Source organism: Blastococcus sp. MG754426, from assembly GCF_021699055.1.
GTDB lineage: Bacteria > Actinomycetota > Actinomycetes > Mycobacteriales > Geodermatophilaceae > Blastococcus.
In genome coordinates this window covers 55851-112354 of the sequence record NZ_SSXC01000003.1, presented here as the reverse complement: position 1 = coordinate 112354, position 56504 = coordinate 55851, and the positions used below count along the sequence as shown (strand labels likewise).

Genomic DNA, 56504 nt, shown 5'->3' with positions numbered 1-56504 from the left:
TCGGTCTCGGGCAGCACGCCGTGGCCGAGGTTGAAGACGTGCCCGCGGGCGGCCCTCCCCTGCTCGACGACGCGGCGGACCTCCCGGTCGACGGTCGCCCGGTCGGCCAGCAGGACGGCCGGGTCGAGGTTGCCCTGCAGCGACCGCCCGGGGCCCACGCGCCGCGCGGCCTCGTCGAGCGGCACCCGCCAGTCCACGCCGACGACGTCGGCGCCGGCGTCCCCGATCAGGGGCAGCAGCTCGCCGGTGCCCACGCCGAAGTGGATGCGGGGCACGTCCCGCTCGCCGAGCCCGTCGAAGACCGCCCGCGAGTGGGGCAGCACCCGCCCGGCGTAGTCGGCGGCCGAGAGCACGCCGGCCCACGAGTCGAACAGCTGGACCGCCGAGGCCCCGGCGTCGATCTGCGCGCGCAGGAACGTCGCCGACGACACCGCGAGCTTCTGCATCAGCCGCGACCACGCCGCCGGCTCGGCGTACATGAACGCCTTGGTGCGGGCGTGCTCCTTGGAGGGCCCGCCCTCGATGAGGTAGGTGGCGAGGGTGAACGGCGCCCCCGCGAAGCCGATGAGCGGGGTGGTCCCGAGCTCGGCGACCAGCGCGCGCACCGCCGTCTCCAGGAAGCCGAGCCGGTCGGGGTCGAGCGCCGGCAGGGCGTCGACGTCCGCGACGCTGCGCACCGGCTCGGCGACGACCGGCCCGACGCCCGGCTTGATCTCGATGTCCACACCGGCCACCACCAGCGGCAGCACGATGTCGGAGAAGAAGATCGCCGCGTCCACCCCGTGCCGGCGGACCGGCTGCAGGGTGATCTCGGTGATCAGGTCGGGGTCCTGGCAGGCGTCGAGCATCTTCGTGCCGGCGCGCAGGGCCCGGTACTCGGGGAGCGACCGGCCGGCCTGGCGCATGAACCAGACCGGGGTGCGGCTCACCAAGAGGCCACGGGCGGCGCGGACGAGGTCGGAATCGGCCGGGGACGCCGAGGCGGGAGCGGGACTCACGACCGCCGATCCTCCCAGACCGCCGGGAGGGTCCGCGCCGCCACGTGCGGCGCGTCGGCACCACCGCGCCGTCTCCCGGCCTACCCTGCGGACGTGGAGCCGCGCAACCTGGCCGATGCCGGGGACCGGGACCGGGACGACGCCGTCCCGGCCGCCTTCCGCGCCGCCCTGGAGTCGCTGGCCGCGGTGCGGGTCCGACCGGAGATCGAGCTCGGCCGCATCCCCGCCCCCCAGCGCCTGGCGCCCTTCTCCGTCGCCCTCGGCGCGCGCGTGGCCGACCCCGGCGCCGACGACGAGGACGACGCCGAGATCGCCAGCGCCCGGTTCATCGTGCTGTTCGACCCCGAGGGCCACGAGGCCTGGCACGGCACCACCCGCTGCGTCGGCTACCTCTCCGCCGCGACCGACGAGGAGCTGGTCGACGACGCCATGTTCTCCGAGGTCGCGTGGAGCTGGCTGACCGACGCCCTCGGCGACTCCGGCGCCACGCACCACACGGTCGGCGGCACGGTCACCCGTACCGCGTCGACGCGCTTCGGGGAGCTCGCCGGCCCCGAGCACTCGGTCGACGTCGAGATCCGCGCCTCCTGGACGGCCGTCGACACCGACCTGGACCGGCACCTCGCGGCCTGGCTCGAGGTGCTCGGCAACGCCGCCGGGCTCCCCCCGCCGGGTGTGCACCTGCTGGGTCCCTCCGACCGGGTCGGCAGCGAGAGTCTCTAACATCGGTGCGGCACAGCGGCACCGAGCCCGCCTGAGCCGGTGCCCCTCCTCGGATCGGCGCGCTCGTCGCGGCGCACCCCGGCCCGGGGCGCCGGTGGACCGAACGACGAGGACCGGCAAGAAGGTGGACGGCAACTGAGCACCGACCCCACTCCCCGGCCACCGCAGGACCCGGCGGCCGCGGAGACCCCCGAAGCGATACCGCTGCTGGCCCCCCGCGACGGCCTGCCGCCGGTCATCGAGACCTCCACGCAGCTGGTCGAGTACGCCGAGGCGCTGCGCGGCGGCACCGGCCCGGTCGCCGTCGACGCCGAGCGCGCCTCGGGCTACCGGTACGGCCAGCGCGCGTACCTGGTGCAGCTGCGCCGCGCCGGGTCCGGCACCGGCCTGCTCGACCCCATCCCGCTGCCGGACCTCTCGGTCCTGCAGGCCGCGATCGCCGACGTCGAGTGGGTGCTGCACGCGGCCAACCAGGACCTGCCCTGCCTGGCCGAGATCGGGCTGGTCCCGGCACGCGTCTTCGACACCGAGCTGGCGGCCCGCCTCGCCGGCCTGCCGCGGGTGGGGCTGGGCGCCGTCGTCGAGTCGCTGCTGGGCTACTCGCTGCAGAAGGGGCACTCCGCCGCCGACTGGAGCACCCGCCCGCTGCCGGAGGAGTGGCTGGTCTACGCCGCCCTGGACGTCGAGGTGCTGGTCGACCTGCGCGACGCGCTGGCCGCGATCCTCGAGGAGCAGGGCAAGGCCGAGTGGGCCCGGCAGGAGTTCGAGGCGATCCTCGCCGCCGGCCCGCCCGCCCCGCGGCAGGACCCGTGGCGGCGCACCTCCGGCGTGCACGGCCTGCGCAGCCGCCGCCAGCTCGGCATGCTCCGGGCCATCTGGGAGGCGCGCGACGAGCTGGCCCGCAAGCGGGACGTCGCCCCCGGCCGGGTGCTGCCCGACTCCGCGATGGTCGCCGCCGTCCAGGCCGACCCCAGGAACGAGGGCGCCCTGCTGGAGCTCCCGGTGTTCCGCGGCCGGGCCAACCGCCGGCTGGTGCGGCACTGGTTCGACGCGCTCGCCCGCGGCAAGGCCCTCCCCGAGGACGAGCTGCCGCTGCACAGCAAGCCCGGCGACGGGCCGCCGCCGGTCAACCGGTGGGCCGACCGCGATCCCGCCGCCGCGACCCGGCTGCAGGTCGCGCGGGCCGGGCTCGCCGAGCTGTCGGAGAAGCACTCCGTGCCGGTGGAGAACATCCTCTCCCCCGACCTGGTGCGCCGGATCATGTGGAGCCCGCCGGAGCCGCGGGAGCCCGCCGCGGTGGCCGAGGCGCTGCGGGCCGGCGGCGCCCGCGAGTGGCAGGTCGAGCTGGCCGGCGACCTGCTGGCCGACGCCGTCACCCGCGCCTAGGTCCGGCAGCGAGGTGACTGCCCGGGGGGACGGTCACCTCGACGGTCGCGCCAGGGGTCGGCGGCACCTGCTGCCACGCGGGTGGAGCCGCGCCACCGACCGTCGAGCCGCGCCCCGCTGCGGCCTGCCGGTCGGTGGCGCCTCTCGACATGGCTCTCCTGCGCCCCGAGCTCACCCGCGCTCGAGGCGGGACCCCGGCGCCTGGGCCCGGGCGGGGATCACGGGATGGTCGACGACGACGCCGGCGCCACCCGCGGGTGCGGGCGACGCCGGCGTCGGCGTGGGCACCTGCCGCCCGCCGGCGCTGAGCACGACGGGCGGCAGGGGTCATCGTCGGGCGGTGGCGGCCCGCCGGCGGGCGAGCGCGTCGACGCTCGCGGCGAGCAGCAGCACCCCGCCGGTGATGATGAAGTTCAGGTACGCCGCGACCCCGAGCAGCCCCAGCCCGTTGGCGATGATCGCGATGACCAGACCACCGAGGACGGCGTCCCGGGCCCGGCCGCGGCCACCGAAGAGGCTGGTGCCACCGATGACGGCCGCGCCCACCGCGTAGAGCAGCGTGTTGCCCGCGCCGGCGTCCGGCGTCACCGAGCTGAGCCGCGAGGTGGCCAGGATGCCGCTGATCGCCGCGAGGCTCGAGGAGATCACGAACGCCAGCACCCGGATGCGGGTCACGTTGATGCCGGCCCGGCGGGCGGCCTCCGCGTTGCCGCCGACGGCGTAGACGTGGCGGCCGAAGCTGGTCCGCGAGAGCACGAACGTGAGGACCAGCAGCAGCAGGACCACCAGCGGCACCGCGTACGGGATGCCGGCGAGGTCGATGGCGGCGGCCAGCGCCCGGTCGACGCTGAGGATGGCGGTCACGCCGACGACGACGGCGGCGATCACCGCGATCCGCAGCACGACGAGGAGCAGCGGCTGGTGCGCGAGGCCGCGGCTGCGCTGCGACCGCCAGCGCCACAGCTCGAAGCCCGCGTAGGCCACGACGACCAGCGCGGCCAGGATCCAGCCGAGGGTGACCGGCAGGTTCTCGTTGGCCAGCGCCCGGATGACCGGCTCGCGCACCGGCACGGTGCCGCCCTGGCCGATCAGCCGCAGGGTCACGCCCTGGAAGCCGAGGAACAGCGCCAGCGTCACCACGAAGGACGGGATGCCGACGATGCCCACCAGGCTGCCGGTGAAGACGCCGATCACGGCGCCGGTGGCGATCGCGCCCAGGACGGCGATCGGCCAGGCCACCCCCGCCTGCACCAGCAGCTGGGCGAGCACCGCCGAGCAGACGCCGCTGACCACACCGGCGGAGAGGTCGATCTCGCCCAGGAGGAGGACGAAGACCAGGCCCATCGCCAGCACGATGATCGGCGTCGACTGGACCAGCAGGTTGGCCAGGTTCAGCGGGGTGAGGAAGGTGTCCGGCCGCAGCGCGGTGAACAGGATGCCCAGGACGACGATGCCCAGGACGGCGGGCAGCGCACCGAGGTCACCGGCCCGCAGCTTGTTCAGGTACCCGCGGACTGCGCCGCCGACGGTGTTGTCGTGCCGGTCGCCCTCGAAGCCGGCGGCCGGCTTGTGCGGCCCGCTCGCCTCGGCGGCGGTCAGGGTGTTGCTCGACATGGGGGTCCTCTCAGTCCTCGAGCGCGTCGGACGCGAGCCCCAGCTCGCCGGAGCGGCCGGAGGTGATCAGCTCGATGACCTGGGTGCGGTCGACCTCGGAGATCGGGACGTCGGCGGCGACGCGGCCCAGGTACAGGGCGGCGACGCGGTCGGCGACCTCGAAGACGTCGACCATGTTGTGGGTGATGAAGACGACGGCGTGGCCGGTGTCGGCCAGCCGGCGGACCAGGTCGAGCACCTGCCGGGTCTGGGCGACGCCGAGCGCGGCGGTCGGCTCGTCGAGGATGACCAGCTTGGACTCCCAGAGCACGGCCTTGGCGATCGCCACGGTCTGCCGCTGCCCACCGGAGAGGCTGGACACCAGCTGGCGCACCGACTTCAGGGTGCGCACCGAGAGCTTCGTGAGGGTGTCGCGCGCCGCCTCCTCCATCGAGGCCTCGTCGAGCACCACCCCGCGCTTGCGCTCGCGGCCCAGGAACATGTTCTGGACGACGTCGAGGTTGTCGGCCAGCGCGAGGTCCTGGTAGACGACCTCGATGCCCAGGCGGGCGGCGTCGCGCGGGCCGTTGAGCTGCACGGGCTTGCCCTCGAACTCGACGGTGCCCGAGTCGATGGGGTGGATGCCGGCGATCGACTTGATCAGCGTGCTCTTGCCGGCGCCGTTGTCGCCGACCAGCGCGGTGACCTTGCCGGGGTAGACGTCGAGGTGGACGTCGTGCAGGACCTGGACGGCCCCGAAGCTCTTGTTGACCCCCCGCAGGCTCAGCGTGGGCCGCTCGAGGGTCGAGGAGGTGGGAGGGGTCTGTTCGAGTGCGGACACCGCTGCGTCCTTCCAGCAGGGAACGGTCGGTCGACCGTGGCGGGACGATAGGTCGCCCTGCCGGCCCCGGGCGAGCCGGGGCCGGCAGGGCGGAAGCACACGGCCGGGGCACCCACGGGAGGGGTGCCCCGGCCGGTCGGCTCAGGAGATGCCGAGCTCGGTGCAGGCGGCGGCGTACTCACCGGTGCAGACGTCGGCGGCGCTCTGGTAGCCGTCGTCGATGACCTGCTTGACGTTGTCCCGGAAGATCGAGACCGGCTCGAGCAGCACCGAGGGGACCTCGCGGCCGCCCTCCGGGTCCTCGACCGAGCCGTCGACCTCCGGCTCCTCGCCGTTGACCAGGGCCACGGCCAGGTCGGCCAGGGCCTGCGCCTCGTCGGCGATCGGCTTGTAGACGGTCATGCACTGCTCGCCCGCGAGGATGTTCTGCAGCCCCTCGACCGTGGCGTCCTGACCGGTCACGGGCACCTGGCCGGCGACGTTGTTGCGGGCCAGGATCGAGACGACGGCGTTGGCCAGACCGTCGTTCGCGGCGAGCACGCCCTGGATGTCACCGCCGGCCTGGGTGTACATCTGCTCGAAGATCGTGGCGGCCTGCTGGTTGTCCCACTCCGGCACGGCCTGCTCGGCGACCTGCGTGTACTGGTCCATCTCGTCGAGGACCTCGTGCGCGCCCTGCGAGAACAGCGTGGCGTTGTTGTCGTCGGGCGAGCCGTTGAGGAAGGCGATGTTCGCCGGCTCGTCGCCGAGGCACTGCGCCAGGCCCTCACCCTGCAGCCGGCCGACCTCGACGTTGTCGAACGAGACGTAGTAGTCACTCTCGCCGCCCAGGGTGAGCCGGTCGTAGTCGATCGTCTGCACGCCCTGCTGCTCGGCCTGCCGCTGGATCGCCGCGCCCGAGGCCGAGTCGAGGTTGGTGATCGCCAGGACCGTGACGCCCTCGGTGATCATCTGCTCGGCGATGGTGCTCATCCGCTGGGCGTCGCCCTGCGCGTTCTGGATGTCGTACTCGACACCGGCCTCCTCGAAGGCGGCCTCGAGCAGCGGGCGGTCGGCGGACTCCCAGCGGGCCGATGAGGCGGTGTCGGGGAGGATGACGCCGACCTTGCCGGCGGCGGCCTCGCCGCCGCCACCGCCGCCGCCGTTGCCACCGTCGCTGTCGTCGCCACCACACGCGGCCAGGCCGAAGACCAGAGCCGCAGCGATCGCCGTCGTCACCGTGCGCCGTCGCGCCATGAGAGGGACCTCTATTTCGTTGGGGTTACAGAGAAATTCCGGCGGGTCATCTTGCGCGCCACCTCCTTGTGACCGCAAGCACGGTCCCCCGCCGTTGCCGGACCGTGACCCGGGACCCCCCTCGAAGGGGGTCGGGGCCGCGCTTGGCCCGCCCGGTTACCGGCGGGTAACTTGTAGCCCGCCGCGCCCTCCCGGGCCGGTTACGAATACTGCGGAGGTCCCATGTCCCGCTCGCTGCGTGAGGTCGTCTTCGTCGACGGCGTGCGCACACCCTTCGGCAAGGCCGGCCCAAAGGGCATCTACGCCGAGACGCGCGCCGACGACCTCGTCGTCCGCGTGATCCGCGAGCTGCTGCGCCGCAACCCGGCGCTGCCGGCCGACCGCGTCGACGAGGTGGCCATCGCCGCCACCACCCAGATCGGCGACCAGGGCCTCACCCTCGGCCGGACGGCCGCCCTGCTGGCCGGCCTGCCGAAGTCGGTGCCGGGCTACTCGATCGACCGGATGTGCGCCGGCGCCATGACCGCGGTGACCACCACCGCCAGCGGCATCGCCTTCGGCGCCTACGACGTCGCCATCGCCGGTGGCGTCGAGCACATGGGCCGCCACCCGATGGGCGAGGGCGTGGACCCCAACCCGCGCATCGTCAGCGAGAAGCTGGTCGACCCCTCGGCGCTGGTCATGGGCTCGACCGCGGAGAACCTGCACGACCGGTTCCCCCACCTGACCAAGGAGCGCGCCGACGCCTTCGCGCTGGCCAGCCAGCAGAAGTTCGCGAAGGCGCTGGCCAACGGCAAGCTCGGGCCGGAGCTCGTCCCCGTCGCCACCCGCTCGGCCGAGCAGGGCTGGGGCGTGGCCACGGTCGACGAGCCGCCGCGGCCGCAGACCACCCTGGAGGGCCTGTCGACCCTCAAGACGCCGTTCCGCCCGCACGGGCACGTGACCGCCGGCAACGCCGCGGGGCTCAACGACGGCGCCACCGGCTGCCTGCTGGCCGCCGAGGACGTCGCCCTCGAGCTCGGGCTGGACGTCGGCATGCGCCTGGTGGGCTACGGCTTCGTCGGCGTGGAGCCCGAGGTCATGGGCGTGGGTCCGGTGCCCTCCACCGAGCGGGCGCTGGCCCGCACCGGCCTGACGATCGAGGACATCGGCCTCTTCGAGCTGAACGAGGCCTTCGCCGTCCAGGTGCTGGCCTTCCTCGACCACTTCGGCATCGCAGACGACGACGAGCGGGTCAACCCGTGGGGCGGCGCCATCGCCGTCGGCCACCCGCTGGCCTCCTCCGGCGTGCGCCTGATGACCCAGCTGTCCCGCCAGTTCGCCGAGCGCCCCGACGTCCGCTACGGCCTGACCGCCATGTGCGTCGGCCTCGGCATGGGCGCCACCGTCATCTGGGAGAACCCGAACTGGGAGGGCTTCGCCAAGTGAGCACCGCCGTCTTCGAGAACGAGGTCGTGACCACCGCCATGGTGCGGTTCGTGACCTACCCGGGCCTGGTCGGCGAGATCGCGCTGATCACGCTCGACAACGGCCACGACCACACCCGCCCGTCCACCTTCGGCCCCGCCGGGCTGGCCTCGCTGGACGCCGCCCTGGACGAGATCGCGGCCCACTCCCCGGCGCCGGCGGCGATCGCCGTCACCGGCAAGCCGTTCATCTTCGCCGTGGGCGCCGACCTCTCCGGCGTCCCGGCGGTGACCGACGAGGCGACGGCGCGGGAGATCGCCGAGACCGGCCACCGGGTGTTCCGGCGGCTCAAGGACTCGGCGATCCCGACCTTCGCGTTCGTCAACGGGGTCGCGCTGGGCGGCGGGCTGGAGCTGGCGCTGCACTGCCACTACCGCACGATCAGCGGCACCGCCGCGGTCGGCTTCCCCGAGGCCTTCCTCGGCCTGGTGCCCGGCTGGGGCGGCACGCAGCTGCTGCCGAACCTGGTCGGCATCGACGCGGCGGTCACCGTGATCGTCGAGAACGCCCTCGCGCAGAACAAGATGACGCCCGCCCCGAAGGCCGCGAAGCTCGGCATCGCCGACGCGCTCTTCGAGCCGGCCGACTTCCTCGAGCGCTCCCTCGAGTGGGCCGTCGGGGTGCTCGACGGCTCCGTGACCGTCTCCCGCCCGGAGGTCGACCGGTCGGCGTGGGACGCCGCCATCGAGCGCGGGCGCGCGATCGTGGCCGGCCGCACCCGCAACGCCTCCCCCGGGGCCGTGCGCTCGGTCGACCTGCTGGACCTGGCCCGCGCCGGTGTCGACGACGAGGCGTTCACCGCCGGCACCGCCGCGGAGGACGACGCCCTCACCGAGCTGCTCATGAGCGACCCGCTGCGGGCCTCGCTGTACTCGTTCGACCTCGTGAACAAGCGGGCGAAGCGGCCGGCCGGCGCCCCGGACAAGGCGCTGGCCCGCAAGGTCGGCAAGGTCGGCGTCGTCGGCGCCGGGCTCATGGCCTCGCAGCTGGCGATGCTGCTCGTGCGGCAGCTGAAGGTGCCGGTGGTGCTCACCGACATCGACCAGGTACGCGTGGACAAGGGCGTGGCCTACGTGCACGGCGAGCTGGACAAGCTCGCCCAGCGCGGCCGGCTGAGCGCCGACAAGCTCAACCAGCTCAAGGGGCTGGTGACCGGCTCGCTGTCCAAGGAGGCCTTCGCCGACGCCGACCTGGTCATCGAGGCCGTGTTCGAGGAGATGTCGGTCAAGCAGCAGGTGTTCGCCGAGGTCGAGGCGATCGTGTCCGAGACCTGCGTGCTGGCCACCAACACCTCGGCGCTGTCGGTGACCGAGATGGCCGCCAAGCTCGAGCACCCGGAGCGCGTGGTCGGGCTGCACTTCTTCAACCCGGTCGCCGTCCTCCCCCTGCTGGAGGTCGTCCGCGCCGAGCAGACCGACGACGCGACCCTGGCCACTGCCTTCGCCGTCGGGAGGTCGCTGAAGAAGTCCTGCGTGCTGGTCGCCGACGCCCCGGCGTTCGTGGTCAACCGGCTGCTCACCCGCTTCCTCGGTGAGGTCACCTCGGCCGTGGAGCAGGGCACGCCGGTCGAGGTCGCCGAGCGCGCCCTCGACCCGCTGGGCCTGCCGATGACGCCGTTCGAGCTGCTCTCGCTCGTCGGTCCCGCGGTGGCGCTGCACGTCGCCGAGCGCATGCACGAGGCCTTCCCCGACCGGTTCGCCGTCGGCGAGGGGCTCAGGCGGATCGTCGAGCTCGGGAGGACCAGCGTGTTCGTCGAGCCCGGCGTCGTCGACCCGGAGCTGGCCGACGCGTTCGCCGGCGACTCGCCGCTGACCGAGGAGCAGGTGCGCGAGCGGGCGCTGGGCGCGCTGGCCCAGGAGATCCGGCTGATGCTGGACGAGGGCGTGGTGCAGGCGGTGCAGGACATCGACCTGTGCATGGTCCTCGGCGCCGGGTGGCCGTTCTGGCTGGGCGGCATCTCCGCCTACCTCGACCGCACCGGGGTCTCGGAGCGGGTGACCGGCTCGCGGTTCCTGCCGCGGGGCGTGGCCTCGCTCCCCGCCTGACCCCCGCCGGGATCAGGTGACCTGATCGTCGGGCGTCCTCCCTCACGGTGCGCGGTGAGGGAGGACGCTCCGCGGTGCGGGAGGACGGCGCCCACCCGGGGCGCCCCCCGCCCCCGGCACCGGCACCGGCACCGGCACCGGCACCGGCACCGGAAGATCTTGACGGCCTTCGAGCGCCCCTGCCAGGTTCGGGATCTTGACCGGGCCGTACCCGCGGTCCGGATACCTGGACTGGGCAGGGGAAACGATGAGACGTCTCGTGTGTGCAACGGCCACCGCCGGGCTGGCGGTCACGACGCTGGTGATGAGTCCGGCTGCCGCCGCGCCGGCGACCGGACCCTCCGATGCTGCGCGCTGGGCCCCCGTGCCGGTGGCGCGGCACCTGGACAACCCGCGGCAGCTCGACATGACCAGTGACGGGGTCCTGGTCATCGCGGAGTCCGGGACCGGCGGCGACGACTGCGCCGAGGTGGACGGGGAGACCGTGTGCGTCGGGACCACCGGGGCGGTCAGCATCGTGCGGCACCCGGCGAAGGTCCAGGGGGTCACCGCGCAGCGGGTGGTGACCGGCCTGCTGTCCGAGGCCGGCCCTGACGGTGCCGGCGCCACCGGCAACGACGCGGCGAGCGCCCGCACCCTGGGCCGGATCTACATCGCCAAGGACGTCGACGTCCCGGACGGCGTCACGGGGCTGCCGGAGGAGCAGGAGGGCAAGCTGCTGCGCGCGGCGGCGGGCCGGCCGGCCTCGGTCGTCGCCGACATCCGCGCCTTCGAGGAGGCGAACGACCCCGACGGCCAGGGCGTCGAGTCGAACCCGTACGCGGTGCTCGACGTCGGTGACAAGGTGCTCGTCGCCGATGCCGCGGCCAACGCCGTCCTCGCGGTCGACAGGCGCGGCCGGATCAGCGTGTTCGCCGTCCTCCCCACCATCACCGGTGGCGCCTGCGACACCCGGCCCAACCAGGACGGCAGCTTCTCCTGCGACCCGGTGCCGACGGCGCTGAGCTTCAGCCGCGACGGCGACGTCATCGTGGGCGGCCTCGGCTCGCTGGTCCCCGGCGCCGGCCGGGTGTGGGAGCTCGACCGCCGGACCGGGGCGGTCCAGCAGACCTGGACCGGCTTCACCGGGGTGACCGGTGCCGCGCAGGACCGGGCCGGCAACCTCTACGTCAGCGAGCTCTTCGGCGGCGGCGGATCAGGTCAGGTGGTGACGGTGCGGACGAACGGCACCCGGGCCACGTTGCCGGCTCCGGCGCCGGCGGGCGTGGTCACCGACCTGCTCGGCAACGTGTACGTGGCCGTCAACTCGATGTCCACCGGCACCGGGACCGGTGAGCCGGGCACCGATGGGCAGGTCTGGCGGATGACCGAGCGGTCGTTCCCGGTGAGCTGACCGCCGAGGCCGCGACCCGCGACGCAGCAGCCCACCTCGCCGCAGACCGCGAGGTGGGCTGCTGCCCGGCGGGAGACACCCGAGCGCGCGGGGCTTCAGCGGAACTTGGCGGTGAGGCTGTCCATCGTGCGGTTCACCGACGCGACCTTGATGTGCGAGAGCCCGGCGTCCGCGCCCGCGGCCAGCATCGCCTCGTGCGCAGCGCGCAGCGTGGCCCACACCTCGTCGGCCTCCCCCTCCAGCGTGGTGCCCAGGGCACCCACCTCGTGGCGCAGCCCGGAGGCCTGGATGACGGCGATCGCCGCCTCGACGTGGGCGTGCGGGTCGTCCGCCGTGCCGGGCGGCGAGGGCGCCACCTGGATCTCGGCGATCACGCCCGGTCCTCGACGGCGGCCTCGGTGACGCCGTCCCCGGCGCGCTCGGTCAGCCGGGCGGTCCACTCGGCGATCCGCCGGGCGACGTCCTGCTCGGTCAGCCCTGCGTCGGCGAGCACCTGCCCGCGGCTGCCGTGCTCGAAGAACTGCTGCGGCAGGCCGAGGGTGCGCACGGGGACGTCGACGTCGCGGTCCTGCAGCGCCTGGCTGAGCGTGGTGCCCACTCCCCCGGCGCGCCCGCCGTCCTCGACCGTGACGACCAGCCGGTGCCCGGCGGCGAGCTCGACCAGCTCGGCGGAGACCGGCAGCACCCAGCGCGGGTCGACGACGGTCACCTCGATGCCGTGGTCGGCGGCCCGCTCGGCGACGGCCTGGCACATCGGGACCATCGACCCCACGGCGACGAGCAGGACCTCCGCCCGAGCCCCGCGGCGCAGCACGTCCACCGGCCCCCGCCGCTCGACGGCCGGGATGTCCGGCGGCAGCGAGCCCTTCGGGAACCGCACGACCGACGGTCCGTCGGTGATGTCGACCGCCTCGCGCAGCGCCTCCCGCAGCGTGGCCTCGTCGCGCGGCGCCGCCAGGGCGAGGCCGGGCACCACCGACAGGATCGACATGTCCCACATGCCGTTGTGCGAGGCACCGTCGTCACCGGTGACCCCGGCGCGGTCGAGCACCACCGTCACCGGCTGCCGGTGCAGGGCGACGTCCATGAGCAGCTGGTCGAACGCCCGGTTGAGGAACGTCGAGTAGACGGCGACGACCGGGTGCAGCCCCGCCATGGCCAGGCCGGCGGCCGACGTGAGGGCGTGCTGCTCGGCGATGCCGACGTCGAAGGTGCGCTCGGGGAAGCGCTCGGCGAACGGGGCCAGGCCGGTGGGGTGCAGCATCGCCGCGGTGATCGCGACGACGTCGGGGCGCTCGGCGCCCACGCGCACCAGCTCGTCGGCGAAGGCATCGGTCCAGGCCAGGCCGGTCTTGCGGGCGCTGGCGCCGCTGTCGGGGTCGAAGACCCCGGTCGCGTGCCACGCGTCGATCTGGTCGGTCTCGGCCGGCGGGTAGCCGAATCCCTTGGTGGTGACGGCGTGCACGATGACCGGCCCGCCGAAGGAGCGGGCCCGGCGCAGCGCCGACTCCACCGCCCGGATGTCGTGGCCGTCGACCGGGCCGACGTACTTCAGGCCGAGGTCCTCGAACATGCCCTGCGGCGAGAGGACGTCCTTGAGGCCCTTCTTGATGGCGTGCAGCGCGTCGTACAGGGCCGAGCCGACGACGGGCGCCCGGTGCAGCGCCTGGCGCACCTGCAGCAGCGCGTTCTCGTAGCCGGGGCGCAGCCGCAGGGTGGCCAGTGCGTCGGCGACACCGCCGATCGTCGGCGAGTAGGAGCGGCCGTTGTCGTTGACGACGATGACGACCGGGCGGTCCTGGGCGGCGGCGATGTTGTTGAGCGCCTCCCACGCCATGCCGCCGGTCAGCGCACCGTCACCGATGACGGCGACCACGGGGCGGGAGTCACCCCGGATGGCGAAGGCCTTGGCCAGCCCGTCGGCGTAGGACAGCGAGGTCGAGGCGTGGCTGTTCTCCACCCAGTCGTGGTCGCTCTCGGCACGGCTGGGGTAGCCCGACAGCCCCCCGCGCTGGCGCAGCCGCTCGAAGCCGTCGACCCGGCCGGTGAGCATCTTGTGCACGTAGGACTGGTGGCCGGTGTCGAAGACGATCGGCTCGCGCGGGGAGTCGAACACCCGGTGGAGGGCGATGGTCAGCTCGACGCAGCCCAGGTTCGGCCCGAGGTGACCCCCGGTGCGGGCGACGCTGGTGACCAGGGCGTCACGGATCTCCGCGGCGAGGGCGGGCAGCGCTTCGGACTCGAGGGCCCTGACGTCTTCCGGGCCCCGCAGCGATCGCAGGAGCGGCACGGTGCGGCGGTGTCCTCTCGGTCGGGCGGCGCCGGGGGGCAGCCGCCGATCCACTGTAGCTGCGGTCTACCGGCTCTTCCGGTCGAGCGGGTGAGGCGGATGCAGCTCACAGCCGCGGTACCCAGCGTTCTCCCCTCAACGCCCCGCCGACGACGTCGACCCCGCGGGCGGCGGCGGCCAGCCGGGCCCCCTCGCGCTCGTAGGCGGCCATCGCCGCCTCGATCGCCTCCGGCGGGAGCTGGTCGGCCAGCTCCACCCGCAGGGTGCGCCACCCGGCGCGGGCGGCCTCCAGACCGGCGGCGACGTGGTCGCCGGCGAACCGGGCGAGCAGCACGGGGTACCGGCGGAGCACCTCGTGCGCGCGGTAGTCCGGCGGCACCAGGTCGAACAGCCAGGCGACGGCGGTGCGCTCCCAGTCAGGGGCGCCCGGCGGGCGCACCTCCTCCGGCCAGCCCGGCGGCAGCGACGTCTCCACCGCACCATTCTGCCGCACGGGTCGAACAGGTGTTCGACACCGGGGCGTGTCGGCTCAGGACGACTGGCGCTTGAGCCAGAACTGCTCGAACCCCCAGGTGCCGGCGCCGCTGGAGTGGTAGCTGACCAGCTCCCACCCCTCGGCACCGAGCTTGTTGAGCACCGAGCTGGTGTCGCCCTGCTGGCGCTCGAGCTGACCGCCGGGGAGCTTGACGCTCACGCCGGCCCGCTGCGACTCCGCATCGTTGGCGGTGATGACCGAGGCGTATTCCCACGTGGGCACCCCCTGACCGTAACGAGGTCCTGCGCCTCGCGAGCAGCCGGGCGGGCGTGACGGCCCCCGGCCGGCGCGGAGCGACCCCGTCCACGCCTCAGAGGGAGACGCCGTCCTCCACCTCGAGCCCCAGCGCCAGCGCGGCCCCGGCGGCGACGAACCACCACCCGAGCGCCAGGAGCTTGCGGGCGGCCGCCACGTGCGGGTGGGCGGTGGTCGTGCGCTGCATCGCTTCTCCCCTCGTCACCCGGCGGACGCTACGCAGGCGATGCCCCGGGAGACCGACGCGTGTGACTCCTGGGACGGGAGTGGCCCTCCGTCGCCGAACCTCCACGTGCCGGCCCCCGGGGTGGGCCGTCAGGCGGGCACGAGCAGCGCGACGCACTCCACGTGCGCGGTCATCGGGAAGGCGTCGAACCCGCGCAGCCCGGCGAGCCGGTACCCGGCGGCGGCGAACGCGGCGACGTCCCGGCCCAGCGCCGCGGGGTCGCAGGCCACGTAGACGACGGCCCGCGCACCGCTCCCGGCGAGCAGCCGGCTCACCGCCGTCCCGGCGCCGGCGCGCGGCGGGTCGAGGACGACGACGTCCGGGCCGGACCCCAGCTCGGCGAGCAGCTCGGCCAGCCCGTCGGCGTCCACCTCGCCCTGCCAGACCTCCGCCTGGGGCAGGCCGGCGAGGTTGGCGTCCGCGGCCGCGCAGGCGCCCGGATCGGCCTCGACGCAGACCACCCGGCCGCCGGCGCCCACCGCCGGAGCCAGCGCGCCCCCGAGCAGCCCGGCGCCGGCGTAGAGGTCGAGCACCGTCTCGCCGTCGGTCGCGGCGGCGAAGCCCGAGACGGCCTCCACCAGCGCGTCGGCCGCGGCGGGGTGCACCTGCCAGAAGCCGGTGCCCTCGACCTCCCAGTCCCGCCCGCCGGCGCGCCGCTCCGCGCGGCCGGCGGCCGCGGGCCGCTCCTCCCCCGCCTGCCGCACCTCGGTGGCACGCGGCCGGCCGCGGCGGTCGAGCGGGGCGGTCGTCACCGCACCGGTGGAGTCGATCGACACGTCGACGGCGCCCGCGCCCGGCCAGCGCCGGCCGAGCACCGCCCGCGCGGCCGGCTCGACGGTGATCGGGCAGTCGTCGAGCACCACGACGTCGTGCGAGCGGTGCCGGCGCAGGCCGGGAGCGCCGGTGCGGTCGACGGCGAAGCGTGCCCGGGAGCGCCAGCGCAGCGGGCCGCCGGGCAGCTCCTCGACGGCGAGCCCGGCGACCACCGGGTCCTGCTCGTCCAGGCCGCCCAGGCGCACCAGCTGCTCGCGGACGACGGCCGCCTTCAGCCGGCGCTGCTCGGCCGGGTCGACGTGCTGCCAGTCGCAGCCGCCGCACCTCCCCGGGCCGCTGTAGGGGCAGGGGCGCGCCACCCTCGCGGGGGCCGCCGCCAGCACCTCGACGGCGTCGGCGCGGCAGAAGCCCGGGTGCCGGTCCTCGGTGACGCGCACGCGCACCCGCTCACCGGGCAGGGTGTGGCGCACGAACACCACCCGGCCCTCGTGCCGGGCGACGCAGTGCCCCCCGTGCGCCACCGGCCCGACGTCCACCTGGAACTCGCGGCCCACCCACCCCAGACCCTTGTCCGCGTCCCGCGAACGGGCCCGGCTGCGACCGGCCCCCTGCAGGGGCCCGCCGCGAGCCGGCGAGCGGCGGGGGGCGGGGGGGCCTTCAGCCATACGGCGTCACGTCGGCCTCGTCGTCGGTGAACCCGCGCCGCAGGTCACCGGGGGCCGGCCCGCCGCGGCGGCCGTCGTCGTCGGCACCGACCGAGCTCTCCAGCTGCCACGGCACCGTCGTGATCATCACGCCGGGCTGGAACTGCAACCGGGCGCGCAGGCGCAGCGCGCTCTGGTTGTGCAGCACGTTCTCCCACCAGTGCCCGACGACGTACTGCGGCACGAAGACCACCACCAGTTCTCGCGGGCTGTCCCGGCGGATGCCCTTCACGTAGTCGAGCACCGGACGGGTGATCTCCCGGTACGGCGACTCGAGCACGGTGAGCGGGACCGGGATGTCGTAGCGCTGCCAGTCGGCCTGCAGCGCGCGGGTCTCGCCGTCGTCGACGTTCACCGTGAGCGCGGTCAGCGCGTCCGGGCGGGTCGCCCGCGCGAAGCTCAGCGCGCGCAGCGTCGGCTTGTGCACCTTCGAGACAAGGACGACGGCGTGCACCTTGCTCGGGAGGGTCCGGGCGTCGGTGTCGGGCTCGAGCTGCTCGGACACGTGGCAGTAGTGCCGGTTGATGCCCTTCATCAGGGCGACGAGGACCGGCATGGCCAGCAGCACCAGCCACGCGCCGTGGGTGAACTTGGTGACCACGATGATCACCAGGACGACGCCGGTGAGCGTGCCCCCGACGGCGTTGATCGCCTGCGAGCGCCGGATCCGGGCGCGCACCCCCGGGTCGGTGATGCTGCGCAGCTCGCGGTTCCAGTGCCGCACCATGCCGGTCTGCCCCAGCGTGAAGCTGGTGAAGACGCCGACGATGTACATCTGGATGAGCCGGTTCACGTCGGCGTCGAAGGCGACGATGAGCAGCCCGGCGAAGCCGGCGAGCAGCAGGATGCCGTTGCTGTAGACGAGCTTGTCGCCGCGGGTGTGCAGCTGCCGCGGCATGAACCGGTCCTGGGCGAGCACGTTGCCCAGCAGCGGGAACCCGTTGAACGCCGTGTTGGCCGCCAGGATCAGGACCAGCGCCGTGGCCGCCTGCACGTAGAAGAAGCCGAACGAGGTGTCGCCGCCGAAGGTGGCCGCGGCGAGCTGGGCGATGACCGTGCGCTGCGGGTCGGTCTCGCAGTCCCCGGGGAAGCCGACCAGGTCGCAGGTGTGCTCCACGTACTTCACGTTCGCGAGCAGGGCCAGCGCGGTGACCCCGGCGAACATGGTGGCCGCGATGCCGCCCATGAGGGCGAGGGTGGTCGCCGCGTTGCGGCTCTTGGGCGGGCGGAAGGCGGGGACGCCGTTGGCGATCGCCTCGACGCCGGTGAGCGCCGTGCAGCCGGAGGCGAAGGCGCGCAGCGCGAAGAAGATCAGCGCCAGCCCGGTGACCTCCTCGTACCCCGGCTCGGGGAGCACGGACCACGTGGAGCTCTCCGCCACCAGGCCCCCGCCCGTGACGAAGTACTTCAGCAGGCCGGTGACGACCATGACCATGATGCCGCTGATGAAGAGGTAGGTCGGCGCCGCGAAGGTCCGGCCCGACTCCCGGACGCCGCGCAGGTTGACCGCGGCCAGCAGCGCCACCAGCCCGAGGGCGATCAGGACGCGGTGCTCGTTCAGCTCGGGGAACGCCGAGATGATGTTGTCGGTCCCCGCGGACACCGACACCGCGACGGTCAGGACGTAGTCGACGAGCAGCGCGCTCGCCACCGTGACGCCGGCCCACTGCCCGTGGTTCTTGACGGCGACCTCGTAGTCGCCGCCGCCCGACGGGTAGGCCCGCACCACCTGCCGGTAGGAGAGCACCACCGTCGCCAGGAGCACCACGACGCCGATCGCGATCCAGGGGGCGAAGAAGAGGAACGCCGTCCCGGCCAGGGTGAGGACGATGAGGATCTCCTGCGTGGCGTAGGCCACGGAGGAGAGCGGGTCGCTGGCGAAGATCGGGAGGGCCAGCCGCTTGGGGAGCAACGACTCCCCCGCCCGGTCGCTGCGGACGGGGCGGCCGAGGACGAGGCGTTTCGGTAGTTGTCCGAGGTCGGACAGGGTTGGCACGGCGCGATGGTACGGACGCGCGGCGCCCCCGCGGGCGTGACCCGGCCCACCCGGCCCCTCGGGGTGATACGGGCGTCCTGGGCCCTGGCACGCCCCCGGCGGGTGTAGCTTCGCGGCCGGTGGAGCGCGGGCGGACGGCGCCGGCGCCACCGGGATCTGCGGGAGTGACGCGTGCACGTGGTCGTGATGGGCTGCGGCCGTGTGGGCTCGGCCATCGCCCGGCGCCTGGAGCAGATCGGGCACAGCGTGGCGGTGATCGACCAGGACCCCGAGGCGTTCCGCCGGCTGGGGCCGGACTTCGCCGGGCGCCAGGTCAAGGGGCTCGGCTTCGACCGGCAGGTGCTGCTGGACGCCGGCATCGACTCCGCGGGCGCCTTCGCGGCGGTGAGCAGCGGCGACAACTCGAACATCATCTCGGCCCGGGTGGCGCGCGAGACGTTCGGCGTCCAGCACGTCGTGGCGCGGATCTACGACTCCAAGCGGGCCGAGGTCTACGAGCGCATGGGCATCCCGAGCGTGGCCACCGTGCCGTGGACGGTGAACCGGCTGCTGCGCGACCTGCTGTCGGTCAAGGTCAGCGAGCTGTGGCGCGAGCCCACCGGGAAGGTGCTGCTGGTGCGCGTCACCGTCAGCGACGCCTGGGTGGGCCGCAAGCTGGCCGCCCTCGAGGCGGCGACCGGCGCCCGGGTGGCCTGGCTGACGAGGTTCGGCGAGGCCCAGCTGCCGACCCAGGCCACGGTGCTCCAGGACGGCGACCAGCTGGTCGTCGCCGTCACCGACGAGCTGACGGCGCGGGTGCACGAGGTCGTCGAGCGCGGCCCCCAGGAGGGTGGGCACTGATGCGCGTCGCCATCGTGGGAGCCGGTGCGGTCGGCCGCTCCATCGCCGGGGAGCTCCTGGAGAACGGCCACACCGTCATGTTGATCGAGAAGGACGGCCGCAAGGTCCGCACCCGCTCGGTGCCGGGCGCGGAGTGGGTGCAGGCGGACGCGTGCGAGGTCTCCTCCCTGGAGGAGGCGCAGCTGGCCACCTGCGACGTCGTCGTGGCCGCGACCGGTGACGACAAGGCCAACCTCGTCGTGTCGCTCCTGGCCAAGACCGAGTTCGCGGTCAACCGCGTGGTCGCCCGGGTCAAGGACCCGCGCAACGAGTGGCTCTACACCGAGGCGTGGGGGGTCGACGTCGCCGTCTCCACCCCCCGGGTGCTCGCCGCCCTGGTGGAGGAGGCGGTGACCGTGGGCGACGTCGTCCGGCTCATGAGCTTCCGCAAGGGCGCGGCCAACCTGGTGGAGATCACCCTGGGCGACGACACCCCGTGGGTGGGCCGCGCGCTGCGCGAGGTGCCCCTGCCCCGCGAGACGGTGCTCACCACGATCCTCCGCGGCGACCGGGTGATCACCCCGTCGCCCGACGAGCCGTTGGAGTCCGGGGACGAGCTGCTGTTCGTGTCGCACGGCGACACGGAGGAGGAGCTGCAGTACGTCTTCGCGCCGGAGGGCCCCGGTCGGATCGGCGCGTGAGCGGCCCCGTCCGGAGGCTCGCCGCGGGTGCGCGCGGGGCGGGGCGGACGGGGTCCTCCCTCAGGCCCCGGGCGGGCCGGGGGTCCGGTGCCGGTGCAGGCGGGCGACCACCCACAGGGTGATCACCAGCACGACGGCGGTGAGCGGCAGGCCCAGCACGACCGAGGCGGTGCCCAGCAGCTCCACCTCGTCGGCGCGGTAGAGCACCCACTGCACGCCGGCGCGCAGGAAGAAGGACGCGGCCCACAGCGCGGTCAGCCACGAGTAGGCGCGCAGCAGCCGGGGCTCGCGGCGCCAGTGCAGCTGCGGTGCAGCGGCCGGGTCGGGCGTCACCGGCGCGCTCGCCACCGGCTCGGTGCCCCGCGCCGTCCGGCGGCTCCACGGCAGGGAGTGCGCGGCCATCGACCCCAGGTGGCTCGGGGCCAGGAACTCCGCGACGACGCCGACGAGCGGCCAGCGGAACGGGATGGAGCCCAGGAGGACCACCCCGACGACCAGGCTGCGCACGATCCCGAGCACGAAGAAGTCGCGGGCCTGGCCGGTGTTGGCGGCGATCGCCACCGCGATGCCGACCCCGATCAGCCCGCTCACGGCCTGCTGGACGCTCTGCCGCCGGGCCAGCCGCAGGGCGAAGACCACGACCGCCGCGGCCACCGCCGCCCAGATGCCGGTGCGCAGGCCGGCGAGGCCGTTGGCCACGATGAACGCGACGGTCGGCAGCGTCGCGTCGACCATGCCGCGCCAGCCGCCCAGCTGGGCCAGCAGCTGGTCCCGGTCGAACACCGAGGTCGACCCGGTGTCGGACCCGCCTTCGCCGTCGCCCGGCCGGCCGGCTGCGGTCACCCTCGTCCCCCTCGTTCGCTCCCGGTCCTGCGCGCGGCGGCTCCCTGCCGCCCCGCGGCGGTCAGCCGGCGTTCAGCTCGTACCAGGGGTTGTAGATGACCTGCCGGCCGTCGAAGGCGGCGAACCGCCCGCGCGCGGTCAGCGAGCGGCCCGGCTCGATCCCCGCGATGCGCCGCCGGCCCAGCCAGACCAGGGTCACCGACCCGGATCCGTCGAACAGCTCGGCCTCGAGGGTGGGCACCGTCTCGCGCGGGGTGTAGACGACGGACTTCAGCCGGCCGGTGACCGTGACGACCTCGCCCTTGCGGCAGGCGCTGACCGGTTCGCAGCCGGCGCTGGCCGACCCCGCCCGGAGCTCCTGGGCGTCGATGGTCTGGTCGTCGGCGGTGAGTCGCTGCAGCGTGCGCGACCACCAGCCCGCCGATCGGGTCTCCGTCACGGCACCAGGGTAGTTCGCGGGGTCGCGCCCGGGGACGCGCACCGGTGTTCCCTGCGTCGCGTCGTCAGGCGGGCGCGCCGGGCGGCGCACCGCCCGGCGGCCGGCCCTGGGCCGGGCCCGCCGGGGGCTGCTGCGCGGCGAGCTGCGCCGCGGCCTGCGGGGGCAGGGTCAGCGGGAGCGGCTCGCGCACCGGCATCGGCTCGGAGCCCCGGACGACGACGATGCCGCGGAACGCGGCCTCCAGCGCCTTCGCCTCCTCCTCGCCGCCCGCGGCGGCCGAGCCGCTGAGCAGGCCGCGCAGGAACCAGCGCGGCCCGTCGACGCCGAGGAAACGGGCCGGCCGCCGCGTCGCCCGCGGAGCCGGCTGCCCGGGCTGCGGCGGTGTCGTCGCGACGACGGTGCCGGCGAGCTCGAGGCCGAAGGGCCCCTCCACCTCCGTGAGCGACGCGCCCTGACCGGAGGCGCTGCGCGCCAGCTCGGCGCGGACGTCGTCCCAGATGCCGGCGGCCCGGGGCGCCGCGAAGGCCGCGACCTGCAGCAGCGAGCCGCCGTGGCGCAGCGTCGCGCCGATCACCTTCTGCTGCTGGTTGAGCTCCACCCGCAGGTCCATCCCGGGGAGCGCGGGCAGCCGGATCGCGCCGAGGTCGATCCGCGCCAGCCCGTCCTGGGGGGCGTCGGCCTCGTCCCAGGGCCCGGTGGTCTCCTCGACCTCCCGGATCCGGGTCTGCGGCTCCGGGGGCACGCCCCGCTCGCGCAGGCTGCGGTCGATGCGGTTGCGCCGCCGTCCGAACGGCATGTCAGTCCCGCCCCTCGAGTGATCGTGCGTCGGAGGACCCGGGCGTCGCGGGCCCGTGCCCGCCGGTGGAGCCGTGCCCGCCCTCGCCGCGGGCGCTGGCCGGGAGCTCGCGCACCGGGACGAACCGCGCGCGCACCACCGGCTGCACCACCAGCTGCGCGATGCGGTCGCCGCGGGAGAGCCGCAGCGGCGTCACCGGGTCCAGGTTGATGAGGTTGACCATGATCTCCCCGCGGTAGCCGGCGTCGATGGTCCCGGGCGCGTTCACCATGCTCAGCCCCAGCCGGTGGGCCAGCCCCGAGCGCGGGTGCACGAACCCGGCGTAGCCCTCGGGGATCGCCACCGCGACACCGGTACCCACCAGCCGCCGCTCGAACGGGGCCAGCTCGACGTCCTCGGCGGCGCTCAGGTCGGCGCCCGCGTCACCGGCCAGGGCGTACCTCGGGACGGCGCCGTCGGGCGCGGTGAGCCGGACGGGCACGTCCAGGCCGGTGGAGGGATCAGGCACGTCGGCGACCCTATAAGGACCTCCCCGCCCCCCACCGCTCGCGGGCTCCGTCAGACCGGCGGGCCCTGCAGGTCCTCGCGGATGCGGCGCGCGAGGCTCTCGGTCGCCCGGCGGTTGCCACGCCCGGAGAGGGCCGCGCCGACCAGGAAGGGCGCAGCCGCCGGCAGGGCCCCGGCCAGCCGGCGGGTCACCCGCCGGCGGAGAGCGCGCACGCCGGCGGCACCCAGCACCGCGCCGAGGCCGGCCACGCCGCCGTCCCGGACCGCCCGCTGCTCCGACCACGCCGCCAGGTAGGCCTGGGCGCGCGCGGCGGCGTCGCCCGGGGCGCGCCGGCCGCTCAGCTCGTGCAGCTCACCGATGAGGACCACCTCCACGGCGGCCACGAGGACGGTCTCGGCTCCCAGCTCCAGCGGGACGGCCAGCAGGGACGGCGGGGCGAACCAGTGGGCGGCAGACAGCCCACCCGTGGCCGCGCCGATCCCGGAGGTGGCCCGGGCGGCGCGCTGGACGAGCGCCTCGGCGATCTCGTCGTCGGACGCCCCGGGGTGGGCGGCCCGCAGCCGCTCCCGGTCGCGGATCGGCAGCCGCGGCGCCGCCGCCGCCAGGAGGTCGCCGAGCAGCGCGCCGGGGGCCCGGCCGTCGCCGTCGGCCACCCGGGCACCGGACGCCTCAGGCGCCGGCTGCGCGCCGCCGCCGAGGGCGCTCGCGACCGCCCCGGCGACGGCGCCGACGACGTCGCGCAGACCTCCGCCGGCGGACCGCTCCGTGCCGCCGCCGGTCAGCCCGGCCACGGCGTCGGCGACCGCCCGCCCGGCGCGCGCGAGCGGGCTCTCCTCGGTCGTCGCCGGGGGGTCCTGCTGCGCGACGGGACGCGGCGGCGGCACGTCACGCGGTGCGCCGGTGCGCGAGCCCTCGGTCATCCGTCGTCCCCTTCACGGTGCGGCGCTGGAACGGCCCCCTCGCAGGGTCCCGCCGCGAGCAGGTGACTTGCTGGAACGGCCCCCTCGCGGAGTCCCGCCGCGAGCGTGCGAGCGGTGGGGGCGAGGGGGTCCTTCTTCAGGCGCAGTCGCGGCAGAACAGCTGGTCGCCGCGGGTGGAGGCGAGCCGGCTGCGGTGCTGCACCAGGAAGCAGCGCGAGCAGGTGAACTCGTCCTCCTGCTTGGGCAGGACGCGGACGGTCAGCTCCTCGTTCGACAGGTCGGCGCCGGGGAGCTCCAGGTTCTCGTTGAAGTCCGTCTCGTCGACGTCGACCGACGAGGACTGCGCCTCGGCCCGCCGCGCCTTCAGTTCCTCGAGCGAGTCCTCGCCGAGCTCGTCGGTCTCGTTGCGGCGCGGGGCGTCGTAGTCGGTGGCCATGGGGTGTGCCCCTCCTCCGGGGTTCCGCGGGCGTCGTGCCCGCTCGTCTGACGCGGCGCAGGGTGCGCACCGTCGTCCTGGCCGTTCGCCGGTGGGCGACCGGTGGGTCGTCGTGGGGGCGGCCCGCACCGGGCGCCCCGTCCACGTGCGCCGGTCCCCCTCGCGGAAGGACCGGCAGCCCCCCAACGCCGTCCGGCCCCGATTTGTGCCCGACTCCGGGGAGGTGACACATCGGGACCACGAACGGTCGGGCGGGTCGCGGAGCGCCAGAGGTTACCCTGCGCCGGTGGCGACTTCCCCAGGTGCTGATCCAGCCGTCGTCGGGCCGTACCTGGCCTCCGCTCTAGGGGACGAGCGCTGGCGCTCGGTCGGCATCGAGCTGATCGCCGCCGGCATGTCCAACCTGACCTACGTGGTGACCCCGGAGGGCGGGGCCGCCGAGGACGCGGTGATCCTCCGGCGCCCGCCGACGGGCGCCGTGCTGGCCACCGCGCACGACATGGCGCGCGAGCACCGGGTGATCTCCGCGCTGGGCCCCACGCCGGTGCCGGTGCCGCGGACCCTCCACCTGTGCACGGACACCGGCGTGCTGGGTGCGCCGTTCTACGTGATGGAGCGCGTGGTCGGCCTGCACGTCATCGACCGGATCCCGGACGGCTACGCCGACGGCCCCGACCAGCGGCGTGCGATCGGCGACGGCCTGGTCGACGTGCTGGCCGATCTGCACTCGGTCGACCCCGTCGCGGTGGGGCTGGGCGACTTCGGCCGCCCCGAGGGCTTCATGGCCCGCCAGGTGCGCCGCTGGACCCAGCAGTGGGAGGCGACCCGCGACCGCGACCGCCCGGGGCTGGACGCCCTCGCCGCCCGGCTGGCGGAGACGGTGCCCGCGACGCAGCGGCACGGGATCGTCCACGGTGACTTCCGGCTGGACAACTGCCTGCTCGACCCGGAGGTCCCCGGCCGCGTCCGCGCGGTGCTGGACTGGGAGATGTCGACCCTGGGGGATCCGCTGGCCGACCTCGGCATGCTCCACGTCTACTGGCCGCAGGCCGGGGAGCGCAGCGTCGCCGGGCAGAGCACCGTGACGGCCCTGGAGGGCTTCCCGACCCGCGCGGAGGTGGCCGCACGCTACGCCGAGCGCAGCGGCCTGGACCTCTCCGATCTGTCCTGGTACGTCGGCTTCGCGTACTTCAAGTTCGCGGCCATCGTCGCCGGCATCGTCGCCCGCTCGGCCGCCGGCGCCATGGCGGGCAAGGACACGGCGGGCTACGCCGACCGGATCGACCCGTGCGTCGAGCGGGGACGCGCCGCGCTGGACGACGGTGCGATCTAGCCGCGCCGCCCGCCCCTAAGCTCGCAACCGACAGCCGTCCGCAGCAGTCGCGGCGCCGTCCCGTCCGTCCCGGCCGGTCCGGCCCGGCTGCCCGGTCCTCGCCGAGGAGAACCACCGTGACCGAGCGCACCGTCCAGCCTCCGGTGCGCCCCCGCAGCGGACGTCGTCCGCTGCCCCCGCTGATCTTCCTGCTCGTCCTGGCCCTGGCCGCCGGAGCGGTGTGGTGGACGGTGCTCCGCGAGGACCAGGAGCGGCGCGCCGAGGCGGCCGAGGAGTGCGCCGCCGCGGAGGAGCCGCCACCGTCGCTGGACCCGGCCGCGGTGTCGGTGCGGGTGTTCAACGCCACCGACCAGGGCGGGCTCGCGCAGCAGGTGGCCGACGAGCTCGCCGGCCGCGGCTTCACCATCAACGAGGTGGCCAACGACCCCACCACCCGGGTGGTCGAGGGCGCCGGCGAGGTGCGCCACGGCTCTCCCGGACGGGACGCCGCCCGCTTCCTCGGGGTCTACGCGCCGGGCGTCAGCTACTACCCCGACACGCGGGCGACCGCGGTCGTCGACCTGGTCCTCGGGCCGGAGTTCCCCGGCATCGCGCCCCCCGAGGAGGTCGAGGCGGCGCTGACCGCCCCGGAGGAGGCCCCCAGCGACTGCTGACCGGGGTGTTCGCCGCTGCTCAGCGGTGCAGCTCGGAGACCAGCGCGGAGAACGGCCCGGCCACCGCAGGCGCCACCGCGATCACCATCGGCTCCCCCACCGGGGCGCCGTCCAGCCCGCTCACCACCGCCCCGGCCTCGGCGGCCACCAGCGCGCCCGCGGCGTGGTCCCACGGGTTGAGGTCGAGCTCGAAGTAGGCGTCGACCCGCCCGGCGGCCACCGCGCACAGGTCCAGCGCCGCGCTGCCGAACCGCCGGATGTCGCGCACCCGCGTCACGAGCTCCGCCACGACCGCCCCCTGCGCCCGCCGCTGCTCCACGCGGTAGCCGAACCCGGTGGCGACCATCGTCTGCTCCAGCGACGGCGGCGTGCCCACCGCGAGCCGGCGCACCGGCCGCCCCGGCGCCGCCAGCCACGCGCCACCCCCGGAGGCCGCCGTGAACAGCTCCCCCGTCGCCACGTTGAGCACCGCCCCGGCGCGGACCACCCCGTCGACCTCGGCGGCCACGGAGACGGCGTAGGCCGGGATGTCGTACAGGAAGTTCACGGTGCCGTCGATCGGGTCGACGATCCACCGGACGCCGCTGGTCCCCTCCCGCGCCGCGCCCTCCTCCCCCAGCACGCCGTCCTCGGGCCGGGCCTCGAGCAGACGCCGGACCAGCAGCTCCTCGCTGGCGGCGTCCACCGCCGTGACGACGTCGACCGGGCTGGACTTGGTGCTCACCCGGTCCCCGGCGGACTCGCGCCCGCGGGCCACCAGGACGGCGGCCTCCCGCGCCGCCGCGACGGCCACCTCCAGGAGGTCGCCCGGCTCGGGGGTGGCGGGGACGGCTGCGCGCGCGGATGCCATGCGCCCGATCCTGCCGCAGCGGCGCCCCCCTCGTCGGGGCGGCCACGGGCACGCGAGCGGCGGGAGCGGGGAGGCCCGTCCACTAGCCTGTCGCCGTGCAGGGCTTCGGGGTGGACATCGGCGGCAGCGGCATCAAGGGGTGCCTGGTCGACCTGGACGCGGGACGGCTCATCGGGGAGAGGCTGCGCATCGAGACACCGCAACCCTCGCTCCCGGAGCCCGTCTTCGACGTCGTGGCGCGGATCGTGGACTCGTTCGGCTGGTCCGAGCGCGTCGGCGTGACCTTCCCCGGGGTGCTCAAGTCGGGCGTCGCGCACACCGCGGCCAACGTCGACAAGAGCTGGCTGGGCACCGACCTCGCCGCGGGGGTGGCCGAGCGCATCCCCGGGCCGGTGGAGACCCTGAACGACGCCGACGCCGCGGGCCTGGCCGAGATGCGCTACGGCGCCGGCCGCGACCGCAACGGCGTCGTGCTCATGCTCACGTTCGGCACGGGGATCGGCAGCGCGCTCTTCGTCGACGGCCGGCTGGTGCCCAACACCGAGTTCGGGCACATCCAGGTCGACGGCGAGGACGGCGAGAGCCGCGCCTCCGCGGCCGCCCGGGAGCGGGAGGAGCTCAGCTACCCGGACTGGGCGCTGCGCGTGGACCGCTACCTCGACGTCCTGGAGGCCAGCGTCTGGCCGGACCTGATCATCGTGGGCGGCGGTGTGAGCAAGAAGGCGCACAAGTGGGTGCCGCTGCTCTCCACGCGCACCCCGGTGGTGCCGGCCGAACTGCAGAACGACGCCGGGATCGTCGGCGCCGCGCTGGCCGCCGTCGAGCGCGCCGAGGCCTGACCGCCCGGCAGCGGACCCGCGCGGCCACCCGGCCGGGGCCCTCCGCCCGCCCCCTCGGAGCGAGGGGACCAGGTGCGAGGCGGTGGTTTCACCCGGGGACGTCGTTACAATGGTGGAGCCCCAGCCCGCCGCTCTCCAGCCGGGAGGGATCCCCCGACCCGAACGCGGCCAAACGCCGTGCCGGTCACGCGGGGGTCTCACGTCCCTCGAGCGCAGGCCGGAGCCGCTGCCCGCGGGCCACACGGTCTCCGGGGAACGCACCCAGCACGGGAAGGAACCTGAGTGCCCGCCGATCAGCCAGCACCGGAAGCAGCCGCAGCGAGCACCCCGCGCGCCAGGACGGCCGCCGCCGGTACCCGTGCCAAGAAGACGGCCACCGAGCCGGCTGCCGCACGGAAGAAGGCACCGGCCAAGGCCGCCGGTACCAAGACCGCGGCCAAGGGCCGCGCGAAGCCGGCGATCACGCCGTCGCCGGGCGGCGGCGAGGGCGCCGTGCTCACCGCGGTGGCCACCAAGGAGGGCGCGGTCGCGGTCGTCGACGCCGGCTCCGAGGGGCTCAAGCTCGACGAGACCGTCGTCACCGGCAAGGACGGCGTCGAGGTCGCCGCCGAGGAGGAGACCGCCGAGGGCGGCGACTTCGAGTGGGACGAGGAGGAGGAGTCCGAGGCGCTGCGGCAGGCCCGCAAGGACGCCGAGCTCACCGCCTCGGCCGACTCGGTCCGCGCCTACCTCAAGCAGATCGGCAAGGTCGCGCTGCTCAACGCCGAGGAGGAGGTCGACCTCGCCAAGCGGATCGAGGCCGGCCTCTACGGCGCCGAGCGGCTGCGGCAGGCCGAGGAGGAGGGCCAGAAGCTCTCCCCGCAGATGCGCCGCGACCTCAACTGGATCGTCCGCGACGGCGAGCGCGCCAAGAACCACCTGCTGGAGGCCAACCTCCGCCTCGTGGTCTCCCTGGCCAAGCGCTACACCGGCCGCGGCATGGCGTTCCTGGACCTGATCCAGGAGGGCAACCTCGGCCTGATCCGCGCGGTCGAGAAGTTCGACTACACCAAGGGCTACAAGTTCTCGACCTACGCGACGTGGTGGATCCGCCAGGCCATCACCCGCGCGATGGCCGACCAGGCCCGCACCATCCGCATCCCGGTGCACATGGTCGAGGTCATCAACAAGCTCGGCCGCATCCAGCGCGAGCTGCTCCAGGACCTCGGGCGCGAGCCCACCCCCGAGGAGCTGGCCAAGGAGATGGACATCACCCCGGACAAGGTGCTGGAGATCCAGCAGTACGCCCGGGAGCCGATCAGCCTGGACCAGACGATCGGTGACGAGGGCGACAGCCAGCTCGGCGACTTCATCGAGGACTCCGAGGCCGTCGTCGCCGTGGACGCGGTGAGCTTCACGCTCATGCAGGACCAGCTCACCAGCGTGCTGCAGACCCTCTCGGAGCGGGAGGCCGGCGTCGTCCGCCTCCGCTTCGGGCTCACCGACGGCCAGCCGCGCACGCTCGACGAGATCGGCCAGGTCTACGGCGTGACCCGCGAGCGGATCCGGCAGATCGAGTCCAAGACGATGTCGAAGCTGCGCCACCCCAGCCGGTCGCAGGTCCTGCGCGACTACCTGGACTGAAGAAGGACCCCTCTCCTCCCCACGCCTCGCAAGCCCGGCGCGGGCCCCTGGAGAGGGGCCGGTTCCACCATGTCGCCCGTGGCCGGTGACCTCCCGGGGTCACCGGCCACGGCCGTCGCGCAAGAGGGTCACGAACGCGTGACACCCGGTGTGCGCCGACACCTGTCGGGTAGACGGCGTAGCGTGGTGCCCGTCAGAACAGCAGCGGACCCACGGTCGGGCCGGTCGAGCACCGGTCCGGCAGATGATCACCAGCACGTGCACCACCAGTTCCACCCCAGTGACGTCCCCTGCTGGACCCGCTCCACCCAGACCCGGTGTGTTACGGACTCATCTCTTTCGGCGAGTCCGGGATGAACCGGGTCGGAACGGGAATCCGAGGGGCCATCCTGGCGCTGTGCAGGAGGCCGATCCGCAGCCGCGGGTCCGTGCGGTAGAGAGCGAGTGATGACCCAGATGACCCAGACGCTGACGACGACCCCCGCCGCCGACGACCTGGTCGTGCCCTTCCACTGCGACCGCTGCGGCGCACTTGCCAAGGTCCGTGTCGTGCTCGCCAACGGCAGCGACCTCGTGTTCTGCGGACACCACGCCCGCGAGTACGAGGGCAAGCTGCGTGACATCGCCGTCGACATCATCGACACTGAGGGCGAGCAGCGCGTAACTGCGTGAGAGAGGCGCTATCGTCGCGCCCGCGATGACCGCCTCACCCGACGACGCCGCCGCGTCCGACGTCCCGCCTCGTGCGGGCGCCGGGCCGGCGGCTCCGTCGTCTCCGGGGAGCCCCGGTCGGCGGCGACCGGAGGAAACCCCCATGTCCCAGCACCACCCCGCGCCCGACGAGACGGTGCGCATGCGTCCTGACGGCGGGGACGGCCCCCCGCCGCCGACCGGTCAGACGCCGGCGTACGAGGCCGCTCCGGACGACACCCGGCCCGTGGGCCGTGACTGGCAGCGCGGTGCCCCCGCCGCACCGGCCACCGCCGGGACCAGCTCTGCCGAGACCGGGCCCACCGAGACCGGGCCCACCGAGACCGGGCCCACCGAGGCCGGCTCCCCCGGAACCGCTCCCTCCGGCACCACCGCCGCCCATGACGCCTCCGCCGAGGCCGCTCCGGTCCAGCAGGCGGGCAGCACCGGCACCGAGCCCGGCCGGGACGCCTCCCGCGAGGAGGACCCCGCGGGCACCGCCGTCATCCCGCCGGTGGACGACCGCACCACCGCCCTCCCGGCGGAGGACGGCGACGTCCTGCCCACGGTGCCCGTGGACCAGGGCGCATCCCTCGCGGCCCGCAGCCCCGGGAACGGGGGTGCCGACGGCCCGCCCACCGGCGACGGCGGCACGGAGGGGCCCCGCGGGCCCTGGTGGCGCCGTCGCGCGGCGCTGGTGCCGGCCGGCGTCCTCGCCGCCCTGGCCGTCCTCTACGGCGCCGACCTGCTGGTGGCCTCCGGCGAGGTCCCCCGCAACACGGTCGTGGCGGGTGTCGACGTCGGCGGGCTGGCGCCCGCGTCGGCCGCGCAGCGGCTCGAGGAGCGCCTCGCCCCCCGCGTGGTCGCCGACCACCCGGTGACCGCCGCCGACGTGACGGGGACCCTCTCCCCCGCCACGGCCGGCATCACCCTCGACGTCCCCGCCACGGTGGACGCCGCCGAGGAGCAGCCGCTCAACCCGTGGACCCGCCTGGTCACCCTCTTCTCCGACCGGGAGGTCGAGCCGGTGATCACCGGGGAGGAGACCGCGCTGCAGGCCCAGATCGAGGGCATCGCCGCCCAGGTCGACCGGGCCCCGCAGGACGCGACCATCGCGATCGAGGGCACCACGCCCGCCGTCGTGGAGCCGGTGGACGGCCGGACGCTGGACCGCGAGGGTGCGGCCGAGGCGATCACCGAGGCGCTGGCCTCCGGCGGTGACCCGAGCACGCCGATCGAGCTGCCCGTGGACGTGGACCCGGTGCGCGTCGACGCCGAGGAGGCCACCCGCGTCCTCGAGGAGACCGTGACCCCGGCGCTGTCGGCACCGGTGCAGGTCGTGAGCCAGGACGGCGCCACCTCCGTCGAGGTCCCGGTGACCGCCATCGCCGGCTCCCTCACCTTCACGCCCCAGGACGACGGCGAACTGGCCGTCGGGCTCGACCCCGAGGCGCTGGGGACGGGCCTCGGCGACGAGCTCTCCGAGTTCGGCACCCCGGCCCAGGACGCCACGTTCGAGGTGTCCGGCGACACGGTGAGCGTCGTCCCGTCGGTCGACGGCACCGGCATCGCGCCGGCCCGCTTGGCCGAGCAGCTGCTGCCCGTGCTGACCGAGCAGGCGCCGCGGACCGTCACCGCCGAGCTGGGGCCCGTGCCGGCGGAGTTCACCACCCAGGAGGCCGAGGCCCTCGGCATCCGGGAGGAGATCTCCAGCTTCACCACCAACATCGGCAACCCCGCGAGCGGCACGAACATCCGGGTGGTCGCCGAGGAGGTCGACGGGGCGATCATCATGCCCGGGGAGACCTTCAGCCTGAACGGCTTCACCGGGCCCCGCGGCCTCGCGCAGGGTTACGTGGAGGCCGGCGTCATCAACAACGGCGAGTTCACCACCGCCGTGGGCGGCGGCATCAGCCAGTTCGCCACGACGATGTTCAACGCCGTCTTCTTCGCCGGCCTCGAGGACGTCTTCCACAAGCCGCACAGCTACTACATCAGCCGCTACCCGGCCGGCCGCGAGGCGACGGTCTACTACGACTCGATCGACCTGAAGTGGCGCAACGACGGCGACACCGGCGTCTACGTGGACACCGCGTGGACCCCCGGCACGATCACGGTCACCTTCTACGGGACCAAGCGCTACGAGATCCAGTCGATCAGCAGCGAGCGCTACAACATCCGCCAGCCGGTCGTGCAGGACAAGCCCGACAGCCCGACCTGCGAGCCGCAGGCGGGATCGACCGGCTTCGACATCACGGTCACCCGGGTCTTCCGCGATCTCGGGACCGGCGCGGAGATCAGGCGCGAGGACTTCCGCACCCGCTACGCCGCCGAGCCGGTGATCAACTGCGTGCCGGTGGAACCGCCGGCGCCAGGACCCGAGGGCACCGCCCCGGGCGGCGCCCCGGCGCCGGGCGGCCGGCGCCCGTCGCGCGCCCGGGCGGCCTGACGTCCCGTCCCGACCCGCCCCGGTGGGGTGCCGCACCCGGCACCCCACCGGTCGGTGGACGCCCTGGCGTGCACACTGGGCAGGTGAGCGCCGTCCTCCCCAGCGGCTCGCCCGCCGGGGTCGGTGCGGACGAGCCCGCTGACCGTGCCGGGACGGCGGGGTCCACGCGGGCCGACGTGCCGCGCCCTTCCCGGGTGCGCCGGTGGCCGGCGGTGCTGCGGGTGCCCCTGCAGGTGCTCGGCCGCACGCTGGCCAAGGCGTGGCAGGACCGCATCATCGGGCTGTCCGCCGAGGCGGCGTTCTGGCAGATCCTCTCGGTGCCGCCGCTGCTCATCGGCCTGCTGGGCTCGCTGGGCTACCTGGGCTCGCTGATCGGCGCGGACGCCGTCGCCCAGATCGAGGAGCAGCTGCTCGAGGCCTCCGCGCAGGTGCTCACCGCCGACGTCGTCGACGACCTGGTCCGCCCGACGCTGGCCGACATCCTCGGCTCGGGGCGGCTGGAGCTGGTCAGCGTCGGTTTCCTGCTCTCCCTGTGGGCAGGCTCGTCGGCCACGGCCACCTTCATGAACACGATCGTCATCGCCTACGACCAGCGCGACGTCCGCGGCCCGATCCGCACCCGGCTCAAGGCGCTGTGGCTCTTCGTCGTCGGGCTGCTGCTGGCGGTGCTCACGCTGCCGCTGCTCGTGCTCGGGCGCGGCAGGCTGGTCGCGCTGGTCCCCCCGGACTGGCGGGGCACGACGGACATGCTCATCAACGCCGTCTACTGGCCGATCGTGGTCATCGGGCTGCTCCTGGCGCTGACCAGCTTCTTCCACGTCGTGCTGCCGCACCGGCTGCCGTGGCGGCGGCAGCTGCCCGGCGCGGTGCTGAGCCTCGGCTTCTTCCTGGTGGCCGCCCTGCTGCTGCGCGCCTACGTCAGCGACATCCTGACCGTGGCCCTGCCCTACGGGGCCCTCGCGGCACCGATCGGCGCGCTGCTGTTCTGCTTCTTCTTCGGGATGGCGGTCCTCCTCGGCGCGGAGTTCAACGCGACCATCCAGTCGCGCTGGCCCGCACCCCTGCGCCGCCACGAGCGGCGCCGGCGCGAACGGCGGCAGGCGAAGATCGACGAGGAGGCCCGCCGGCTCGGCCTGCGGTGAGGCCGGGCACTCAGTCCTTGCGGAGCTGCTCGTAGACCTCCTTGCAGGCCGGGCACACCGGGCTGCCGGGCTTCGGGCTCTTCGTCACGGGGAAGACCTCGCCGCACAGCGCCTCGACGAGGGTGCCCATGACGGCGCTCTCGGCGATCTTGTTCTTCTTGACGTAGTGGAAGACCTCGTTGGCGTTGCCGGTGTCGGAGTCGCGGACGTCCGGCCGCTCGAGGATGTCGCTGCTGCTCATGAGGCGCTCCCTGCTCGACGGTCGAGTGGTGCGGCGGGGTGCACCGCGGTGCTCCCGTACCCGCCGACCATGATGACAGGGTGCCGCTCCCGAACAGCTCCCCCCGCCCGGTCCTGTCCCCCGAGGTCGCCGACGCCCTGGCCGGCGGCCGGCCCGTCGTCGCCCTGGAGAGCACCCTGCTCGCCCACGGCCTCCCGCGGCCCGACAACCGGGCGGCCGCCGACGAGGTCGAGGCCGCGGTGCGGGCCGGCGGCGCCGTCCCGGCCACCATCGCCGTGCTCGACGGCACCCCGCACGTCGGGCTCACCGCCGAGCAGGTCGACCGGGTCTGCGCGGACCCCGACCTGGCGAAGCTGGGCGTCCGCGACCTGCCCGTTGCCGCCGCGCTCGGGATGAGCGGCGCGACGACCGTGTCCAGCACCGCGCTGCTGGCCGAGGCGGCCGGGGTGGCGGTCTTCGCCACCGGCGGCCTGGGCGGGGTGCACCGGGAGTCCGTCGAGACCTTCGACGAGTCCGCCGACCTGACCGCGCTCTCCCGCACCTCGCTGGTGGTGGTCTGCGCGGGGGTGAAGTCGATCCTCGACGTCCCCGCGACCCTCGAGCGGCTGGAGTCGCTGTCGGTGACCGTGGTCGGCTACGGGACCACCACCTTCCCCGGCTTCTACGTCGCCGACTCGGGCTCGGCGGTGGACTGGTCGGTCGCCGACGCCGAGCAGGCCGCCGCGGTCTTCGCCGCCCGCCGCGGACTGGCGCCGGGGGCGGTGGTGGTGGCCAACCCGCTGCCGGCCGACCAGCAGCTGGACCGGGAGCTGCACGACCGGGTCATCGCCGACGCCCTGGCCGCGGCGGGTGCGGCCGGGGTGCGCGGCAAGGACGTGACGCCCTTCGTGCTCGACCACCTGCACCGGGCGAGCGGAGGCGCGACGCTCGAGGTGAACGTGCGCCTGGTGCTGCGCAACGCCGAGCTCGCCGGCCGGATCGCCGCGGCGCTGGCCGCCCGCCCCGCCTGAGCGCGACCGTGATGTCCCGGGTCGTCGTGGTCGGCGACGTCGCCACCGACGTCGTCGCGGTCCTCTCCGGGGAGCCGGCCCCCGGCTCGGACCGGCCGGCCCGCATCGTCAGCCGCGGGGGCGGCGCGGGCGCGAACGTGGCCGCGCACCTCGCCCGCCTGGGGACGCCGGTCGTGCTGGTCGGCTGCACCGGGGACGACGCCGCCGGCGCCGGGCTGACCGCCGAGCTGGCGGCGGCCGGGGTGGAGCTGCGGGTGCGCACCGTGCCGGGCGCCGCGACCGGCACCATCGTCAGCCTGGTCGAGCCCGACGGGCAGCGGAGCATGCTCGCCGACCGCGGCGCGAACCTGGCGCTGCGCCCCGCGGACGTCCCCACCCCCGCAACGGGCGGCCACCTGCACCTGTCCGGGTACACCCTGCTCGACCCGGGGCCCCGCGCCGCCGGGCTGGCGGCACTGCAGGCGGCCGCGGGCGCCGGGTGCACCGTCTCGGTGGACCCGGCCTCGACCGGCCCGCTCCGCGGCTACGGGGTGCAGCGCTGGCTGGCGGACACGGCCGGGGCGACCATGGTGCTGCCCAACGCCGACGAGGCGCACCTGCTGACCGGCTGCGCCGACGTCACCGAGGCCGCGCGAGCCCTGGCCGCCCGGCACCCCGTCGCCGTCGTGACGCTCGGGGCCGAGGGCGCGCTGTGGGCGGCGGGCGGCGAGGTCGTGCACCGACCCGCCCGGCCGGCGGCCGTCGTGGACACGACCGGGGCCGGGGACGCCTTCGCCGCCGGCCTCCTCGCGGCGTGGCTGGGCACCCCGCACTGCTCCCCCGCGGAGGCGCTGGACGCGGGGCTGGCCTGCGCGGCCGAGGTGGTCGGTCGGCCCGGCGCCCGCTGACCCGCGCTCAGCCCTCGATGACCCGCCCGGGCCGGGCGGGGTTCTCCAGCACCCGGTCGGGCCGGACGTCGACGCCGCGCAGGCGGGTCCCGGGCTTCGGCGGGCGGTCGTTGGCCATGACGACGGCGATCCACGGCAGCACCGTGCCCAGGACCGCCAGGATGACCATCAGCCAGACGACCTTGTAGAAGATGGCGGCCAGGATGAGCGCCAGGGCGCGGATCGCCATCGTGATGGCGTAGCGCCGCTTCCGCCTGGCCTGCTGCTCGGCCAGGCTCGGGGCGGCCTCGGTGATGAGCACCGGCTCCGGCTTGCGCGCTCGCGGGAACTGCTGGCTCGAGGCCACGGGCACCCTTCCCTCCGCTGGCCGGTGTCCGCGGGGTCGCGCCCCGCCGGCTCCCGGACCACCCCCATGGTGCCACCGCGCGGGGCCCGGTGCAGGCGCCTCGGTCACCCCGCCGAAGCCTGCTTCGCCGCCTTCGCCGCCTGCTTCTGCTCCTGCTTGAACGCCCGCACCTCGGCCAGCGACTCGGGACCGGTGATGTCGGCGACCGAGCGCCGTGAACCGTCGGTCCCGTAGTCCCCTGCCGCCTCCCGCCAGCCGGCCGGGGTGACGCCGTACTGCTTGCCCAGGAGGGCCAGGAAGATCTTCGACTTCTGCGCACCGAAGCCGGGCAGGCCGGTCAGGCGCCTCAGCAGGGTGGCGCCGTCGCAGCCGTCGGCCCACAGCCCCTCTACCCGGCCGTCGTACCGCTCGACCAGCGTCCGGCAGACCTCCTGTGCCCGGCCGGCCATCGACCCCGGGTACCGGTGGAGGGCCGGCGGCCCCTGGAAGACCCGCACCAGCTCCTCGGGGTCCATCGCCGCGAGCTGCTCCGCCGAGAGGGTCTCGACGCCGAGCCGGTCGGCCAGCAGCCGCGGGGCCCCGAAGGCGCGCTCCATCGGGAACTGCTGGTCCAGCAGCATCCCGATCAGCAGGGCGAGCGGGTCCCTGCCGAGGAGCTCGTCGGCAGCGGGGTCCTGGGCGATGCGGAGGGTCGGCACACCGGAGATGGTGCCGTAGGACGGCCCTGGAGAGATCACCCACCGGCAGGTGGCGCGATCGCCCCGGTCAACCGGTCTTCACCGGGTCCGCCGTTGCTGTGCATCCGTGAAGCCGCTGTCCAGCACCTCGGAGGTGAGCATGACGATCGGGTTCCGTCCGACCGAGGACGGCGAGCAGATCCTCCGTGAGCCGATGCGGGACGACGAGCGCCGATGTCCTCCGCCGCGCTGCGCCTGCTCGACCGTGCACCGTGGCTCGCCCGGGCCCGTGCCGACGCCGAGCGATCGGCGGACGACGACCTGTCCGGCAGACCGACGTGTGGTTCCGCGGCGCGGTCCACCGGGTCGAGGCACCGGCAGCGAAGCCCTCACCGTCTCGTCGACGCGTGTGCTGGTCCAGCAGCATCCCGATCAGCAGGACCGACCGGATCGCCGCACAGCAGGTCAGCGGCGACCTCGTCCCGGGCGGCTCATGCCCACCGGGCGAGTGCAGTGCAGGTGTCGAGCGGAACCTCCGTGAGCCCGCTGTCGAGGACCTCGACCTGTGAGTGGAGCCGCAGGTGCTGCCAGCGTTCGACGTCCGGGTGCTCCACGAGCACGGGGAACCGCGCCGACCTCCACAGGGTGAGCCGGTCGGCCGGCATCCGCATGGCCACCAGCTGGGCAGCATGACCGGCCGCCGCGCAGGCCTTGCCCAGCGACAGGGACGGATCCGGGCAGATGGACACCACGACCGACCCCGACGGGCGCGGATCGATGGCTGCGGCCGCGTCCGGATCGGCCGGTTCCCTCCCGGTCAGCGGCAGCCTGCCGATCGCTGACGGGGTCCGCACGGTCGATCGAGGCACGAGCGCGCGCACCTCCGCACCGGCCACCACGGCGGTGATGCCGGCGACCGCCTGCACTCGCTCCCAGGCAGCGCCCCGGGCTCGGCGGCAGAGCTTTCGCACGCCGCCGGTCAGCCAACGGTCGACATCGGCGGCCCACTCGCCGCCGGGCAGCGCCCGGTCGTCGGAGAGCAGTCGGACCACCGCAACGGCGGCGGCCCGGCACACCGCCGTGCGCGACGGCGGGTCGACCTTCTCGACACGGGCGACGAGCTGCATCGCGGACTGCGTCTCGCACCGGACCACCGCGCACATCGAACCGCCTCTCCGCCACACCGCACGACGTCGTCGACGGGCCGGTCCGCCGGCCCCTCTCCGGTTCGCTCCAGCCTCACCTCAGCCCAGGGTGCAGACGTAGTAGGCGTTCTGCGGGTCGGTGTCGATCTGGCGGACCTCGACGTCGGCGAAGCCCGCCTCGCCGAGCATGCGCAGCGCGGTCTGCCGGCCCCACATGGTGCCCAGCCCCACCCCGCCCAGGCCCAGCGAGACCGGCATGCAGTGCAGCAACGAACAGGTGTACAGGAGCGTCGCCAGCGGCAGGTCGATGTTGTCGGCGACCTCGCTCGACCCGGTGATGTCCACCATGAGGAAGACCCCGTCCGGCCGCAGCGCCCGGGCGATGGCGGCCAGCACCTGCGCCGGCTGCGCCTGGTCGTGGATGGTGTCGAAGGCGGTGATCAGGTCGAAGTCGTCGGCGTGGTCCAGCACGGCCACGTCCTGCACCTCGAAACGGGCGTTGGGCAGCTCCCAGCCGGCTGCCTCGGCCCGGGCCCGGCCGATGGCCTCGGTCGAGAAGTCGTAGCCGACGAAGCGGCTCGCCGGGAAGGCCCGGGCCATGAGGTTGACCGCGTGGCCGGAGCCGCAGCCGAAGTCCGCGACGTCGACGCCGGCCGTGAGCCGCTCCGGCAGACCCGGGACGAGGGGCAGGATCGTGTCGAGCAGCGAGGCGTCGTTGACGGCCGCGCTGTCCTCGGCCATCACCTCGTGGAACCGGCTGAACGCCGAGTAGGGCACTCCCCCGCCCGAGCGGAACGCCTCCACCACCAGGTGCTCCGCCTCGGCGAGCATCGGGATGTACCGGCACAGCCGGGCCAGGTTGTCCGGTCCGGCGGCTCGGGTCAGCACGGCGGCGTGCTCGGCGGGCAGCCGGTAGCTGCGCGACGACGCGTCGTGCTCCACGACGCCGGCCACGGTCAACGCGGCGAGCCACTCGCGCACGTAGCGCTCCTGCAACCCGGCGGCCTGCGCGATCTGCTCCGACGTGGCGTCGTCCAGATCCGCCAGCACGTCGAACAGTCCCAGTTGGTCGCCGATGCTGCACTGCAGCACCAGGCCCGCCGCATCGACCGCGCCGACCATCCGATCGGCGAACGCCGCCGCGCGCCGCTCGTCCGTCGGGCGCTGCTGCGTCTGGGTAGTGGTCATGGTCCGCTCCGGGGGATCCGCGCTCGAGCAACCGCTCGGCTGCTCGGGCCGACGCTAGGGCGGGCGCGGACCGCGGCGCTTCGGTGCGAACACCCATCCGCGCGGGACGCGGGTGAGTGTTCCCGCGTACTCCCGTCAGACCATGCGGTGCTCGACCGCGTACCGGGTGGCGGCGGACCGGGAGGTGACGCCGAGCTTGGGGTAGAGGTTGGCCAGGTGCCGCTCCACCGTCCGCCGGCTGATCGTGAGGGTCGCGGCGATGCCGGCGTTGGGCAGCCCTTCCGCGAGGAGGCGCAGCACCTCGCCCTCCCGCGGGGTCAGGCGGGACCGCGCCGGCGCGGCAGACCGGCCGCCGAGATCCGACCAGGCGGGACGGGCGCGCAGCCGGGCGAGCACCTGCGCCGCCGCTGCCTCCTCGAACTTCGCGCTGGCCCGGTCGCCCAGCGCCCGGTAGCAGCGGGCGAGCAGCTGCCGGGTGCACGCGGCCTCGTAGGGCGTGCCCAGTTCCTGCCACCGACGGCAGGCGGCCCGCAGGGACGGCAACGCCTCGGCCGGGGATCCCCGTGCCAGCGCGACCGCACCGGCTGCGGTGTCCGACAGCGGGACGACGAGGGACTGCGGCCAGGTCCGGCCGAGCTCGTGCAGCTCCTCCGAACGCCGGTGCGCCTCGGGCAGGTCGTCCGCGGCGCAGGCGATGCGGACGGCCGCCGCCAGCAGGCGGGCGCGGTGGTGCAGGTGGCCTTCGGTCCTGGCCAGCAGCGCCGTCCGCACCGCAGCGCCGGCGGAGGCGACATCGCCGCGGTCGAGCTGGAGGAGGGCCAATCCGGGCTGCGGGTCGGCGCCGCGCCGGTGCGCCTCCGCGAACGCCGCCTCGGCCCCGAACCGGTCCCCCGTGATCAGTCGCACCTCCCCGCGGACCAGCCAGGCCGCCCCGACCGTCTCCTGGCACAGCTCGTGCAGTTCGCGGCAGGTCCGGTCCAGCGCCGGCTCGACCCGCTCCCACTCACCGGACAGCTGCCAGAGCCGGGCCCGGTACACGCGGCACGCGCCGGTGAAGAGCACCGCCGCCGGCAGCGAGTCCAGCCACTGCTCGGCGCCCTCGAGCCAGAGGCGCATCCGCGCGACGTCACCGACCCGCTCGGCGACCTCCATGGCCATGCAGAAGGCGTTGCCCAGCCACTCCGGCGACAGGGCCTCGGCGTCCAGCCCCACCATCGCTTCGTCGAGCAGCGTCATCCCCTGCCGGACCCGCCCCGTCCCGACGAGGGCGTACCCCTCGGCGACGAGGGCGGCCAGCGCCAGCGTCCGGTCCGGGTGCCGGTGCGACAGCGCGACGATGTCGCGGGCCGCGACCAGAACGCCCTCCGGCGAGGCCTGCGGCAGGTTGTACTCGACGTCGCGGTAGAACGCGACGTACCCGTGCGCCGGCGACTCCGGGACGTCGCGCAGCAGCCGCCCGGCCCGGTTCATCCAGCCGGAGCCGAGCGGGAGCTGCCCGAGGAGCAGGTGGTGCATCGCCACGTCGAGGGCCGCCAGCGCAGCCGCCTCGATGCGGCCGGCGTCCATCAGTTGCCGGTGCGCCCGGGCGACGAGGCGGACCGACTCCTGCGCCAGTCCGCACCACCAGCTGGCCTGCGCCGCCGCGACCAGGTCGTCGGGGGAGCTCAGCCGTCCCTGCTCGGCCGCGCGCGCGAACGCCTCCCGGGCCGCAGGCCAGTCGCCGCCCCGGGAGGCCGCCCGCGCCGCGTCCAGCGCCGGCCCCGCCGTGGCCATGCCGCCAGTGTCGACCCTGACGGCGTCGTAGGGCTACGCCTTCACCGCCACGGCGCCGACGACGGCGCGTCACCTGCTCCCCCGCCACTCCGAGTGCCACCTGGATCACGCCGGTGACGACGGCCACCGGACCGGACACGTCGATCCTCGGGCTCTCGGTCCCGTCGTCCTGACGGTCGGGAGGTGCCCGGTCCGGGCACGGCGTACCCCGTACCGCCGGTCGTCGCGGGGATTCGTGAGCGCTCCGCGACCGGAGCCGTGAAACCGGCTCCCCCTTCGGCTCGTGGGGGACCAGACTGTCCGGCAGGACCGTGCCGGGCCCGGTAACCGGCACGGCAGGCCTCCGACGCTGAGGAAGGTCCGCGATGGACTCCGACATCCCGATCCTGTACTACCGGCCCGGCTGCCCCTACTCCACCAGGCTCCGGGCGCAGCTCACCCTCGCTCGCGTGCCGCACCGGTCGGTGCGGTTCCGCGACGACGAGGAGGGGGCGGCCGAGGTACGGGCCCGGCACGAGAAGGGGTACGAGCTCTCGCCGACCGTGGTCGTCGGGGACGAGCACCTGACCAATCCCTCGGTCCGGCAGGTTCGCGAGGCGATGGCGCGCCGCTGACGCGCGGCACGACCGATCGCCGCCGTACGCCTGCTCGTGTGCAGAGCCGGCGACCCGTCCCCCGACCCACGCGCCGACCGGTCCGAACCGCTCCGACCGTTGCCATACTCGGAACCGTGGCCGCGCCCCCACCCGCGGAGCGCCCGCGGTTGAGCGAGCTGATCTCGGCGATCTCGTTGGCCATCGATCTGGCCACGGGTCAGCCGATGGAGCACGCGCTGCGCACCTGCCGGCTGGCGACCAGCCTCGCCCGGGAACTCGGCCTGGATCCTGGGACGACGAGCGACGTGTACTACGTCGCCCTGCTGCGCTTCCTCGGGTGCACGGCGGATGCACCGGAGATGGCGCACCTGGCCGGGGGTGACAACCTGGAGTTCTTCGCCGGCTTCGCACCGGTCTACATGGGCTCGACCGCAGAGGGCCTCCGCGCCGTCGTACGAGGCGCGGGCCGGGGGCAGCCGCCGGCCCGACGGGCCCGGCTCGTGGTCGAGACGCTGCGGGCCTCCCGGTCGGAGGTGTCGCACTGCGAGGTGGGCGCCCGGCTGGCTGCTCGGCTGGGCCTCGGCAGCGGTGTGGTCGAAGCACTCGGGCACGCCTACGAGCGGTGGGACGGTCGGGGACTGCCCGACGGGTTGGCCGGCGAGGCGGTGCCGATCGCCGTCCGGGTGGTGGTCGTCGCGCGCGACGCCGTGCTGTGGCAGCGGTTGGCCGGCGCGCAGGTGGCCCTGGACGTGCTGGCGCGCCGCCGGGGCGCCGCGTACGACCCAGCGGTCGTGGACGCCGTCCCGGTCGTCGGTCTGCCCGACGACGGCCGCTCGCCGTGGGATGACGTGCTGGCGGCCGAGCCCGCGCCCGTGGCCCGGATGGACCCCGACGGGGTGGACCGCGCGCTGGCAGCGGTCGGTGACTTCACGGACCTCCGCTCCACCTGGACCCGGGGCCGCTCGGCGCAGCTGACCCGCACGGTCGGGCGGGCCGGCGAGGCGTGCGGCCTCGCCGGCACGGATCTCGCCACGCTGCGCCGTGCTGCGCTGGTTGCCGACGTCGGCACGGTCGGCGTTCCCGCGGGCGTGTGGCAGCACACCGGTCCCCTCGACGTGGCTGCGACCGAGCGGGTGCGGCTGCACCCCTACCTGTCGGAGCGGGTGCTCGGCCGGTGCACCGGCCTCGAGGCCGTGGCCGCCGTGGCCGGTGCACACCACGAGCGGCTCGACGGATCCGGCTACCACCGCGGCACGGCGGGCGGCCGGCTCTCGCGGTCCGCCCGCCTCCTCGCGGCGGCCGACGTGTGGACGGCCCTGGGTGAGGACCGGCCGCACCGGCCGGCCCTGTCGCCGGCACGCGCCCGCGACCTGCTGTGGGCGGAGGCCACCGGGGGGCGCCTGGATCCGGCGGCCGCAGAGGCGGTGCTGGCCGCGTCCGAGGGCACGACCGTCCACCGGTCGATCCCCCGGCCGGCCGGGCTCTCCGACCGCGAGGTCGAGGTGCTGCGCCTGATCGCCCGCGGCCACTCCAACCGGGAGGTGGCCGGCCGGCTGTGGATCTCGGCGAAGACCGTCGGCCACCACGTCGAGCACATCTACGCCAAGGTCGGCGTCAGCACCCGGCCCGCGGCCGCGCTGTTCGCGATGGAGAACGGCCTGCTGGACGAGTAGGGCGTCCGTCCGATGCGTCGGACCACCGCCCGGTCGGCGCTGGGTGCCTCCGACCGTCCGCGGGGAGCACCCGATGACCCGCCCGGACCGCGCACGCCCGCGACGATGCCTGGTCCTCGATCCGCCCGGCCGCTGCCGTCACCCGGCCAGGAAGGCGAGGACCTCCCGGACCACCAGCTCGGGATCGGTGAGCATCGCCACGTGCCCGTGGCCCTCCAGCCGGGTGACTCGGGCGCCGGGCAGCGCCGCAGCCACCCGCGCCGTGCCCTCACGCAGGTCCGGCGGGCTCTCCGTCCCGTCCAGCAGCAGCGTGGGGACGGCGGAACGCGCGAACCGGGCGGGGTCGAACCGGTAGGCGGCCGACACCTCCTCCTCGCGCACCGCCGTGTGCGCCGCCGCGACCCGCGCCGCCCACGAGGGCAACGTCCGCGCCCGGGCCAGCTGGTCATCGGTGAGTCCGGCGACCTCGCGCAGGAAGACCCCCACGGCCTCGTCCCGGCGGCCCCGCGCCACCAGCTCAGCCACGCGCCGGCGGACCTCCGGGGGCGCGGCCACCTCGATCGGCGGCTCGTAGAGCACCATCCGCCGCATGCCCGAGGTCCGCAGCGACGCCTCCAGCGTGCACAGGGCTCCTTGCGAGTGGCCGAAGACGTCGACCGGCCCGCCGATCGCGTCCACGACCGCGGCGACGTCGTCCGCCTCGGCCGCCAGCGAGTAGTCCGGCGCGTCGCCGCTGCCGCCACGGCCGCGATGGTCCATCGCGTGCACGGTCACGTGCGGCTCGAGCAGCGGCGTCATCACCTCCCACCGGGTGTGGTCGGCGGTGGTGCCGTGCACCAGCAGCAGGTCGGGCCCGGTTCCGCTCGTCCACCAGGCGATGGCGGTCCCGTCCCGGGACCTCGTGCTCCGTGCGATCGCCCCGGGCGTGGTCCGCGTGGTCATGGCTCCTCCTCGTCCGTGATGCCTGACAGGACCCAGCGTCGCCCCGACCCGTGCTCGAGCACATCGGGCGAACACCCCATCCGCCGTCGGGCGGGTGGCCGGCCGGTCCCGGAGCGGAGAGCCTCCGTCGCATGACCCGCGAGAACGTGCTGTGCATGGGCGTCGTTCATCCCGCTGGCGAGACCGCCAGCACCCGGGCGACTGGGCGGACCCCGACGGAGGCGCACCGGCCCGCTGCAAACCAGGGGCCCGTCCGGGCCTCGACGAGCGCAGGGCCGTCGAACGGCAGCCCCCTCGGAGCCGTCACCGGGGTGCCGCCTCACACCGTTCCGGGGCGGCGAGCGAGCCACCGGGGGCGCTCCGCCTCGTCGTCCCTCTCCCGGTACTCACGGCTGATCGCGATCGCCGTGCGGCGGGCGCGCTGACCGGCGGCGACGAGCAGCCCGGGCCGCATCCCGAAGTTGACGAACCGGAGACCCGGCAGCGCGGGCTGCTCGTCCTGGGCCACCGGGAGACCGTCGCCGTCCAGCACGTCGAGGTCGCCCACCAGCGGCTCGAGCCCGGGGCGCAGGCCCGTGGCAGCGATCACCGCGTCCACCCGCAGGCTGCTGCCGTCGGCCAGGTGCACGCGGTCGCGGCTCAGCCGTTCGACCGCCGCCACCACCCGGATCCGGCCGGCCCGCAGGTCGTCCACGACCTCGCGGTCGACGATGGCCGGCCCGGCGTCGAGCGGCCGGCGCTGGCGGGTGAACGGCCCCTCGTCCGGTGCGGGCAGGCCGACGTCGGTGAGGTCGCCGATGGTGCGCCGCTGCAGCGGCCGCACGGCCGCATCGGCCACCCGTGGTGGCAGCCGGCGCAGCAGGTGCACCGCCGGGTCGCCGGGCATCCCGGCCACGGCGCGGGGCAGGATGTTCGGGGGCCTCCGCACCGACAGCCAGACGCTGCGGGCGCCACCGCGCGCCAGGTCGTGCGCGATCTCCAGCCCCGACGAGCCGGCCCCCGCCACGAGCACATCGCATCCCGTGAACGGGGCCGGGTCCCCGTAGCCGGTGGAGTGCAGAGCGCGGATCGAGGATCGTTCCGCGCCCCACTCCGAGGGCACGCACCCGCGGGACAGCAGCCCGGTGGCGACGACGACCTCGCCGGTGCGCCGGTCCCCGTGGTCGGTGACGACCCGCCACTGGCCGCGATCGTGGGTCACCCGCCGCACGCGGACGCCCGTGCGGACGTCGATCCCGGCCGCGGCGGAGTACGCCTCGAGGTAGGCGATCACGTCGTCCCGGCCCGGGAACGTGCCGGCCTGGCGGGGCATGCGCATCCCCGGTAACCCGGAGAAGGTACGGCCGCTGTTCAGCCGGAGCCCCCGGTAGCGCCCGCGCCACGCGGCGCCGACGCCGTCCCCCTGCTCGAGGACGACGGCCGGCACCCCGCGGCGGCCGAGGCCGGCCGCGGTGGCCAGACCGGTCGGCCCGGCCCCGATCACCACGACCGGCAGCGTCTCCTCGGACTCCGTACCTGCTGTGCGGCTCCTCATCACCGATGACCTCTCGCCGGTCGGACTGCCTGCGGTGAGTCCGCAACCGCCTCGCGCACCGCGTCGGCGACGGCGCGCGGTCGGTCGAGGACGGCGAAGTGCCCGGCCCGCTCGATCCGGACGGTGCGCAGCGTCGGCCGGCGGCGCTGCATGTCGGCGTGCAGCTGCGCGTACCAGGGACCGCTGTCCTCGGCCAGCAGCCAGGTCAGCGGGACGGGGCAGGCCGCGACGTCGCCGGCCCTCACGTGGTGCATCAGGATGCCGCTGGGATGCGGGTTCAGCTCGGCGAGCATGGCGTCCGCGCAGTTCAGCAGGTCTCCGCGGACCTCGGCCGGTGCGTCGTCGAAGGAGTTGCCGCCGGAGCGCCGGGTGCTCACCCAGCGGAAGAAGTGCGCCGCGGCCTCGCGGCGTCGACCCCGTGCCTGGCGGATCTTGGCGCCGAGGAGAGCGGGGACCAGCCCGTTCCACGGCCTGCGCAGGCCGTGGAAGGGCGCCTCCAGCACCACGACGGACCAGACCAGGTCCGGCCGCTGCGCGGCCAGGGCCAGCGCGAGGTTGCCACCACTGCTCCAGCCGAACAGCGTGGCCGGCGTGCGTACCACGCGTTCCAGCACCGCGGCCAGGTCAGCCACGTGCCGTCGGGCATCGGCAGTGGGACTGCCTCCGGACCGCGGGAACCCGCGGCGGTCGTACCGGATGACCCGGTGCTCCTGGGCGAGCATCCCGGGCACGGATCCCCACGCCGCCGGCCCGGTCGCCGCACCGTGCACGAGGACGATCGGGGCGCCGGATCCCTGCTCCTCGTAGGCCAGACGGGCGCCGTCGAGCGAGAGCATCTCCGTGGTCATCGCGGGTCCACCCCCAGCGCGACCAGCGTGTCCTCCCCCACCGTCCAGGCGTCGTGCCCAGGGGGGATGCGGACGGCGTCGCCGGGTCCGCTCTCCAGCTCTTCGCCGTCGTCCATCCGGGTCCCCATCCGTCCGGACACCACGAAGAGCACGTGGTCCTCCTGGCATCTCCCCGTGCCCTCGAGCGGTCCGACGTGCTGTGAGTAGCGCCAGCCGGGTCCGGCGGTCAGCTTCCACGCCGTGTACTCGCCGACGGCCCCCCAGGCGAGGTGGCCGTGCTCGAACTCCTGCACGGATCCGGCGCCGGTGTCCAGGTTCGTGTGCTCCAGCATGCGTCCTCCCATGGATCCGGATGCGCATCCTCGGCTCCCCGCAGGATCAGCCGGGTGGGATGTTGTGGTTGACGTGGAAGAGGTTCTCGGGGTCGTACCGCCGCTTGACCTCGACCAGCCGTCCGTACTTGGCGGGGCCGAAGACGGTGCGTGGGTCGACGGCCCGATGGCCGGCGGTCTCCTGCCCCAGGAAGTTCAGGTACTGGCCGCCGGTGGCGAACTCGTCCATGTCCGCGGACAGGCCGCGGACGAAGGCGACCCGGTCGCCGTCGGCTGCGGCGTCGTCCCAGAAGCCGTACACGTTGAGCCAGAAGCGAGCCGCTCGGTTCGGGAACGCCGTGGCATCCTCGGGCACGCGGCCGAAGGCGCCACCGAGGTGGTGGACGTCGAAGGCCGTGCCGGTCCAGGTCTGCTCGCGGCCACGCCGGGTGAGGACGTCGATCACCTCGGCGTCGAGCCGGTCGAAGGAGGCGTTGCGCCAGTAGGCACGGACGCCCTTCGGCACCAGCCCGTCGAGGACCGACTGCCAGTCGACCCACCGGTTGTCCCCGATCTCCTCCTGGTCCGGCGGCGCCAGCTCGCGCAACCGCCCGACGACGGCCTCACCGGCCGCCCGGTCGGGCGAGGACCAGGCGAACCCGACGATCAGGAGCGGATCGTTCCCCATCTCCATGGCCGGTGGTGGCGTCAGGGTCGTCGTGATCATGGTCATCTCGTCGGGCAGGTCCCGCGTCCACCGCTCCAGCGCCGCCCAGGCCTCGGGCCAGCGGTCCTGGCCGTACACCAGGTTGCCGCTGAAGACCTCCGGCCCGTGCCGGTGGGCACGGAAGGTGAAGGCGGTGACGACGCCGAAGTTGCCGCCGCCCCCGCGGAGGGCCCAGAAGAGGTCGGCGTGCTCCTCGGGCCCGGCTGTCAGCAGCTCGCCGTCGGCGGTGACGAGCTCGGCGGACAGCAGGTTGTCGGCGGTCAGCCCGTGGGGCCGGGTCAGCCAGCCGACCCCACCGCCGAGGGTCAGCCCGCCGACCCCGGTGGCGGACACCACGCCCAGCGGCACCGCCAGCCCGTAGGGCGCGGTCGCGGCGTCGACGTCGGCCAGGGTCGATCCCCCCTCGACCCGGACGGTCGCGCTGTCCGGGTCGACCGACACCCCGTTCAGGTCGCCGAGGTCGAGCACGATCCCGTCATCCACGGTCCCGTTGCCCGCCACGTTGTGACCGCCGCCCCGGACGGCCAGGTCCAGCCGGTGGTCCCTCGCCGCGCCGATCGTCGAGACGACGTCGTCGACGTCGGCCACCCGGACCACCGCGGAAGGACGCCGGTCGATCATCGCGTTCCAGACCGCGCGGGCCTCGTCGTACCCCGGATCCCCCGGAGCGGCCACGGCGCCGTCCAGCCGTCGACGGAGGAGGTCCACGTCGTCCTGCACGAGTCGCGTCGGAGACATGGCCCCTACCCCTCGGAGTGGACGACGTCCAGGTTGCGGAACACCGGCTCGCCGTCGCACAGGGCGGCGAACTCACGGGACATCGCGTCGGTCTCGGCTCGCTGGGAGTTCTGCATGGCCGCGTCGTACGACGGGAACCGGACGATCAACCGCCAGGCACCGGGATCGTCGCGGTCGGTGCACAACCACGTCGCGTCGGCCGTGCCGTTGCCGGTCGCATCGCCCGACCACCGCCGAGCGAGCTCGAGGAGCTCCTCCCGGCGGGACGTGCGGAATTCGATGAGCTGGATGTACATCTGTCTCTCCCTTCTGCCGAGCGCCCTGGCTGTCAGAGGACATCGAGGGCCGTCTCGATCGGCAGCGGATCGGCCGGCGGGTCGCGCACCGGCGAGGGCTCCGCGGACGGACCGGCACAGCTCCTCGAGCTGTCCACGGGTGGAGCTCCCCCGTGTCGCACGTCCCGTCCTGCCACCGGCTGCGGGCGCGGAACGTGGAGGCGCCCAGGCCCGGGTCCTCCTCGATGGCCTGGGCCGTCCCGGTCAGCGCCCGGACGTCGATCCCGATGTCGATCCCGTGGTGGTCACGGTGTCCTCCCTGTCGGCCGGGACAGCAGTCCGGAAAGGACCGCCTGCCACCAACGTAGGAACGACGCCGGACCGGCACATCGGTATCTGCACGGGCATCGGGCCGGGCGCGCACGGGCTTCGCGGCCGCGGATACCTAGAACAGATCGGCGTCGGCGGTGCGTGCGACCGCCTCGGCGCGGGTGGTGACGCCCAGCTCGGTGGAGCTCCCGGCCACGTGGTGCACGACGGTTCGTGGTGACGGGTGCAGCACCGCGGCGATGCCGGCCTCGCTCCGGCCTCCCCGGACCGGGGTCACCCCCTCGAGCTCCCGGTCGGTGAGGTGAACGGGGGTGGTCCGGGTCGACCGGAGCGGTCCGCGTGGCACGGTCGGTCCGACCGCGCGATCGCGGTGATCGCGAGGACTAGGCCGACCCACCCTGCAGATGGCGGACGACCTCCTCGAGTTCGGCGGTCGGCGAGACGTCGAGGTACTCGCAGTCCTCCAGTGCTTCCGGTGCGTGCCCGGGCGCCCAGTAGAAAGCCTGCCCGGCCTCGTAGGTGGAGTCGCCGTCCTTGGTGTGCATGCGCAGCCGGCCCGAGATCATGTAGCCCCAGTGCGGGCACGGGCAGAGGTCACCGGGCAGGCCGGCCAACGCCGGCCGGAGATCCGTGCCGGCGGGGACCCGGACCCACGCGATCGTGTTCTCACCGGCCTCGTCCTTCCGGAACTCGAGACCGCCCCCCTCGATGGCCATGGGCAGGTCCGTGCGGTTGATGACGCGCATGTCGTCTCCTCGGTTCGGGCGCCGCGGCGGGCACCGGGTCAGGGCTGGATGTTCTGGTTCAGGCGGAACACGTTGTCGGGGTCGTAGCGACGCTTCACCTCCCGGAGGCGGTGGTGGTTGGCGCCGTAGTTGGCGTCGGCGCGCACCTGGTCGTCGGCCGAGGCGAAGTTGACGTATCCCCCGGCCTCGGAGTGCGGGGCGATCGCCGCGTGGTAGTCGCGGACCCACGCGGTGTTGCGCTCGTTGTCCGCGGGGTCGGGCCACATGCCGGCGATGACCGGTGCGAACGAGGCGTCGCGGTGCCCGAACGCCGTCGCGTCCGCCGCCACGTCGTGGACGGCGCCGTCGATCGGGTAGAGGTGCACCGTCGAGTTCACCGTGGGCACCCTCGGCCCGTGCTCCATGTGCGCGGCGATCGCGTCGTCGGTCAGCTCGCGCACGAAGGCGGCCTTCCAGTAGTGCTGGAGACCCGGCGGGACGAGCCCGTCGAAGGCGCTGTTGAGCGCCGCGTACGGCATCTCACCGACGTGCTCGGCCACCGGACGGGCCACCTCGCGGAAGCCGTCGATGATCCGCTCGCCCTCGGCCGCGGGTCCGGTCCAGCAGGACACCACGGCGACGAACGGCTCACCGACCCGGTTCTCCGGCACGAACGGCAGCGGCGGCGCGATCTGGAAGGCAGGGAAGCCGCCGTACTCGCGCGGCGCCGTCCGGATGAACTCCCGGAAGTGCCTCAGGATCGCCGGACCGTCGGACAGCTCGAAGAACATCGGTCCGCCGTAGATGGCAGTCACCGGGTGCAGCCGGAAGGTGAACCGGGTCACCACGCCGAAGTTGCCGCCGCCTCCTCGCAGTGCCCAGAACAGGTCCGGGTGCTCGGACTCGTTGGCCGTCACCACCGATCCGTCGGCGGTCACCACCTCGGCCTCGACGACGTTGTCGCAGGAGAGCCCGTAGCCGCGGCACAGGTAGCCGATGCCACCACCGAGGGTCAGGCCGCCGACCCCCGTCGTGGAGACGATGCCGCCGGTCGTGGCCAGACCGTGCGCGGCGGTGACGTCGTTGAAGCGGCCCCAGGTGGTGCCGCCCCCGGCCGTGGCGGTGCGCATCGCGTCGTCGACGTCGACCGACTGCATCCCGGACAGGTCCGCGACGACCGCGTCGTCCGCCGTGCCGAATCCGGGCACGCTGTGCCCGCCGCCGCGCACGGCCAGCAGGCTGCCGCTCTCGGCGGCGCAGCGCACGGTGGCCACGACGTCGGCCGTGCTCGCGCACCGGACCACGACCGCCGGATGTGCGTCGATCATGGCGTTGTAGACGTGCCGGGCCTCCTCGTAGCCCTCGTCCCCCGGCCGGATGACCGGTCCGCTCACCCGCGCCGACAGACTGTCGAGTGCTGGCATGGCCATGACTCCTCCTCGAGGTGTGGGACCTCGACGCTAGGGACGGGGGCCTCGCCCCACATGACCAGATGTGCGCGACCCGCCCGGCGGATCCGCATGGTCAGTTCTGGCCATCGACGCCGGCGCGGGTCGGGGCTAGCGTCGGGTTCGTGTCCGGTTGGGCGCCACCTCCGCTGCCGGCGCGCTGGTCGGCAGCAGCGCGCCCGTCCTTCGTCGGCCGCTGGGCGGAACTGGCCACCCTGGAGGAGGTCTGGTCGGCGGTCCGCGCCGGGAGCCGCCAGGTGGTGTTCGTCGGCGGAGAACCGGGGGCCGGCAAGTCCCGCCTGCTGGCCGAGGTCGCGACGGCGCTGCACCGCCACGGCGCCGCGGTGCTCGTCGGCACCTGCGCCGCAGAGTTCGGTCCTCCCTACCAGCCGTTCGACGCTCCCCTCGGTGCGCTGCTGGGCACGCGGGAGGACCGCCGGCACGACGAACGGCTGTCGACCCTGGCCGGGCGCAGCCCACCGGAGGACGCCGACGCTCCCTCGCACGCACACCGACGGACGCTGTACGACGCAGCGGTGGATGCCGTCTGCGACGTCGCCGCCCGGCAGCCGCTGGTCCTGGCGCTGGAGGACCTGCACTGGGCCGGGCCGTCGTCCCTGCAGTTGCTCAGCCACCTCGTCGAGCGGACCGCGGACCACCCGGTGCTCCTGCTGGCCACCCACCGCACCACGGCTCCGGACCGGTCCGCGGGCCTGGTCCGCACCGTGGCCCAGTTGCACCGGCTGGACGGCGTCCGCCGGCTCGACCTGGCCGGGCTGGCCGCCGAGGACATCGCGCAGTACCTCGTGCAGGAGGGCCACCTGTCCCCGCGTGCGGCACGCCGTGCCGCCACGGTGCTCCGGGACCAGACCGGCGGCAACCCGTTCTTCCTGCGGGAGTTGTGGCGGGACCACTCCGCGCGGATCGGGTCCGGCCCCTACCCGGAGATCCGCCGGGCGCCGGCCTCGGTCCGCGACTCCGTCCTCGACCGGCTGGAGCGGCTCACGGCACCGGGCCGGCAAACCGTCGAGCTGGCCGCGGTCATCGGCGAGGACGTCGACGTCGCGACCGTTCTCGTGGCGGCGGAGTGGAGCCGGCAGACCACCCTGGCGGGGCTCGACGAGGCCGTCTCGTTCGGGTTGCTCGAACCCGTGCCCCCGACCGACGACGTGCTGCGCTTCCCCCACGCGCTGTCCCGCCAGGCGGTGCTGGACCTGATGCCGGCCTCGCGGCGGCTGAACCTGCATGCGGCGGTCGCACGTGCGGTCGAGTCCACGGTCCCGGCCTCCGAGCGGCGTACCCGGCAGCTGGCCTTCCACTACGCGCAGGCGCGCGCCCTCGGCCATGCCGGGAAGGCCGTGCGGTACCTCACCGCAGCCGCCCGGTCGGCGGTGCGCGGCCTGGCCCACGAGGACGCCGCGGCATGGTTCGAGCAGGCTGCGGCCCTGATCGACGACGGCACGGAGCGCAACCGGCTGCTGCTGGCGGCCGCCGACAGCCACCTCCTGGCCGGGGACTTCGCCCACGCCCGCGCTCTCGCGGAGCAGGTGGCGCTCGACGAGGTGGACGCCGGGGAGCGGCTGGCCGGTGCCGTGCTGTTCGAGGACGCCTCCTGGCGCCCCGGCCTGCCCGGACACCGTGCGGTGCAGCTGCTCGCCGACGCCCTGGCGGGGATCGCACCGGACCCCGACGATCCCCGCTACGTCCGCGGCCTGGCGAGCCTGGGCCGGGCCCTGGCCTTCACCGGCGCCACGGAGCAGGCCGGCACGGTAGGACGGCGGGCGATCACGCTGGCCCGGGCCCACGACGACGAGCACCTGCTGGCGGACGCGCTGCAGGCCAGTCTCTGGAACGGCCTGCGCCCGCAGGACGCCCCGGACAAGTTCGCTCGTGCGGGAGAGCTGTCCCGGCTGGCCCACCGGACCGGCGCCCTGGGACACCTGGGCCCGGCGGCCTACTACCGGGGGGTCATCTCCTACCTCCAGGGGGAACCGGCGGCCCTCGTCCAGGCCCACGACGACCTGGCCCGGGTGGCCCGGGGCACCGGCCAGACCTTCTTCGACTACATGGCCGGCTGCATGAGCTACGCCCGGGAGTTCATGGCCGGGGAGTTCGCCGCGGCGCACCGCACGTGCGGCCTCCTGCTCGAGCTGGGCACGTCGTTCGGCAGCGACGACACCGAGGGCCCGTGCGCGGTGCAGAGCTACATGATCCGGCGGGAGAGCGGGGAGATCGAACAGGTCCGGGCGCTGATCACCGGCGCTGAACGGCCGGAGGACCACTGGGCGCCGGGCCTGCTGGCCCTGTACACCGAGCTGGAGATGGTCGGTCCCACGACGCGGCTCCTGGGCTGGCTGCTCGACGGCCGCCTGGCTCCGCACCGGGACTCGGCCCAGTGGCCTTGCGTCCTGGCCTACGCGGTCGAGGCGGCGCTGTTCCTCGGGGACGAATCCGCCGCGAGAGCGCTGCGGCCGATGGTGGCCGAGTACGCCGGCACCAACCTCGTCGCCGGGCAGTTCGTCGCCGTGTTCGGGAGCGCCGACCGTTTCCTCGGCGCTCTGGAGTCGCTGCTGGGCGGTCCGCGAGCGGCGGATCTGCTGGCCGCGGCGCTGGACATGGACAGCCGGATGGGCGCCACGGTGCACCAGGCGCACACCCTGGCGGCGCAGGTGGCACACGCCCGACGCATCGGCGCCGCCCCCCGCACCGTGGAGGAGCTCGTCGAACGGACCCGGGAGCTGGCAGAGCCGCTCGGGCTCCGGCGGGTGCTGCGGCTGCTCGGCGGATCGCCGTCTCGCGGGCCGGGCCGTGGGACCGCCGGGCTGACCTCCCGGGAGACCGAGGTGCTGCAACTGCTCGGGGAGGGCCTCCCCAACCGGGAGATCGCCCAACGGCTGGTCATCAGCGAGAACACCGCCGCGAACCACGTCCGCAGCATCCTGATCAAGACCGGGTCCGGGAACCGGACCCAGGCGGCGATGTTCGCCGCCGCCCACGGAATGCTCGACTAGCCCGCCGGCCTCCCATGGGACCCGCCCCGGCCGGTCAGAGGGGTGCCATCGAGCCGTCCGGCCGCATGGTCGCGGTCATCTCCACGATGACGTTCGCAGGCAGCCCGGCGCGTGCAGCGGCGCGGCGGATCGCCTCGGCCGAGGGCGCCTCGTACAGGCAGTACGTCTTCCGCTTGTCTGCGGAGAGGAACGAGTAGAGCCACTCGACACCTTCGTCGGCGTTGATGCGGTTGACGCCGTCCGCATCGTCGGCCGTGAGGTCGAGGTCGTCGACGTACCGGCGTTCGATCATGAAGACAGGCATCGGTCGGACCCTTCGACGGGACCCCGACCGTACTCGCCGTCGCCCGCCCGGAACCCGACGCCGCTTCCGGTCCGGCGATCCGGCGTCCGGCCTCCGACAGGCGACGGCTCCCGCTCGACCGCTTCGTCGACGCATGTGTCGGTCCAGCAGCACCCCGGTCAGCAGCGCTGAGCGCATCGCAGCCCGGCAGATCGTCGGCGGCGTCGTCCTGGCCGACGCGGAGGGTCGGCACGTCGCCGGTCCTGCCGCACCGTGCATCGAGACGGTCCCGAGGGGCACCGTCGCCCTTCGGGCCGCAGCCGACCGCCGTCAGCCGCACGGCGTCGGGACGGTCCCGGACGCGGTGCAGCGCATAACCTGCGGGAGATGCAGCGGACGTGGACGAGCCCGGCACGCTGGTGGGTGCTGGCTGCCGCCGTCGTCATCGGAGCAGGCGCGGCCGTCGCGGGTCTCTGGTGGACGAGCGCCGGCATGGCCGTCCTGGTCGTCGGTCACCTCGCCGGCATCGTCCACCAGCGACGTCGAGCGGCTCGCGAGGAGCCCCCCGCGAGCCCATGACCCGGTCCGGGCTCCCGTGCTCTGGGCGCCGCCGACGGAAGCGGGCACGAGGGCGCGGTGCGCCGGTTCGACCGGGGTGCTTGCTGCACCGCCCGGGTCCCGTGGCACAGCCCGATGCCCGTCGCTAGCGTCGACCGTGGTTCCCGAGCCGGAGGAGTTGCCATGACCACCTCGTCGCACCAGATCCACGAGGACCACGCCCACGCCCACTCTGCGGACTGCGGGCACGCCGCGGTCGAGCACGAGGGGCACGTCGACTACCTGCACGACGGGCACCTGCACCACGTGCACGACGGCCACGTCGACGAGTGCGACGGCCAGGTGCACGCCGTCGACGGGGCCCATGACCACCAGCACGGGGACGGCTGCGGCCACGCGACCGTGCAGCACGGCGACCACGTGGACTTCGTGCACGGCGCGCACCGCCACGCGCCGCACGGCGACCACTACGACGAGCACTGACCCCGTCGCGGACGACGACGTCCGCGAGCGGGGATCACGCACGGCCTCGGACCGAGGAGCGTGAGCACGGCGCCGGCGCTGCTCCGCCCGGGACGCCGGTGCACAGCGCCTGTCCGGGCAACCCGGCGCCCCGCGGCGGGCGTTGGTCCTGACGGGCCCCGCCGAAGGGCCCTTACCCCCTGTCCGGGTCGGTGACCAGGCTGGGGGATGCCCTCCTCGGAACGGACGTTGCCCGCCCCGAGCGGTCAGCACCACGAACTCCCGGTGCACGAGGTCGTGCTGCTGCTCGACACCGACCACGAGCGCGGGCTCGAGTCCGGGGAAGCCGCCCGCCGGCTCCAGCGGCAGGGCCCCAACGCCCTGCCGCCGATCCACCGGCGGGGTCCGCTCGTCCGCTTCCTGCTGCAGTTCCACCACCCGCTCGTCTACGTCCTGCTCGTCGCCGCGGTGGCGACGCTCCTGCTGGGCGAGGTAGTCGACGCCGTCGTCATCCTCGGCGTGGTCCTGATCAACGCGGCGATCGGCTTCGTGCAGGAGGCGCGGGCGGAGCACGCCCTGGACGCGCTGATGGCGATGGTGCGCACCCGGGCGACCGTCGTCCGGAGCGGGACCCGGCTCCGCGTCCCCTCCGAGGATCTCGTGCCCGGCGACCTGGTGGTGCTGGAGGCCGGCGACCGGGTACCGGCGGACCTGCGGTTCCTCAGCGCGCACGAGCTGCAGGTCGACGAGTCCGCGCTGACCGGGGAGTCGGTTCCGGCCGGGAAGGCACCCGTCACCCTGCCCGCGGATACCGCGCTGGCCGACCGGGCCAACATGGCCTACTCCAGCGGTCTGGTGACGCGTGGCCGCGGCCACGGGGTCGTGGTCGCCACGGGCGCCGACACCGAGATCGGCCGCATCCACCGGCTGGTCGGCGAGGCGGAGGTCCTGCAGACCCCGCTGACCCGCAAGATCGGCCGGTTCAGCCGGATCCTGACGGCGGCCATCACCGGGCTGGCGCTGCTGGCATTCGTGGGCGGCACGGCGCGCGGCGAGTCGGCCGGCCAGATGCTCACTGCGGCGGTGGCGCTGGCCGTCGGGGCCATCCCCGAGGGCCTGCCGGCGGTGGTGACGATCACGCTGGCCATCGGGGTGGCGCGGATGGCCCGGCGACGGGCGGTCATCCGCCGCCTACCGGCGGTGGAGACCCTGGGCAGCACCACCGTCATCTGCACGGACAAGACGGGCACGCTGACGGCGAACGCCATGACCG

General features: G+C 74.7%; 56 protein-coding genes (2 of these 56 cut by a window edge). 22 read left to right on the top strand and 34 right to left on the bottom strand.

Translation table 11 applies throughout. From position 1 onward, the window contains the following. Positions 1-998 carry the 5' portion of a uroporphyrinogen decarboxylase gene (gene hemE, locus E9549_RS02915; protein ID WP_236825080.1) on the bottom strand. Its footprint begins 64 nt before the window's first position, so 998 of the gene's 1062 nt are visible here — the first part of the coding sequence; the start codon lies at positions 996-998; its stop codon lies beyond the left edge, outside the window. A 93-nt stretch (positions 999-1091) separates the two neighbouring features. On the opposite strand from hemE, the gene E9549_RS02910 reads away from it, so the two are divergent. Then, a complete protein-coding gene (locus tag E9549_RS02910) occupies positions 1092-1721 on the top strand; it encodes a DUF3000 domain-containing protein (protein WP_236825079.1) in 630 nt (209 codons plus the stop codon). A 39-nt stretch (positions 1722-1760) separates the two neighbouring features. Continuing rightward, complete coding sequence (locus tag E9549_RS02905) at positions 1761-3107, top strand: ribonuclease D (protein ID WP_236825078.1); 1347 nt, start codon at positions 1761-1763, stop codon at positions 3105-3107. Positions 3108-3434: 327 nt separating this feature from the next. Here E9549_RS02905 and E9549_RS02900 read toward each other — a convergent pair whose 3' ends face one another. The 3 genes from E9549_RS02900 to E9549_RS02890 form a co-directional block, all read right to left on the bottom strand. Then, positions 3435-4721 (bottom strand): sugar ABC transporter permease, encoded by a 1287-nt coding sequence (locus E9549_RS02900; RefSeq protein WP_236825077.1) that lies wholly within the window; start codon positions 4719-4721, stop codon positions 3435-3437. Positions 4722-4731: 10 nt separating this feature from the next. Then, the gene (locus E9549_RS02895; RefSeq protein WP_236825075.1) at positions 4732-5541 is read right to left on the bottom strand and encodes an ATP-binding cassette domain-containing protein; all 810 of its coding nucleotides are present in this window, start codon (positions 5539-5541) and stop codon (positions 4732-4734) included. A gap of 141 nt (positions 5542-5682) precedes the next feature. Continuing rightward, on the bottom strand, positions 5683-6777 hold the full coding sequence (locus E9549_RS02890) for a sugar ABC transporter substrate-binding protein (RefSeq protein WP_236825073.1): 1095 nt from the start codon (positions 6775-6777) through the stop codon (positions 5683-5685). Between the two features lie 222 nt (positions 6778-6999). Here E9549_RS02890 and E9549_RS02885 point away from each other — a divergent pair, with 222 nt between their 5' ends. The 3 genes from E9549_RS02885 (at position 7000) to E9549_RS02875 (ending at position 11682) form a co-directional block, all read left to right on the top strand. Next, on the top strand, positions 7000-8205 hold the full coding sequence (locus tag E9549_RS02885) for a thiolase family protein (RefSeq protein WP_236825072.1): 1206 nt from the start codon (positions 7000-7002) through the stop codon (positions 8203-8205). Then, on the top strand, positions 8202-10289 hold the full coding sequence (locus E9549_RS02880; RefSeq protein ID WP_236825071.1) for a 3-hydroxyacyl-CoA dehydrogenase NAD-binding domain-containing protein: 2088 nt from the start codon (positions 8202-8204) through the stop codon (positions 10287-10289). The genes E9549_RS02885 and E9549_RS02880 overlap by 4 nt, the downstream gene beginning before the upstream one ends. Before the next feature lie 259 nt (positions 10290-10548). Then, positions 10549-11682 (top strand): ScyD/ScyE family protein, encoded by a 1134-nt coding sequence (locus E9549_RS02875; RefSeq protein ID WP_236825068.1) that lies wholly within the window; start codon positions 10549-10551, stop codon positions 11680-11682. 95 nt (positions 11683-11777) lie between these two features. Here the strand turns inward: E9549_RS02875 and E9549_RS02870 are convergent, their stop codons facing one another. From E9549_RS02870 to E9549_RS02840, 7 genes are all read right to left on the bottom strand, one after another. Then, positions 11778-12056 (bottom strand): MTH1187 family thiamine-binding protein, encoded by a 279-nt coding sequence (locus E9549_RS02870; protein ID WP_236825067.1) that lies wholly within the window; start codon positions 12054-12056, stop codon positions 11778-11780. Further along, positions 12053-13972: a 1-deoxy-D-xylulose-5-phosphate synthase gene (gene dxs / locus E9549_RS02865; RefSeq protein ID WP_236825066.1), complete on the bottom strand. Its 1920-nt coding sequence runs from the start codon at positions 13970-13972 to the stop codon at positions 12053-12055. Before dxs ends, E9549_RS02870 begins: the two co-directional genes overlap by 4 nt. Positions 13973-14078: 106 nt before the next feature. Further along, complete coding sequence (locus E9549_RS02860) at positions 14079-14447, bottom strand: hypothetical protein (protein ID WP_236825065.1); 369 nt, start codon at positions 14445-14447, stop codon at positions 14079-14081. Positions 14448-14501: 54 nt separating this feature from the next. Further along, a complete protein-coding gene (locus E9549_RS02855) occupies positions 14502-14729 on the bottom strand; it encodes a DUF4177 domain-containing protein (RefSeq protein ID WP_236825064.1) in 228 nt (75 codons plus the stop codon). Between the two features lie 88 nt (positions 14730-14817). Then, entirely contained in the window at positions 14818-14967 is a 150-nt protein-coding gene (locus tag E9549_RS02850) for a hypothetical protein (protein ID WP_236825063.1), read from the bottom strand. A 110-nt stretch (positions 14968-15077) separates the two neighbouring features. Next, positions 15078-16316 carry a class I SAM-dependent RNA methyltransferase gene (locus E9549_RS02845; RefSeq protein WP_236825062.1) on the bottom strand — a complete coding sequence of 413 codons (1239 nt, stop codon included), beginning with the start codon at positions 16314-16316 and terminating at the stop codon, positions 15078-15080. Positions 16317-16419: 103 nt separating this feature from the next. Further along, a complete protein-coding gene (locus tag E9549_RS02840) occupies positions 16420-18462 on the bottom strand; it encodes an APC family permease (RefSeq protein ID WP_236825061.1) in 2043 nt (680 codons plus the stop codon). A 171-nt stretch (positions 18463-18633) separates the two neighbouring features. Here E9549_RS02840 and E9549_RS02835 point away from each other — a divergent pair, with 171 nt between their 5' ends. Further along, positions 18634-19302 carry a TrkA family potassium uptake protein gene (locus tag E9549_RS02835; RefSeq protein WP_236825060.1) on the top strand — a complete coding sequence of 223 codons (669 nt, stop codon included), beginning with the start codon at positions 18634-18636 and terminating at the stop codon, positions 19300-19302. After that, entirely contained in the window at positions 19302-19982 is a 681-nt protein-coding gene (locus tag E9549_RS02830) for a TrkA family potassium uptake protein (RefSeq protein ID WP_236825059.1), read from the top strand. Before E9549_RS02835 ends, E9549_RS02830 begins: the two co-directional genes overlap by 1 nt. 60 nt (positions 19983-20042) lie before the next feature. On the opposite strand, the gene E9549_RS02825 is transcribed toward E9549_RS02830, so the two are convergent. The 6 genes from E9549_RS02825 to E9549_RS02800 form a co-directional block, all read right to left on the bottom strand. After that, positions 20043-20825 carry a DUF3159 domain-containing protein gene (locus E9549_RS02825; protein ID WP_236825058.1) on the bottom strand — a complete coding sequence of 261 codons (783 nt, stop codon included), beginning with the start codon at positions 20823-20825 and terminating at the stop codon, positions 20043-20045. A gap of 61 nt (positions 20826-20886) precedes the next feature. Beyond that, on the bottom strand, positions 20887-21264 hold the full coding sequence (locus tag E9549_RS02820) for an OB-fold nucleic acid binding domain-containing protein (RefSeq protein ID WP_236825057.1): 378 nt from the start codon (positions 21262-21264) through the stop codon (positions 20887-20889). A 64-nt stretch (positions 21265-21328) separates the two neighbouring features. Next, the gene (locus tag E9549_RS02815) at positions 21329-22060 is read right to left on the bottom strand and encodes a DUF3710 domain-containing protein (protein WP_236825056.1); all 732 of its coding nucleotides are present in this window, start codon (positions 22058-22060) and stop codon (positions 21329-21331) included. Position 22061: 1 nt separating this feature from the next. Continuing rightward, on the bottom strand, positions 22062-22568 hold the full coding sequence (gene dut / locus E9549_RS02810) for a dUTP diphosphatase (RefSeq protein WP_236825055.1): 507 nt from the start codon (positions 22566-22568) through the stop codon (positions 22062-22064). 50 nt (positions 22569-22618) lie between these two features. Further along, positions 22619-23488 carry a hypothetical protein gene (locus E9549_RS02805; protein ID WP_236825054.1) on the bottom strand — a complete coding sequence of 290 codons (870 nt, stop codon included), beginning with the start codon at positions 23486-23488 and terminating at the stop codon, positions 22619-22621. A 136-nt stretch (positions 23489-23624) separates the two neighbouring features. Then, entirely contained in the window at positions 23625-23924 is a 300-nt protein-coding gene (locus tag E9549_RS02800) for a DUF4193 domain-containing protein (RefSeq protein ID WP_091930594.1), read from the bottom strand. Positions 23925-24210: 286 nt separating this feature from the next. Between E9549_RS02800 and E9549_RS02795 the strand changes: the two genes are divergently transcribed. Further along, positions 24211-25257: a phosphotransferase family protein gene (locus E9549_RS02795; protein ID WP_236825053.1), complete on the top strand. Its 1047-nt coding sequence runs from the start codon at positions 24211-24213 to the stop codon at positions 25255-25257. Between the two features lie 116 nt (positions 25258-25373). Then, positions 25374-25910 carry a LytR C-terminal domain-containing protein gene (locus E9549_RS02790; protein WP_236825052.1) on the top strand — a complete coding sequence of 179 codons (537 nt, stop codon included), beginning with the start codon at positions 25374-25376 and terminating at the stop codon, positions 25908-25910. A 19-nt stretch (positions 25911-25929) separates the two neighbouring features. Here E9549_RS02790 and E9549_RS02785 read toward each other — a convergent pair whose 3' ends face one another. Beyond that, the gene (locus E9549_RS02785; protein ID WP_236825051.1) at positions 25930-26760 is read right to left on the bottom strand and encodes an inositol monophosphatase family protein; all 831 of its coding nucleotides are present in this window, start codon (positions 26758-26760) and stop codon (positions 25930-25932) included. A 95-nt stretch (positions 26761-26855) separates the two neighbouring features. Between E9549_RS02785 and ppgK the strand changes: the two genes are divergently transcribed. From ppgK to E9549_RS02760, 5 genes are all read left to right on the top strand, one after another. Beyond that, the gene (ppgK, locus tag E9549_RS02780; protein WP_236825050.1) at positions 26856-27599 is read left to right on the top strand and encodes a polyphosphate--glucose phosphotransferase; all 744 of its coding nucleotides are present in this window, start codon (positions 26856-26858) and stop codon (positions 27597-27599) included. 282 nt (positions 27600-27881) lie between these two features. Continuing rightward, positions 27882-29222 carry an RNA polymerase sigma factor gene (locus E9549_RS02775; RefSeq protein WP_236825049.1) on the top strand — a complete coding sequence of 447 codons (1341 nt, stop codon included), beginning with the start codon at positions 27882-27884 and terminating at the stop codon, positions 29220-29222. Positions 29223-29669: 447 nt separating this feature from the next. After that, on the top strand, positions 29670-29894 hold the full coding sequence (locus E9549_RS02770; protein WP_091930645.1) for a hypothetical protein: 225 nt from the start codon (positions 29670-29672) through the stop codon (positions 29892-29894). Positions 29895-30036: 142 nt separating this feature from the next. Beyond that, positions 30037-32361, top strand: a complete 2325-nt coding sequence (locus E9549_RS02765) for a VanW family protein (protein WP_236825048.1) — start codon at positions 30037-30039, stop codon at positions 32359-32361. 83 nt (positions 32362-32444) lie between these two features. After that, entirely contained in the window at positions 32445-33503 is a 1059-nt protein-coding gene (locus tag E9549_RS02760; RefSeq protein ID WP_236825047.1) for a YihY/virulence factor BrkB family protein, read from the top strand. Positions 33504-33513: 10 nt separating this feature from the next. On the opposite strand, the gene E9549_RS02755 is transcribed toward E9549_RS02760, so the two are convergent. After that, positions 33514-33744 (bottom strand): DUF3039 domain-containing protein, encoded by a 231-nt coding sequence (locus tag E9549_RS02755; protein ID WP_236825046.1) that lies wholly within the window; start codon positions 33742-33744, stop codon positions 33514-33516. 80 nt (positions 33745-33824) lie between these two features. Between E9549_RS02755 and E9549_RS02750 the strand changes: the two genes are divergently transcribed. After that, complete coding sequence (locus E9549_RS02750) at positions 33825-34754, top strand: pseudouridine-5'-phosphate glycosidase (RefSeq protein ID WP_236825045.1); 930 nt, start codon at positions 33825-33827, stop codon at positions 34752-34754. A gap of 11 nt (positions 34755-34765) precedes the next feature. Beyond that, positions 34766-35641, top strand: coding sequence for a carbohydrate kinase family protein (locus tag E9549_RS02745; protein WP_236825044.1), 876 nt, complete (start codon positions 34766-34768; stop codon positions 35639-35641). Positions 35642-35648: 7 nt separating this feature from the next. Here E9549_RS02745 and E9549_RS02740 read toward each other — a convergent pair whose 3' ends face one another. The 5 genes from E9549_RS02740 to E9549_RS02720 all read right to left on the bottom strand — a co-directional run bounded on the left by E9549_RS02740 (position 35649) and on the right by E9549_RS02720 (position 40770). Further along, complete coding sequence (locus E9549_RS02740) at positions 35649-35993, bottom strand: DUF3099 domain-containing protein (protein WP_236825043.1); 345 nt, start codon at positions 35991-35993, stop codon at positions 35649-35651. 98 nt (positions 35994-36091) lie between these two features. Then, positions 36092-36685 (bottom strand): HhH-GPD-type base excision DNA repair protein, encoded by a 594-nt coding sequence (locus tag E9549_RS02735; protein ID WP_236825042.1) that lies wholly within the window; start codon positions 36683-36685, stop codon positions 36092-36094. Positions 36686-37155: 470 nt separating this feature from the next. Then, positions 37156-37791: a hypothetical protein gene (locus tag E9549_RS02730; protein WP_236825041.1), complete on the bottom strand. Its 636-nt coding sequence runs from the start codon at positions 37789-37791 to the stop codon at positions 37156-37158. 117 nt (positions 37792-37908) lie between these two features. Beyond that, on the bottom strand, positions 37909-38997 hold the full coding sequence (locus E9549_RS02725) for a class I SAM-dependent methyltransferase (RefSeq protein WP_236825040.1): 1089 nt from the start codon (positions 38995-38997) through the stop codon (positions 37909-37911). Between the two features lie 135 nt (positions 38998-39132). Further along, positions 39133-40770, bottom strand: coding sequence for a LuxR family transcriptional regulator (locus E9549_RS02720; RefSeq protein WP_236825039.1), 1638 nt, complete (start codon positions 40768-40770; stop codon positions 39133-39135). Between the two features lie 365 nt (positions 40771-41135). Here E9549_RS02720 and E9549_RS02715 point away from each other — a divergent pair, with 365 nt between their 5' ends. Both E9549_RS02715 and E9549_RS02710 read left to right on the top strand, forming a co-directional pair. Next, positions 41136-41384, top strand: a complete 249-nt coding sequence (locus tag E9549_RS02715; RefSeq protein ID WP_236825038.1) for a glutaredoxin domain-containing protein — start codon at positions 41136-41138, stop codon at positions 41382-41384. Between the two features lie 116 nt (positions 41385-41500). Then, complete coding sequence (locus E9549_RS02710; protein WP_236825037.1) at positions 41501-43039, top strand: HD domain-containing phosphohydrolase; 1539 nt, start codon at positions 41501-41503, stop codon at positions 43037-43039. A 138-nt stretch (positions 43040-43177) separates the two neighbouring features. On the opposite strand, the gene E9549_RS02705 is transcribed toward E9549_RS02710, so the two are convergent. The 9 genes from E9549_RS02705 to E9549_RS02665 form a co-directional block, all read right to left on the bottom strand. After that, positions 43178-43981 carry an alpha/beta fold hydrolase gene (locus tag E9549_RS02705; protein WP_236825036.1) on the bottom strand — a complete coding sequence of 268 codons (804 nt, stop codon included), beginning with the start codon at positions 43979-43981 and terminating at the stop codon, positions 43178-43180. Between the two features lie 319 nt (positions 43982-44300). After that, positions 44301-45515, bottom strand: a complete 1215-nt coding sequence (locus E9549_RS02700; RefSeq protein ID WP_236825035.1) for an NAD(P)/FAD-dependent oxidoreductase — start codon at positions 45513-45515, stop codon at positions 44301-44303. Then, positions 45515-46363, bottom strand: coding sequence for an alpha/beta fold hydrolase (locus tag E9549_RS02695; RefSeq protein WP_236825034.1), 849 nt, complete (start codon positions 46361-46363; stop codon positions 45515-45517). The genes E9549_RS02700 and E9549_RS02695 overlap by 1 nt, the downstream gene beginning before the upstream one ends. Then, a complete protein-coding gene (locus tag E9549_RS02690; protein WP_236825033.1) occupies positions 46360-46695 on the bottom strand; it encodes a hypothetical protein in 336 nt (111 codons plus the stop codon). The genes E9549_RS02695 and E9549_RS02690 overlap by 4 nt, the downstream gene beginning before the upstream one ends. 46 nt (positions 46696-46741) lie before the next feature. Next, the gene (locus E9549_RS02685; protein WP_236825032.1) at positions 46742-48139 is read right to left on the bottom strand and encodes an FAD-binding oxidoreductase; all 1398 of its coding nucleotides are present in this window, start codon (positions 48137-48139) and stop codon (positions 46742-46744) included. Positions 48140-48144: 5 nt separating this feature from the next. Beyond that, a complete protein-coding gene (locus E9549_RS02680; RefSeq protein WP_236825031.1) occupies positions 48145-48435 on the bottom strand; it encodes a hypothetical protein in 291 nt (96 codons plus the stop codon). A gap of 424 nt (positions 48436-48859) precedes the next feature. Continuing rightward, complete coding sequence (locus E9549_RS02675) at positions 48860-49090, bottom strand: hypothetical protein (protein ID WP_236825030.1); 231 nt, start codon at positions 49088-49090, stop codon at positions 48860-48862. A gap of 37 nt (positions 49091-49127) precedes the next feature. Continuing rightward, complete coding sequence (locus E9549_RS02670; protein ID WP_236825029.1) at positions 49128-49490, bottom strand: hypothetical protein; 363 nt, start codon at positions 49488-49490, stop codon at positions 49128-49130. Between the two features lie 38 nt (positions 49491-49528). Beyond that, on the bottom strand, positions 49529-50899 hold the full coding sequence (locus E9549_RS02665; RefSeq protein WP_236825028.1) for an FAD-binding oxidoreductase: 1371 nt from the start codon (positions 50897-50899) through the stop codon (positions 49529-49531). Positions 50900-51042: 143 nt separating this feature from the next. On the opposite strand from E9549_RS02665, the gene E9549_RS02660 reads away from it, so the two are divergent. Continuing rightward, complete coding sequence (locus E9549_RS02660; RefSeq protein ID WP_236825027.1) at positions 51043-53928, top strand: AAA family ATPase; 2886 nt, start codon at positions 51043-51045, stop codon at positions 53926-53928. Between the two features lie 34 nt (positions 53929-53962). Here E9549_RS02660 and E9549_RS02655 read toward each other — a convergent pair whose 3' ends face one another. Then, positions 53963-54232, bottom strand: a complete 270-nt coding sequence (locus E9549_RS02655) for a nickel-binding protein (RefSeq protein ID WP_236825026.1) — start codon at positions 54230-54232, stop codon at positions 53963-53965. A gap of 366 nt (positions 54233-54598) precedes the next feature. Between E9549_RS02655 and E9549_RS02650 the strand changes: the two genes are divergently transcribed. The 3 genes from E9549_RS02650 to E9549_RS02640 all read left to right on the top strand — a co-directional run. Then, positions 54599-54790, top strand: a complete 192-nt coding sequence (locus E9549_RS02650; RefSeq protein WP_236825025.1) for a hypothetical protein — start codon at positions 54599-54601, stop codon at positions 54788-54790. 162 nt (positions 54791-54952) lie between these two features. Continuing rightward, on the top strand, positions 54953-55252 hold the full coding sequence (locus tag E9549_RS02645; RefSeq protein ID WP_236825024.1) for a hypothetical protein: 300 nt from the start codon (positions 54953-54955) through the stop codon (positions 55250-55252). A gap of 264 nt (positions 55253-55516) precedes the next feature. Beyond that, positions 55517-56504 carry the 5' portion of an HAD-IC family P-type ATPase gene (locus tag E9549_RS02640; protein ID WP_236825023.1) on the top strand. The gene runs 1706 nt beyond the window's last position, so 988 of the gene's 2694 nt are visible here — the first part of the coding sequence; its start codon is at positions 55517-55519; its stop codon lies beyond the right edge, outside the window.

What these genes read in the sequence shown, in the direction of transcription:
- E9549_RS02900 (WP_236825077.1), bottom strand. Translation starts at nt 4,721, where the DNA reads ATGTCGAGCAACACCCTGACCGCCGCCGAGGCGAGCGGGCCGCACAAG.
- E9549_RS02890 (WP_236825073.1), bottom strand. Translation starts at nt 6,777, where the DNA reads ATGGCGCGACGGCGCACGGTGACGACGGCGATCGCTGCGGCTCTGGTC.
- E9549_RS02885 (WP_236825072.1), top strand. Translation starts at nt 7,000, where the DNA reads ATGTCCCGCTCGCTGCGTGAGGTCGTCTTCGTCGACGGCGTGCGCACA.
- E9549_RS02830 (WP_236825059.1), top strand. Translation starts at nt 19,302, where the DNA reads ATGCGCGTCGCCATCGTGGGAGCCGGTGCGGTCGGCCGCTCCATCGCC.
- E9549_RS02815 (WP_236825056.1), bottom strand. Translation starts at nt 22,060, where the DNA reads ATGCCGTTCGGACGGCGGCGCAACCGCATCGACCGCAGCCTGCGCGAG.
- E9549_RS02805 (WP_236825054.1), bottom strand. Translation starts at nt 23,488, where the DNA reads ATGACCGAGGGCTCGCGCACCGGCGCACCGCGTGACGTGCCGCCGCCG.
- E9549_RS02800 (WP_091930594.1), bottom strand. Translation starts at nt 23,924, where the DNA reads ATGGCCACCGACTACGACGCCCCGCGCCGCAACGAGACCGACGAGCTC.
- E9549_RS02785 (WP_236825051.1), bottom strand. Translation starts at nt 26,760, where the DNA reads ATGGCATCCGCGCGCGCAGCCGTCCCCGCCACCCCCGAGCCGGGCGAC.
- E9549_RS02770 (WP_091930645.1), top strand. Translation starts at nt 29,670, where the DNA reads ATGACCCAGATGACCCAGACGCTGACGACGACCCCCGCCGCCGACGAC.
- E9549_RS02765 (WP_236825048.1), top strand. Translation starts at nt 30,037, where the DNA reads ATGTCCCAGCACCACCCCGCGCCCGACGAGACGGTGCGCATGCGTCCT.
- E9549_RS02755 (WP_236825046.1), bottom strand. Translation starts at nt 33,744, where the DNA reads ATGAGCAGCAGCGACATCCTCGAGCGGCCGGACGTCCGCGACTCCGAC.
- E9549_RS02745 (WP_236825044.1), top strand. Translation starts at nt 34,766, where the DNA reads ATGTCCCGGGTCGTCGTGGTCGGCGACGTCGCCACCGACGTCGTCGCG.
- E9549_RS02730 (WP_236825041.1), bottom strand. Translation starts at nt 37,791, where the DNA reads ATGCAGCTCGTCGCCCGTGTCGAGAAGGTCGACCCGCCGTCGCGCACG.
- E9549_RS02725 (WP_236825040.1), bottom strand. Translation starts at nt 38,997, where the DNA reads ATGACCACTACCCAGACGCAGCAGCGCCCGACGGACGAGCGGCGCGCG.
- E9549_RS02720 (WP_236825039.1), bottom strand. Translation starts at nt 40,770, where the DNA reads ATGGCCACGGCGGGGCCGGCGCTGGACGCGGCGCGGGCGGCCTCCCGG.
- E9549_RS02715 (WP_236825038.1), top strand. Translation starts at nt 41,136, where the DNA reads ATGGACTCCGACATCCCGATCCTGTACTACCGGCCCGGCTGCCCCTAC.
- E9549_RS02705 (WP_236825036.1), bottom strand. Translation starts at nt 43,981, where the DNA reads ATGACCACGCGGACCACGCCCGGGGCGATCGCACGGAGCACGAGGTCC.
- E9549_RS02700 (WP_236825035.1), bottom strand. Translation starts at nt 45,515, where the DNA reads ATGAGGAGCCGCACAGCAGGTACGGAGTCCGAGGAGACGCTGCCGGTC.
- E9549_RS02695 (WP_236825034.1), bottom strand. Translation starts at nt 46,363, where the DNA reads ATGACCACGGAGATGCTCTCGCTCGACGGCGCCCGTCTGGCCTACGAG.
- E9549_RS02690 (WP_236825033.1), bottom strand. Translation starts at nt 46,695, where the DNA reads ATGCTGGAGCACACGAACCTGGACACCGGCGCCGGATCCGTGCAGGAG.
- E9549_RS02685 (WP_236825032.1), bottom strand. Translation starts at nt 48,139, where the DNA reads ATGTCTCCGACGCGACTCGTGCAGGACGACGTGGACCTCCTCCGTCGA.
- E9549_RS02680 (WP_236825031.1), bottom strand. Translation starts at nt 48,435, where the DNA reads ATGTACATCCAGCTCATCGAATTCCGCACGTCCCGCCGGGAGGAGCTC.
- E9549_RS02670 (WP_236825029.1), bottom strand. Translation starts at nt 49,490, where the DNA reads ATGCGCGTCATCAACCGCACGGACCTGCCCATGGCCATCGAGGGGGGC.
- E9549_RS02665 (WP_236825028.1), bottom strand. Translation starts at nt 50,899, where the DNA reads ATGGCCATGCCAGCACTCGACAGTCTGTCGGCGCGGGTGAGCGGACCG.
- E9549_RS02655 (WP_236825026.1), bottom strand. Translation starts at nt 54,232, where the DNA reads ATGCCTGTCTTCATGATCGAACGCCGGTACGTCGACGACCTCGACCTC.
- E9549_RS02650 (WP_236825025.1), top strand. Translation starts at nt 54,599, where the DNA reads ATGCAGCGGACGTGGACGAGCCCGGCACGCTGGTGGGTGCTGGCTGCC.
- E9549_RS02645 (WP_236825024.1), top strand. Translation starts at nt 54,953, where the DNA reads ATGACCACCTCGTCGCACCAGATCCACGAGGACCACGCCCACGCCCAC.